General features: G+C 64.8%; 57 protein-coding genes, 1 tRNA gene and 2 pseudogenes (2 of these 60 running past the window's edge). 26 read left to right on the plus strand and 34 right to left on the minus strand.

Going from position 1 to position 54,362, the window contains the following annotated elements; all coding sequences use genetic code 11:
- A protein-coding gene (locus KDC96_RS00975) for a hypothetical protein (protein ID WP_212449928.1) crosses the window boundary here: on the plus strand, window positions 1-93 show its 3' end. The gene continues 171 nt to the left of window position 1, outside the view; 93 of the gene's 264 nt are visible here — the last part of the coding sequence; the start codon falls outside the window, past its left edge; it ends in the stop codon at window positions 91-93.
- 297 nt (window positions 94-390) lie between these two features.
- Here the strand turns inward: KDC96_RS00975 and KDC96_RS00980 are convergent, their stop codons facing one another.
- The 10 genes from KDC96_RS00980 to KDC96_RS01025 form a co-directional block, all read right to left on the minus strand.
- Window positions 391-852: a hypothetical protein gene (locus KDC96_RS00980; RefSeq protein ID WP_212449930.1), complete on the minus strand. Its 462-nt coding sequence runs from the start codon at window positions 850-852 to the stop codon at window positions 391-393.
- Window positions 853-1,034: 182 nt separating this feature from the next.
- On the minus strand, window positions 1,035-1,958 hold the full coding sequence (gene pufM / locus KDC96_RS00985) for a photosynthetic reaction center subunit M (RefSeq protein ID WP_212449931.1): 924 nt from the start codon (window positions 1,956-1,958) through the stop codon (window positions 1,035-1,037).
- A gap of 4 nt (window positions 1,959-1,962) precedes the next feature.
- Window positions 1,963-2,796 (minus strand): photosynthetic reaction center subunit L, encoded by an 834-nt coding sequence (pufL, locus tag KDC96_RS00990; protein WP_212449932.1) that lies wholly within the window; start codon window positions 2,794-2,796, stop codon window positions 1,963-1,965.
- 113 nt (window positions 2,797-2,909) lie between these two features.
- The gene (gene pufA, locus KDC96_RS00995; protein ID WP_212449933.1) at window positions 2,910-3,050 is read right to left on the minus strand and encodes a light-harvesting antenna LH1, alpha subunit; all 141 of its coding nucleotides are present in this window, start codon (window positions 3,048-3,050) and stop codon (window positions 2,910-2,912) included.
- Window positions 3,051-3,130: 80 nt separating this feature from the next.
- Window positions 3,131-3,286, minus strand: a complete 156-nt coding sequence (gene pufB, locus KDC96_RS01000) for a light-harvesting antenna LH1, beta subunit (protein ID WP_212449934.1) — start codon at window positions 3,284-3,286, stop codon at window positions 3,131-3,133.
- 144 nt (window positions 3,287-3,430) lie between these two features.
- The gene (gene bchZ / locus KDC96_RS01005; RefSeq protein WP_212449935.1) at window positions 3,431-4,891 is read right to left on the minus strand and encodes a chlorophyllide a reductase subunit Z; all 1,461 of its coding nucleotides are present in this window, start codon (window positions 4,889-4,891) and stop codon (window positions 3,431-3,433) included.
- The gene (gene bchY / locus KDC96_RS01010; RefSeq protein WP_212449937.1) at window positions 4,888-6,411 is read right to left on the minus strand and encodes a chlorophyllide a reductase subunit Y; all 1,524 of its coding nucleotides are present in this window, start codon (window positions 6,409-6,411) and stop codon (window positions 4,888-4,890) included. Before bchY ends, bchZ begins: the two co-directional genes overlap by 4 nt.
- Entirely contained in the window at window positions 6,411-7,400 is a 990-nt protein-coding gene (locus tag KDC96_RS01015; protein ID WP_212449939.1) for a chlorophyllide a reductase iron protein subunit X, read from the minus strand. The genes bchY and KDC96_RS01015 overlap by 1 nt, the downstream gene beginning before the upstream one ends.
- Window positions 7,397-8,332, minus strand: a complete 936-nt coding sequence (bchC, locus tag KDC96_RS01020) for a chlorophyll synthesis pathway protein BchC (protein ID WP_212449941.1) — start codon at window positions 8,330-8,332, stop codon at window positions 7,397-7,399. The genes KDC96_RS01015 and bchC overlap by 4 nt, the downstream gene beginning before the upstream one ends.
- A 132-nt stretch (window positions 8,333-8,464) precedes the next feature.
- Window positions 8,465-9,586, minus strand: coding sequence for a methyltransferase (locus KDC96_RS01025; RefSeq protein ID WP_212449943.1), 1,122 nt, complete (start codon window positions 9,584-9,586; stop codon window positions 8,465-8,467).
- A gap of 101 nt (window positions 9,587-9,687) precedes the next feature.
- Here KDC96_RS01025 and KDC96_RS01030 point away from each other — a divergent pair, with 101 nt between their 5' ends.
- Together KDC96_RS01030 and KDC96_RS01035 are read left to right on the plus strand one after the other, a co-directional pair.
- Window positions 9,688-10,782, plus strand: coding sequence for an NAD(P)/FAD-dependent oxidoreductase (locus tag KDC96_RS01030; protein WP_249171866.1), 1,095 nt, complete (start codon window positions 9,688-9,690; stop codon window positions 10,780-10,782).
- 595 nt (window positions 10,783-11,377) lie between these two features.
- Complete coding sequence (locus KDC96_RS01035) at window positions 11,378-12,097, plus strand: hydroxyneurosporene dehydrogenase (protein ID WP_212449945.1); 720 nt, start codon at window positions 11,378-11,380, stop codon at window positions 12,095-12,097.
- On the opposite strand, the gene KDC96_RS01040 is transcribed toward KDC96_RS01035, so the two are convergent.
- From KDC96_RS01040 to KDC96_RS01060, 5 genes are all read right to left on the minus strand, one after another.
- Window positions 12,060-12,269 carry a hypothetical protein gene (locus KDC96_RS01040; RefSeq protein WP_212449947.1) on the minus strand — a complete coding sequence of 70 codons (210 nt, stop codon included), beginning with the start codon at window positions 12,267-12,269 and terminating at the stop codon, window positions 12,060-12,062. The two genes, KDC96_RS01035 and KDC96_RS01040, sit on opposite strands and share 38 nt — an antisense overlap.
- Window positions 12,270-12,285: 16 nt before the next feature.
- Complete coding sequence (bchO, locus tag KDC96_RS01045; protein WP_212449949.1) at window positions 12,286-13,173, minus strand: alpha/beta fold hydrolase BchO; 888 nt, start codon at window positions 13,171-13,173, stop codon at window positions 12,286-12,288.
- Window positions 13,170-14,840, minus strand: a complete 1,671-nt coding sequence (locus tag KDC96_RS01050) for a magnesium chelatase subunit D (protein WP_212449951.1) — start codon at window positions 14,838-14,840, stop codon at window positions 13,170-13,172. The genes bchO and KDC96_RS01050 overlap by 4 nt, the downstream gene beginning before the upstream one ends.
- Window positions 14,837-15,838, minus strand: coding sequence for a magnesium chelatase ATPase subunit I (gene bchI / locus KDC96_RS01055; RefSeq protein WP_212449953.1), 1,002 nt, complete (start codon window positions 15,836-15,838; stop codon window positions 14,837-14,839). Before bchI ends, KDC96_RS01050 begins: the two co-directional genes overlap by 4 nt.
- A gap of 76 nt (window positions 15,839-15,914) precedes the next feature.
- Entirely contained in the window at window positions 15,915-17,594 is a 1,680-nt protein-coding gene (locus KDC96_RS01060; RefSeq protein ID WP_249171867.1) for an iron ABC transporter permease, read from the minus strand.
- 35 nt (window positions 17,595-17,629) lie between these two features.
- On the opposite strand from KDC96_RS01060, the gene KDC96_RS01065 reads away from it, so the two are divergent.
- The 7 genes from KDC96_RS01065 (at window position 17,630) to KDC96_RS01095 (ending at window position 25,480) form a co-directional block, all read left to right on the plus strand.
- A complete protein-coding gene (locus KDC96_RS01065) occupies window positions 17,630-18,640 on the plus strand; it encodes an ABC transporter ATP-binding protein (RefSeq protein ID WP_212449956.1) in 1,011 nt (336 codons plus the stop codon).
- Window positions 18,641-18,701: 61 nt separating this feature from the next.
- Window positions 18,702-19,733 carry a Fe(3+) ABC transporter substrate-binding protein gene (locus tag KDC96_RS01070; RefSeq protein WP_212449958.1) on the plus strand — a complete coding sequence of 344 codons (1,032 nt, stop codon included), beginning with the start codon at window positions 18,702-18,704 and terminating at the stop codon, window positions 19,731-19,733.
- Between the two features lie 154 nt (window positions 19,734-19,887).
- Window positions 19,888-20,703 carry a ferredoxin--NADP reductase gene (locus KDC96_RS01075; RefSeq protein ID WP_305819763.1) on the plus strand — a complete coding sequence of 272 codons (816 nt, stop codon included), beginning with the start codon at window positions 19,888-19,890 and terminating at the stop codon, window positions 20,701-20,703.
- Window positions 20,704-21,334: 631 nt separating this feature from the next.
- Window positions 21,335-22,477 (plus strand): acyl-CoA dehydrogenase family protein, encoded by a 1,143-nt coding sequence (locus KDC96_RS01080; RefSeq protein WP_212449960.1) that lies wholly within the window; start codon window positions 21,335-21,337, stop codon window positions 22,475-22,477.
- A 138-nt stretch (window positions 22,478-22,615) separates the two neighbouring features.
- Window positions 22,616-23,356 (plus strand): SDR family NAD(P)-dependent oxidoreductase, encoded by a 741-nt coding sequence (locus KDC96_RS01085; RefSeq protein ID WP_212449962.1) that lies wholly within the window; start codon window positions 22,616-22,618, stop codon window positions 23,354-23,356.
- A gap of 334 nt (window positions 23,357-23,690) precedes the next feature.
- On the plus strand, window positions 23,691-24,716 hold the full coding sequence (locus tag KDC96_RS01090) for an aldo/keto reductase (protein WP_212449964.1): 1,026 nt from the start codon (window positions 23,691-23,693) through the stop codon (window positions 24,714-24,716).
- An 89-nt stretch (window positions 24,717-24,805) separates the two neighbouring features.
- On the plus strand, window positions 24,806-25,480 hold the full coding sequence (locus KDC96_RS01095; RefSeq protein ID WP_212449966.1) for a response regulator transcription factor: 675 nt from the start codon (window positions 24,806-24,808) through the stop codon (window positions 25,478-25,480).
- Window positions 25,481-25,518: 38 nt separating this feature from the next.
- On the opposite strand, the gene KDC96_RS01100 is transcribed toward KDC96_RS01095, so the two are convergent.
- Window positions 25,519-28,218, minus strand: a complete 2,700-nt coding sequence (locus KDC96_RS01100; RefSeq protein ID WP_212449968.1) for a TonB-dependent receptor domain-containing protein — start codon at window positions 28,216-28,218, stop codon at window positions 25,519-25,521.
- 119 nt (window positions 28,219-28,337) lie between these two features.
- Entirely contained in the window at window positions 28,338-29,903 is a 1,566-nt protein-coding gene (locus KDC96_RS01105) for a hypothetical protein (RefSeq protein WP_212449970.1), read from the minus strand.
- 319 nt (window positions 29,904-30,222) lie between these two features.
- Between KDC96_RS01105 and KDC96_RS01110 the strand changes: the two genes are divergently transcribed.
- The 11 genes from KDC96_RS01110 to KDC96_RS01160 all read left to right on the plus strand — a co-directional run bounded on the left by KDC96_RS01110 (window position 30,223) and on the right by KDC96_RS01160 (window position 42,690).
- Window positions 30,223-30,612 (plus strand): tetratricopeptide repeat protein, encoded by a 390-nt coding sequence (locus tag KDC96_RS01110; protein WP_212449972.1) that lies wholly within the window; start codon window positions 30,223-30,225, stop codon window positions 30,610-30,612.
- A 178-nt stretch (window positions 30,613-30,790) separates the two neighbouring features.
- Window positions 30,791-31,435: a lytic transglycosylase domain-containing protein gene (locus KDC96_RS01115; RefSeq protein WP_249171868.1), complete on the plus strand. Its 645-nt coding sequence runs from the start codon at window positions 30,791-30,793 to the stop codon at window positions 31,433-31,435.
- 42 nt (window positions 31,436-31,477) lie between these two features.
- Window positions 31,478-31,786 (plus strand): TrbC/VirB2 family protein, encoded by a 309-nt coding sequence (locus KDC96_RS01120; protein ID WP_212449974.1) that lies wholly within the window; start codon window positions 31,478-31,480, stop codon window positions 31,784-31,786.
- A 10-nt stretch (window positions 31,787-31,796) separates the two neighbouring features.
- A complete protein-coding gene (locus tag KDC96_RS01125) occupies window positions 31,797-32,081 on the plus strand; it encodes a type IV secretion system protein VirB3 (RefSeq protein WP_212449976.1) in 285 nt (94 codons plus the stop codon).
- A 38-nt stretch (window positions 32,082-32,119) separates the two neighbouring features.
- Window positions 32,120-34,555 carry a VirB4 family type IV secretion/conjugal transfer ATPase gene (locus tag KDC96_RS01130; protein ID WP_212449978.1) on the plus strand — a complete coding sequence of 812 codons (2,436 nt, stop codon included), beginning with the start codon at window positions 32,120-32,122 and terminating at the stop codon, window positions 34,553-34,555.
- On the plus strand, window positions 34,552-35,736 hold the full coding sequence (locus tag KDC96_RS01135) for a type IV secretion system protein (RefSeq protein WP_212449980.1): 1,185 nt from the start codon (window positions 34,552-34,554) through the stop codon (window positions 35,734-35,736). The genes KDC96_RS01130 and KDC96_RS01135 overlap by 4 nt, the downstream gene beginning before the upstream one ends.
- On the plus strand, window positions 35,733-36,557 hold the full coding sequence (locus KDC96_RS01140; protein ID WP_212449982.1) for a TrbG/VirB9 family P-type conjugative transfer protein: 825 nt from the start codon (window positions 35,733-35,735) through the stop codon (window positions 36,555-36,557). Before KDC96_RS01135 ends, KDC96_RS01140 begins: the two co-directional genes overlap by 4 nt.
- Before the next feature lie 61 nt (window positions 36,558-36,618).
- Window positions 36,619-37,761: a TrbI/VirB10 family protein gene (locus KDC96_RS01145; RefSeq protein ID WP_212449984.1), complete on the plus strand. Its 1,143-nt coding sequence runs from the start codon at window positions 36,619-36,621 to the stop codon at window positions 37,759-37,761.
- Between the two features lie 18 nt (window positions 37,762-37,779).
- Window positions 37,780-38,814: a P-type DNA transfer ATPase VirB11 gene (gene virB11, locus KDC96_RS01150; RefSeq protein ID WP_212449986.1), complete on the plus strand. Its 1,035-nt coding sequence runs from the start codon at window positions 37,780-37,782 to the stop codon at window positions 38,812-38,814.
- A gap of 124 nt (window positions 38,815-38,938) precedes the next feature.
- Entirely contained in the window at window positions 38,939-41,140 is a 2,202-nt protein-coding gene (locus KDC96_RS01155; RefSeq protein WP_212449987.1) for an RNA degradosome polyphosphate kinase, read from the plus strand.
- Entirely contained in the window at window positions 41,137-42,690 is a 1,554-nt protein-coding gene (locus KDC96_RS01160; RefSeq protein ID WP_212449988.1) for a Ppx/GppA family phosphatase, read from the plus strand. Before KDC96_RS01155 ends, KDC96_RS01160 begins: the two co-directional genes overlap by 4 nt.
- A gap of 11 nt (window positions 42,691-42,701) precedes the next feature.
- Here KDC96_RS01160 and KDC96_RS01165 read toward each other — a convergent pair.
- Window positions 42,702-43,573 (minus strand): annotated as a pseudogene (locus tag KDC96_RS01165) (queuosine precursor transporter).
- Window positions 43,574-43,651: 78 nt separating this feature from the next.
- On the opposite strand from KDC96_RS01165, the gene KDC96_RS01170 reads away from it, so the two are divergent.
- Window positions 43,652-43,728 (plus strand) — tRNA-Arg (locus KDC96_RS01170).
- Window positions 43,729-43,979: 251 nt separating this feature from the next.
- Window positions 43,980-44,324, plus strand: a complete 345-nt coding sequence (locus tag KDC96_RS01175; RefSeq protein WP_212449989.1) for a hypothetical protein — start codon at window positions 43,980-43,982, stop codon at window positions 44,322-44,324.
- Here KDC96_RS01175 and KDC96_RS01180 read toward each other — a convergent pair.
- The 9 genes and pseudogenes from KDC96_RS01180 to leuC form a co-directional block, all read right to left on the minus strand.
- The gene (locus tag KDC96_RS01180; RefSeq protein ID WP_212449990.1) at window positions 44,321-45,109 is read right to left on the minus strand and encodes an NUDIX domain-containing protein; all 789 of its coding nucleotides are present in this window, start codon (window positions 45,107-45,109) and stop codon (window positions 44,321-44,323) included. The genes KDC96_RS01175 and KDC96_RS01180 overlap by 4 nt on opposite strands.
- A gap of 331 nt (window positions 45,110-45,440) precedes the next feature.
- Window positions 45,441-45,773: a Grx4 family monothiol glutaredoxin gene (gene grxD / locus KDC96_RS01185; RefSeq protein ID WP_212449991.1), complete on the minus strand. Its 333-nt coding sequence runs from the start codon at window positions 45,771-45,773 to the stop codon at window positions 45,441-45,443.
- 42 nt (window positions 45,774-45,815) lie between these two features.
- On the minus strand, window positions 45,816-46,049 hold the full coding sequence (locus KDC96_RS01190) for a BolA/IbaG family iron-sulfur metabolism protein (protein ID WP_212449992.1): 234 nt from the start codon (window positions 46,047-46,049) through the stop codon (window positions 45,816-45,818).
- 3 nt (window positions 46,050-46,052) lie between these two features.
- Window positions 46,053-46,376: a DUF1476 domain-containing protein gene (locus KDC96_RS01195; protein WP_212449994.1), complete on the minus strand. Its 324-nt coding sequence runs from the start codon at window positions 46,374-46,376 to the stop codon at window positions 46,053-46,055.
- Between the two features lie 67 nt (window positions 46,377-46,443).
- Window positions 46,444-47,441 (minus strand): annotated as a pseudogene (locus KDC96_RS01200) (NADPH:quinone oxidoreductase family protein).
- A gap of 14 nt (window positions 47,442-47,455) precedes the next feature.
- On the minus strand, window positions 47,456-48,055 hold the full coding sequence (gene leuD, locus KDC96_RS01205; protein ID WP_212449996.1) for a 3-isopropylmalate dehydratase small subunit: 600 nt from the start codon (window positions 48,053-48,055) through the stop codon (window positions 47,456-47,458).
- 9 nt (window positions 48,056-48,064) lie between these two features.
- Complete coding sequence (locus tag KDC96_RS01210) at window positions 48,065-48,265, minus strand: isopropylmalate isomerase (RefSeq protein ID WP_212449998.1); 201 nt, start codon at window positions 48,263-48,265, stop codon at window positions 48,065-48,067.
- Between the two features lie 46 nt (window positions 48,266-48,311).
- Window positions 48,312-48,716, minus strand: a complete 405-nt coding sequence (locus KDC96_RS01215) for a GFA family protein (protein WP_212450000.1) — start codon at window positions 48,714-48,716, stop codon at window positions 48,312-48,314.
- Window positions 48,716-50,146, minus strand: coding sequence for a 3-isopropylmalate dehydratase large subunit (gene leuC, locus KDC96_RS01220; protein WP_212450002.1), 1,431 nt, complete (start codon window positions 50,144-50,146; stop codon window positions 48,716-48,718). Before leuC ends, KDC96_RS01215 begins: the two co-directional genes overlap by 1 nt.
- A gap of 122 nt (window positions 50,147-50,268) precedes the next feature.
- On the opposite strand from leuC, the gene KDC96_RS01225 reads away from it, so the two are divergent.
- The 3 genes from KDC96_RS01225 to KDC96_RS01235 all read left to right on the plus strand — a co-directional run bounded on the left by KDC96_RS01225 (window position 50,269) and on the right by KDC96_RS01235 (window position 52,040).
- A complete protein-coding gene (locus KDC96_RS01225; protein WP_212450006.1) occupies window positions 50,269-50,682 on the plus strand; it encodes a thioesterase family protein in 414 nt (137 codons plus the stop codon).
- An 82-nt stretch (window positions 50,683-50,764) separates the two neighbouring features.
- The gene (locus tag KDC96_RS01230) at window positions 50,765-51,553 is read left to right on the plus strand and encodes a fatty acid desaturase (RefSeq protein ID WP_249171869.1); all 789 of its coding nucleotides are present in this window, start codon (window positions 50,765-50,767) and stop codon (window positions 51,551-51,553) included.
- Window positions 51,540-52,040, plus strand: coding sequence for a sterol desaturase family protein (locus tag KDC96_RS01235; protein WP_212450008.1), 501 nt, complete (start codon window positions 51,540-51,542; stop codon window positions 52,038-52,040). Before KDC96_RS01230 ends, KDC96_RS01235 begins: the two co-directional genes overlap by 14 nt.
- Before the next feature lies 1 nt (window position 52,041).
- Here the strand turns inward: KDC96_RS01235 and KDC96_RS01240 are convergent, their stop codons facing one another.
- The 7 genes in view from KDC96_RS01240 to KDC96_RS01270 are tightly spaced (at most 36 nt apart) and all read right to left on the minus strand, a layout consistent with a single transcriptional unit that may run on beyond the window.
- Entirely contained in the window at window positions 52,042-52,497 is a 456-nt protein-coding gene (locus KDC96_RS01240; protein ID WP_212450010.1) for a GNAT family N-acetyltransferase, read from the minus strand.
- Window positions 52,498-52,501: 4 nt separating this feature from the next.
- Window positions 52,502-52,849: a YbaN family protein gene (locus KDC96_RS01245; RefSeq protein WP_212450012.1), complete on the minus strand. Its 348-nt coding sequence runs from the start codon at window positions 52,847-52,849 to the stop codon at window positions 52,502-52,504.
- A gap of 3 nt (window positions 52,850-52,852) precedes the next feature.
- Window positions 52,853-53,260: a SufE family protein gene (locus tag KDC96_RS01250; protein ID WP_212450014.1), complete on the minus strand. Its 408-nt coding sequence runs from the start codon at window positions 53,258-53,260 to the stop codon at window positions 52,853-52,855.
- A 36-nt stretch (window positions 53,261-53,296) separates the two neighbouring features.
- Window positions 53,297-53,557, minus strand: a complete 261-nt coding sequence (locus KDC96_RS01255; protein ID WP_212450016.1) for a hypothetical protein — start codon at window positions 53,555-53,557, stop codon at window positions 53,297-53,299.
- A complete protein-coding gene (locus KDC96_RS01260) occupies window positions 53,554-53,886 on the minus strand; it encodes a hypothetical protein (RefSeq protein ID WP_212450018.1) in 333 nt (110 codons plus the stop codon). The genes KDC96_RS01255 and KDC96_RS01260 overlap by 4 nt, the downstream gene beginning before the upstream one ends.
- Window positions 53,883-54,170 (minus strand): hypothetical protein, encoded by a 288-nt coding sequence (locus tag KDC96_RS01265; RefSeq protein ID WP_212450020.1) that lies wholly within the window; start codon window positions 54,168-54,170, stop codon window positions 53,883-53,885. Before KDC96_RS01265 ends, KDC96_RS01260 begins: the two co-directional genes overlap by 4 nt.
- On the minus strand, window positions 54,170-54,362 hold the 3' portion of the coding sequence (locus KDC96_RS01270) for a hypothetical protein (RefSeq protein ID WP_212452817.1). 62 nt of this gene lie beyond the right edge of the window; 193 of the gene's 255 nt are visible here — the last part of the coding sequence; its start codon lies off the right edge, out of view; it ends in the stop codon at window positions 54,170-54,172. The genes KDC96_RS01265 and KDC96_RS01270 overlap by 1 nt, the downstream gene beginning before the upstream one ends.

Genomic DNA, 54,362 nt, shown 5'->3' on the forward strand with positions numbered 1-54,362 from the left:
GGGGCAGGTTGGGGGTGGGTTGCGGTGCTGCTCGCGCTGTCGCTGCCGCTACACCTGATGGACTTGCGGGGGAGGTTGGCGCGGGGCGCTTGAATGGCCTGCGATCGAGGCTATTGAATCTACGATTGTCCGCTGTCGAACTTTGGGCTGCCATTCGTTTGTCGTCGCCCCGTGCTCGACACGGGGCAAAGCTAACTTCGGATCCATCAGAAGAAGAAAAGCCCAACCCCGGATCAAGTCCGGGGTGACGAATTGGTGGCATAGTTGAAAACAGCCAGATGTTTGCCGGAGGCAGACCAATCGCCAGATTCTCCGCCCCCATAGAATGCTCGGCGGCGCATCCTTGCGCAGCCGGACTGTGTTCTCGATGGACCAGCCGCTCGTTCACATTCAGTCGAGTGCCCGACAATTGATCGTTATGCGGGTGTGACCGCCGTTCGGCCCCGGTGGCAATCGCGGGATGGACCATTGATCCTCAGGGCCAGAGCGTCGGAAGTCCGCCTCACAGGCCAACCTGTCGGGAACGGGGTCACCAAGATAGAATGCGACACCGCCGTCTCGCAGCAGTTCGAATTGGCAACGAAGCAGCGTTTCGCCGCCGCCACAAAGCAGGTCGTTTATATGCAGTTGACGGGCTTCTTCGCGATCGTTTGTCGCGTTTGCCCAGCGCATGGCGAGTTCGTTTCCATTTCCGATCAGAGCATTCGACTGCAAGTCGGACCAGATGTTGCGGTAGAGTTGTCCCGCGATGTTGTCTTCCGGAGGTGCGAGGTTCGCTTCGGGCCCGGTCGAGTGAGTGCAGCTCGAAGCAAGCAACGAACCGAATGCGAGGAATGATGTGAGGCGCGCCATCGTGCCGGATCATAGCTGACTACCAGCGGCTATCCACTCTTTCATTCGAACAACCGGAGCAATCGCCCACACCACCCACGAAAAACCCGGCCGCGCTTTCGCGGGGCCGGGTCTCCTGGCCGGGCGGCTGGACCGGTTTGCGTCGGTCCCTCCAGCCAAGCCCTTATCGCTCGATTGGATGGTTACTTGGGCGCGTAGTAATGCTCTTGCGCCCAGACATACCAGTTATCGACCACCGTGCCAGACAGCAGGATGCCGATCCCGCCGGTCAGTGTCGTCAGCACGGCGAACCACCATGCCCAGCGGTGGATCGATTCCATCGTGGCGTTGAAGCCCATGGTCCAGCGCCAGAACAGCGCGCCGCGCTCTGATGCCGTGCCGCGGTCGGTGATCTGCTCGATCTCGCGCTCACCGCCATAGCGGCCGAGGGCGAGGATGGTCGCCCCATGCATCGCGAACAGCACCGCAGAGCCGTACAGGAACACGATCGAGAGCGCGTGGAACGGATTGTAGAACAGGTTGCCGTGGATCAGCGAGAAGTTGTTGGTCCAGTCTAGGTGCGAGAACACACCGTACGGCACCGCTTCGGCCCAGCTGCCGAGCAGCATCGGGCGGATGAAGCCGAGTACCAGGAACAGCCAGATCGCGCTCGCAAAGGCCCACGGGATATGCATCCCCATGCCCAGCGCCTTGGCCCGGCGATAGGTCCGCAGCCACCACAGCAGCACCGATGTCGTGAGGAACGCGCCGGTCAATATGAACCACCCGCCCTCATTCAACGGAACGAACGGGCTGAAGCCGTATTGTGGCCCCGGCGGATCGAGCGACAGCCAGAACAGCTCGCGAATGAACACCTGCGGGCTCCACCCGGCCTGCGCCCAGAAGTTGAACCCGATGATCAGGATCGCGATCCCGCCGAAGGCGAGTGACGCCATGCCGAGCCAGCCGAGATAGATCGGGCCGAGTTGAGCCTGGCCGATCTTGCCCATCCAGTAGCTGTAAGCGGTGTCGCGAATCCGGGGATCGCTGTCGCCCGGAAGCGGGATCCCCATTTCCGGAGCGGCCTTGAGCTGCACCTGAGTGAAGATGTTTTGATAGGTAGCCATGTGCTTATGCTCCTGCCGACCAAATCGGAATCTTGCGCCAGAATTCCCAGAATTCCGGCCAGCTGCCGACGTAGAGTGTGCCCGAGATCACGATGCAAACCGCGCTCCAGAACGCCGCGTTGAGCGCCAGAAACAGTCCCACCCGGTGGATGCCGAGCGTGCCGACCGAATAGCCGATGAAGTCGCGGAAATAGGTGTCTTCGTATTCGGGCGTCTTCACGTCGGTCCCGTTCGACGGATTGACCGCCGAAAGCACCAGGCCGCCGTGCAACGCGAGCGCGAGGCAATTCGTGAAGAAGAACGCGATCGCCAGCATGTGCACCGGGTTGTAATGGAAGTTCGCGTACATGTAGCCGGTGTTGGACACCCAATCGAGGTGCGACCAGATTCCGTAAGGAAACCCGTGTCCCCATGCGCCCATCCATAGCGGACGGACGACGTTGAGCGTGACATAGGCCAGCACTGCGAAACTGAAGGCAATCGGGACATGGTAGCTCATGCCCAGCTTGCGCGAGATTTCCGCCTGCCTGCCGACCCAGGAACAGAACGCGATGACCGCACAGACCGTGATGATCTGCCAGTATCCGCCCTGGTTGAGGGGCATCAGCGAGAGCCCGGCCTCGATCGGCGGTGGTTGGATGTCGATCAGCCAGGGATTGAGGGTCGGACCTGCCGCAGCGGCGGCGAAGATCAGCATCGTGCCGAGGCCCGCGCTGATTGCCACCAACACCCCGAAGAATCCGACATAAAACGGCCCGACCCAGAAATCGAAAAGGTCGCCGCCGATCAATGTGCCACCGCGCATGCGGTACTTCCGCTCGAAACTAAGGAGCGCCATAGGTCCATCCTTCCCGCCTCAGCGGCGGGTTCTGTCGTGTACTTTCAAGGCTTGGGCGAAACTGTAGGAGGCAGGCAGGCGAACCTGCCCCCTCGCAATTTCGCTAAACCAACTTAGCCGCCGACGCCGCCAAGCCAGTTGTACTTCTCCGTGCTGAGCAGGATGAAGTGGATCGTGAAGGCCAGGACAGCCAGGAAGACATGAAGTCCCACCAGCGCCCGACGCACGTCTACATAGTGCCAAATCTTATGCATTATCAGTTCCTTATACCAATCCAGCAAATTGCCGAGACAGCCCGCTAACGGGCGTCAGGCAGACAGCCAGGTCTGAATGCTCAGTAGAACCAGGGTTTCCACCAGAACATCAGGGCATGCGCGACGAGCGCAATCGCGACGTAGAGAGTGAAGGTGCCCATAAATGCCTTATGGATCTCCTTCGCCTCTTCGTCGGTCAGATACGTCCCCACGCTGGGGCGATCAGGATCGTTCATTGCAGTGTCTCCATTTCTTTGTTTTGGAGCAGGGACCGATCGGTCCCCGACGGTATCCGCGCGTGATCCCCCACGTGGATTGCGGATGCCCGGACACGGGCAAGGTGGTCTGCCGGACGCAAGGGCTGGCCGAAGGTTGGGGCGTCATGTGCCTTCTCCTTCGAGCGCGGCCTTGGCCAGGCAATCTTCGGTAACGGTGGTGTTCCCGCGCCGGCGTGCGCTTCGCTCGGCGGCGTCGCGCAGACGTTTGGCTGCGGAAATGCGGACCAGGACCGGCTGCGCCTCGACCAGCGCGTCCAGCCGCGCCTTGGCAGCGGTATCCCAGGTCAACTCGGTCTGGTCCTTCGCCGGAGTCGCCTCGACCATGTCGAGATCGGTGCCCAGCGGCAGAATGTGGAACAGCGCATCGAACAGCGCGTTGCACACTTCCTGCACCAGATAGGTCGCGCCCGAATAGCCCATGAAAGGCGTACCGGTGTGGCGGCGGATCGCCGCACCCGGAAAGCTGGCGGGGATGAATTGTGCCTGCGGGCCGTGCCCACCCGAGCCGACCTCTGCCAGATACATCCGCTCGTTGTAACTGCCGAACAGCACGAGCGGCGGGTTGGCGTGGATTTCGGCGCGCACCGCTTCGTTGTCGGGCTTGACCCCGGCGGAGCGAGCGAAGGCGAAGCTGCACGGCAGGCCCATATCCTCTTCGAGGAAGTGACGGATGCCGCGCGCGTAGGTCTCGTTGGCGACGATGCCGAAGCTGGCGGTGCCGAAGAAGTCCTGCGTTACCGAGCGCCACAAATCCCACAGCGGCTTGATCGTGGTGTGCTTCTCGCGCTCGATGAACGGTTCGGGATCGAGGCCGAGCTCTTCGCCGAGTGCACGCAGGAACCTGGTCGTGCTCGTGAGTCCGACCGGTGCCTGGAAATAGGGCCGCTCGAGCGTTTCGCACAGATTCCTGCCGAACTCGCGGTACATGCAGACATTGGCGTCTGCGGTTCCGAGCTGACGGATATCCGCGAGGTGACAGCCGAGCGGGAAGACCACGCCCACTTCCGCGCCGATTCCTTCGATGAGCCGACGAACTTCGGCGAGATCGCTGGGCATGTTGAACATGCCGTAGCTGGGGCCGATAATGTTGACGCGCGGCTTTTCGCCGTCCTTGCGCGCCTTGATCTGTGGCGATTTCCTGGGGCCGAATTCGGTCCACAGCCAGGTCAGCGCACGGTCGGCGCTTTGCCACTGATCCTCGTCGATCGTGCGCGGCAGGAAGCGCTTGATATTGGTGCCTTCGGGCGTGACGCCGCCGCCGATCATCTCGGCGATGGAGCCGGTGACCACCACGGCGGGAAGTTCGGGATCGAGCGCCTGCCACGCGCGTTTCATCGCGCCTTCGGTGCCGGTCTTGCCGAGCTCTTCTTCGCCCAGACCCGTCACGACGATGGGAAGCTCATGCGGAGGCAGCGCATCGGTGTAGTGCAGCACCGATGTTACCGGCAGGTTCTCGCAGCCCACTGGGCCATCGATGATGACCTGCAGGCCTTTCACCGCAGTGAAGACGTAGGTTGCGCCCCAATATCCGCCGGCGCGGTCGTGATCGAGGATGAGGGTCATGTGCCCACCGCCTCGGCCGCCTTGCGCGCCGCTTCGTTGAGGGCCGCATACTTCTTGCGGAACTTGGGCCGGTCTACGGGCGTGTCTTCCCACACGCCCGCAGCGTGCTCGGTGCCGACCCCTTCGAAGAAGTCGCGCATTTTGTCGAACCGATCCTTATTCGACATGGCCGCGTTGACGACCTGCGCGAGGCTCCCGGCTCCCGCCGGCCCCATCAGGGGGCGAGCCGAGATGAGGTTGGTGAAATAGAGCGCCGGAACGGCCTTGGCCTTGGCGTGCTGGACCACCGGCGTGGTGCCGATCGCGAGATCCGGGCGGAATTCCTCGACCGCGGCGATATCCTCTTCAAGACTCGCGCGGAAATTGACCCTCACGCCCTTGGCTTCCAGCCATTCGCGGTCGGCGTCCGACCATTTGGTCTTGGGGCAGGCGCTGCCGACATAGGGCACATCCGCGCCGCTTTCGATCAGCAGGCGCGCGACGAGCAGTTCGGAACCTTCGTAGCCCGACACGGTGATCCGGCCTTCGATCGGCATTGTGGCGAGTGCGCCCTTGCAGGCACCGATCATGGCGTTCTTGACGCCATCGACTTGTGTCTGCGGCAGGCCGAGCGTGTCGCCGACCGACTGGAGCCATGCGGCGGTTCCGTCTGCGCCGACCGGCGCGGAGCCGATGACCGGACGACCGGCGGCTTCGAATTCGCGGATGCTGGCGGTGTAGAACGGGTGGATCGCGGCGGCGAGCGAGCAATCGAGCGCGGAATACAGCTCACGCCATTCGCGCGTCGGCACGACCGGTCCGGCGGCAAGGCCGAGCGGTTCGAGCATTTGCCCGATCACCACCGGATCAGCCGGGAACATCTCGCCGAGCAGCGCCACGGTCGGCTTGTCCGAACGCTCTCTGGGAGCGGCGACGGGGCCGGCTTTCACTTCTTCACGCGCATATTTGAGCATCGCGCCGGCAAGCACGTCTTTCGCCTCGGCATGGGTCGGGATGCCGAAACCGGGCACGTCGATGCCGATGATGCGCACGCCGTCGATCTGATCCGGCAGGAGACGCAGCGGCACGCCGCTGGCGGTGGGCACGCACAAATTGGTGACCACGATCGTATCGTAGAGTTCGGGATCGGCGAGGTCTTCGACCGCTTCCTTGATATCCTCGAACAGCTTGCCGGTGACGAGCGTTTCGGAAGAGAAGGGCACGTAACCGACCGTCCGCCGCGCGCCGTAGAAGTGCGAGGTGAAGGTGAGGCCGTAGACGCAACATGCGCTTCCCGAGAGCACGGTTGCGGTGCGTCGCATGCGCAGGCCGACGCGGAGCGACCCGAAAGCCGGGCACATCGATTGCGGCTGGTCGTGCGGGCCGACGGGATAATCGGCGGCGTATTGATCGAGAATGTCGCTCTTACCCGCCTGGCGCGCGGCATCCTTCATCGTCCCGGTCGACGAGCAGCCGCCAACACTGCCCAAATCGAGCGTGTCAGGGGTGCGTTGCGCGCTGGAGGGAGTCAGATCAGCCATCAGACCGTGTCGTAAATGACCTCCAGGCTGGGTTTTTCTTCGAAGGTTCCCCCGCGCATGTCGGCCTGCGTCGCGGGGACGAGTTCGACATTTCCGCCGGTTTCTTCAGGGCTGAACAGATCGAGCAGTCCATCCTGATCGAGCGGGGTCGGCTGGCGTGGGGGGGCTTCGGCGACGTTGATGGCCAGCTCTTCGAACAGGCTCGCCCACTCGCCGCCGGGCACCCCGATAATCTGGTAGTTCGCACTCTTGCGCCGGATGTCTTCGTTGGCCGGGATTGCGGTGAGCACCGGAATGTCGACTGCTTTGGCAAAGGCCTGCGCCTCGCCGGTGCCGTCGTCCTTGTTCACGATCATGCCCGCGACGCCGACATTGCCGCCCATCTTGCGGAAGTATTCGACCGCGTGGCAGACATTGTTGGCGACGTAGAGTGATTGCAGGTCGTTCGATCCGACCACGATCACTTTCTGGCACATGTCGCGCGCGATCGGCAGGCCGAACCCGCCGCAGACCACGTCACCGAGGAAATCGAGCAGGACGTAGTCGAAGCCCCATTCGTGGAAGCCGAGCTTTTCGAGCAGTTCGAAGCCGTGGATGATCCCGCGACCGCCGCATCCGCGCCCTACTTCAGGGCCGCCGAGCTCCATTGCGAACACGCCGTCGCGCTGGAAGCACACGTCCTCGATGGTGACTTCCTCGCCTGCGAGTTTCTTCTTGGACGAGGTTTCGATGATCGTCGGGCAGGACTTGCCGCCGAACAGCAGGCTGGTCGTGTCCGACTTCGGGTCGCAGCCGATCAGCAGGACGCGCTTGCCCTGCTGCGCCATCATGTAACTGAGATTGGACAGCGCGAAGCTCTTGCCGCTGCCGCCCTTGCCGTAGATCGCGATGACCTGCGTCTCGCTCTTTACCTCGCCGGTGTGAACCGGGTCGGGTTCGTGGCTGGCTTCCTCGCGCAGGGCCTCGGTCTGGGTGTCGAGCATGGTCATGCGGCGTCGCTCCAATCGAGAACCATCTTGAGACAATCGGGATCGCTGAAGGCCTGCGGATAGGCGTCGAGCGCTTCGGTGGCGGGTCGGCGATCGGTGACGAGGCCGGACAGGTCGAGCCTGCCATCCTCGATCAGCGCGCGGGTCTGCGCGAGGTCGTCGGGCTGCCATTCAGCCGCGATCCGCAGCCGCGCTTCCTTCATGAACGCAGCGGGGAAGGCGAAGTCGATCCGCTGCGAATAGAACCCCGCGAGCGTGATCTCGCCGCCCTTGGCTAGCGCGCCGACCAGCGTATCGACGATGCCCGCGTCTCCGCTGGCGTCGTAGATCGAGTGGTAGTCCCGGCGGTCGTCGAAATCGGGATGCATTGCGATGTAACCGGAAACGCCGCCGCACCGTTGCGGGCTGGTTTCCCAGACCGTGGGCGCAGGCGCGCCGCTGGCGATGGTCAGCCGCGCAAGCAGCCTGCCGAGGACGCCGTGGCCGATGATGAGGTCGGGCGGTGTTCCGCCATTGATCGCGTGCAGCGCGGTCGCGGCGAGGGCACATAGGGTTCCGGCTTCACCGAGCTTTTCGGGGACCGGCAGCGCGCGGGCGGACGGGACGACCACCTGGCTCGCCGTGCCGCCGAACAATCCGCGGGCGTCGGCATAGCAATTGGCGCCGGGGACAAACACCCATTCGCCGATCCGTGCGGTCGCATCCGCGCCAGCATCGACGATCCGGCCGACGGATTCGTAACCGGGCACCAGTGGATAACCCATGCCGGGGAAGTCGGGCATCCGGCCCGTAAACAGCAGTTTTTCGGTGCCGGTGCTGATACCGCTCCAGGCTATGTCGACGACGACGTCCGCAGGCCCGGCAGGATTCAACCCGAGCGTCCTGAGCGCCAGGCGCTCCGGTCCCTCGAGTATCACTGCCAATGCGTCCATATGCGTCGTTTCCCCCGTACCAACCGGCCCTGGTCGCGGATTACGACTCGAAAGCGGTCAAGAGATACGCCTCTCTGAGTGTTGGCTACGCCTCACATGGATAACTGTCAAATAATATGGACAGATGATCCGTCAGGCTGTCGCGACGATTATGCTGGTCACAACCGGCTGTTGCGAGCGGATCAATCGGGCCGAACGGAACCCGGCCTCGCGCAGCATCGTCTCGATTTCCGACGGACTGCGCGCGCGGCCCGATCCCATCGCCCACAGATACAGACCGAAAAACGCCTCTCCCATCGGTTCCGCGCCGGGAATCTGCGCCATCGGTTCGGCGATCAGCAGCCGCGCCCCCCGATCGAGGCTGGCGTGGATATTCGCGAGCAATTGCTGCGCGGGCGCATCGTCGTGATCGTGGAGGATGCGCACCAGCGACACCACGTCGTAGCCGCGCGGGATCGCGTCTTCGAAGAAATTGCCTGGATGGCAAGTCAGGCGCGCTTCGCCCACAGCGGCGGCCAGATCGTCGCGCGCGGAGGCCACGACTTCGGGTAGGTCGAACAGGCCCAGCTCGAGCCGTGGGCAAGCCGACCCGACCCGCCGCAGAAATGCGCCGTGCCCTCCGCCGATATCGAGCAGCCGTCCGTGTCCGGGAATCCGGAACGCCGCCAGCACCTCGTCGGCAACGAAGTGTTGCGAGGCTGCCATCAGTTCAGAATATTCGCGCGTTTCCGCCCCGCGTTCCGCTGCGCCGTGCAGCGCTCCGGCATAGGACCAGTACCGCGACAGCTCGGTCGGCTCGCTGCGGTCCTGCCGCAGAAGCGCGAGCGGATCGGCCAGATCGCGATAGAGCAACCGATGGTGGCGGATCATCGCCTGCGCGCCTTCGTTGGCGTCCAACACTGCGCCCTGCTGCCCCAGCATCCACTGGTCGGGCAGCACCTCCTCGGCGACATCGAGCGCGCGTGCGGCGCGCAGCAGGCACAGCGCAGCGTCATGGCTGAGATCGGCCTTCGCGGCTAAGTATTCGGCGCTGATCGGTCCGCTCTTGAGATGACCCAGCAGCCCGCTTTCGACCACCGCCAGCAGCACCCGCGAATAGCTAAAACCGACGATGTGATCGAACATCGACCCGGCTCGGCTCCGGGCAATCCGGTTCACCAGCGGCAGGCGCGCGGTCCAGCGCTGGAATGCGGGGCTCGCAAAGATCGCGTTGCGACGCTGCTTCCAGCGCACCTTGAGCGGCGTCGATGCCATTACCTTCGGATCGATTTACACATCATATGTCCAAATGATTGGACAGATGTTAGAGTCGGGTCAATGATGAAGGCTCATTTTGCGAGTCTCGGGGGAGAGTGGTGAGCGCCCATATCGTCGTTATCGGAGCCGGAATGGGCGGGCTTGCAAGCGCCGCAGTGCTCGCCGCGCGCGGTTACGACGTGACGGTCGTGGAAAAGGAAGAGCGGGTCGGCGGCAAGGCCCGGACGGTCGAAATCGATGGCCGACCGATCGCGGCCGGGCCCACCGTGTTCACCATGCGCGAGGTGTTCGACGAGATTTTCGCGACCTGCGGCGAACGGCTCGACGATCATATCGCCACCCGCCGCGCCGAAGTGATCGCCCGCCATGCCTGGAGCCCGGAGGAACGGCTCGACCTGTTTGCCGATCCGCTGCGCAGCGAGGAGTCGATCGGCGATTTCGCCGGGGCCGAAGCCGCCGCCGCCTATCGCGCCTTCCGCGCCGAGACCCGCAAGATGTTCGACCTGCTCGACGAACCGATGCTGCGCGGGGACAATGTCACGAACCCGCTGCCGCTGCTGTGGCGGATCGGGCTGTGGCGGTTCGACGCCTTCGCCACCATGCGCCCGCATCAGTCGATGTGGAACGCGCTGGGCGAATACTTCTCCGATCCGCGCCTGCGGCAATTGTTCGGCCGCTATTCGACCTATTGCGGGTCCTCTCCGATTCTCGCGCCTGCCACCTTGATGCTGATCGCGCATGTCGAGGCGAGAGGGGTGTGGCTGATCGACGGCGGGATCAGCGCGCTCGCCGAAGCGCTTCAGGGGCTAGCCGAACGCGCGGGCGTCCGGTTTCGCACCGGCGTTGCAGTGAGCCAGATCCTGACGGGTCCCGAGGGCGCGAACGGAGTGCGGCTCGCCAATGGCGATCAGATCGCGGCGGACGCGGTGATTTGCAACGCCGACCCGAATGCACTGGCTACAGGCAGGTTCGGCCCGCAGGGCGCGCGTTCGGTGCGGACGCTCGACCCGGCCAAACGGTCGTTCTCCGCGCTTGTGTGGTTCGCCCACGCCAGCACCTCCGGCTTCGACCTGCAGCATCACAACGTGTTCTTCTCGCCCGATTACGAACGGGAGTTCCGTGAGATCGCGAGCGGGCAATGCCCCTCCGACCCTCGGTCTATCTGTGCGCGCAGGATCGCGGCGCGCGGATAGCCGACGCCGCGCCAGCCGCTCCGGGCGGGCGCGAGCGTATCCAGATCATCGTCAACGCGCCCGCAAATGGCGACAACCATCCGTATTCCAGCGAGGAGAGAGAGCAATGCACACGCGCCATGAGGAATACTCTCGAACGCTGCGGTCTGACGCTGGAACAGGACATGCCGCACCAGCTGGCGACCCCGCAGGAATGGGAGAACCTGTTCCCGGCAACCGGTGGGGCTCTGTACGGCATGGCATCGCACGGCTCGGCGGCCTCTTTCCTGCGGCAAGGGCCGCGAACGCGAATCCCGCGACTCTACTGCGCCGGGGGGAGCACCCATCCCTCAGCCGGGGTCCCGATGGCCGCCTTGTCCGGGCTGTTGGCAGTACGGACGATCGCAAAGGACCTCGCTTCAACGAGGACATTCCTCCCGGCGGCTACACCTGGTGGTATGTCGATGCGATCAGCGCGGACGGGCAGCACGGGCTGACGATCATCGCGTTCCTGGGGAGTGTTTTTTCTCCCTATTATAAGAAGAGCGGGCGGGGCGATCCGCTCGATCATTCCTGCCTGAACGTGGCGATGTACGGACCGAACGGTCGTTGGGTGATGACCGAACGGCCGCGCGCCGATGTGACGCGCGACCAGTCCAACCTCGTGATCGGACCGAGTGCGGTGAGGTGGGACGGCAACGTGCTCGAAATCGACATCGAGGAGCGCGACAAGCGCCTCTTCAACCCCTTCCGCCGCCCGGTGCGCGGGACAGTGCGAGTAATCCCCGAGGCGCTCAACGCCGCCTCCTTCGCGCTCGACCCGGCGGAGAACCACATCTGGCATTGCATGGCACCGCGCGCGCGGATCGAGGTCGAGATGGAGGAACCCGGCGTATCGTGGAGCGGCAGTGGCTATTTCGATCACAATCGCGGCTCCGAACCGCTCGAGGAGGGTTTTCGGGTCTGGCACTGGTCGCGCGCACATATGAAGCAAGGCGCGGTGGTCTGTTACGAAGGCGAACGCGGGGACGGTTCGCTGTTCGCCAGCGCGATCCGGTTCGACCGTCACGGCGTGCCGGACGAGATGCCGCTGCCGCCGATCGCGCAATTGCCGTCGAGCAAGTGGCGGATCGAGCGGCGCACCCGCTCGCAGATCGGCGTCGCCGAAGTTCGCAAGACCTGGGAGGATACGCCGTTCTACGCGCGCTCCGAACTGTCCTCGCAATTGTTCGGAGAGGACGTCGCGGCGGTGCAGGAAAGCCTCGACATGCGGCGCTTCGCATCACCGGTGGTGCAGTTCATGCTTCCGTATCGGATGCCTCGCGAGCGGGCCTAGCTTCGGCTGCCGCTTCGGAATCGGCCTCGGCGCGTTCTTTCGCTTCGCGTTCCTCGCGCGCGGCCCGGTCGCGCTTCAGCTCGCGGTCCATCTTGAAATACTGCCACAGGCCGAAGCCGATCGCGATCGAATAGAAGAACACCAGTTCGATCCAGCCGAGATTTCCCTCCATCGCCGGTGTCTCCTGCCTAGCTGCGCGCCATGGCCGTCGACGCCGCGAATTCCTCGATCAGCGCGGCGGCGCGGTCGGGGACCTCCTCGTGTGCCAGATGGCCCAGGCCGTGCAGCACTGCGAGTCGGGCATCGGGCAGCCAGCCCTGCGCCTCTTCGGCCCAAGACAGCGGGATCGCCGCGTCCTTGTCCGAGTGGACCAGCAGCACGGCGTTGCCCACGTCGTGCATCCGGGTGCGCAGGGTCGGCAGGTCCCAGTTCGCCATCATCGCCAGCGCGCCCTTCGTATGGCGCGGATTGGTGAGCAGCTTTTCGTAACAGGCCATCCCTTCGGCCTCGATTTCAGAGCCGGTGGCCCTGCGGATGAAGCGGTCGGTGTCGCCCGAAAGCGCCGCCGCGCCGGAGAAAATGCGCGGGACCAGCGGATTGACGAACAGCAGCTTCGCGACCGCCGGGAAGATCTGCGAGGCCGGGCCGGGGAAGGGGCGCAGGGACGAATTCAGGCCGACGATGGGGCCGGAATAGGAATGGTCGAGCGCGAGTTGCAACGCCAACGCGGCTCCGGCGGAATGACCGACGATCAGGTCGGGTGCGATGCCGAGCGTTGCGTTCAGATCGGCGATGGCGCGGGCCATGGTCGGCAGCGACATTGCTTCGGGCGGGTGGCCGGTGGTGAAGGCGTGGAGCGGCAGGTCGGGGGCGATCACTTCGAAGTTTTCGGCGAGCAGCGGCATCAGCCCGCGCCAGCTGTGCACCGAGGCTCCGGTACCGTGGAGCAACAGCAATTGCGGTCCGGAACCCATCCGCTGCACATGCCAGCGCGCGCCGCCTGTGGTGACGAACTCGCTTGCCTCGCGATGCGGCCAGATCAGCCCCTCGCGGTTCCAGTCGAGCGCGCGGCTCATGCGGGGGCTCGCGCCGAGATCGCCGCGTGCAGCGCCTTCGCATCGGCGCGGGGCAAAGCGAGAAAGCGGGCGTCCATCGCCGTGGCCAGCGCCGCGCCTTCGGGGCCGGGGCGGGCGGAGATATCGACCACCAGCGCGTCGATCGCGGCGCGCGCGATGGCCTTCGCCGCATTCTCGGCGTCTTCGCCCGCCTGCTTGCGGCCCGGCTGGCCCTCGACATCCACGTTGGCACGACCGTCGGTAAGGATGACGAGGCTCGGCGTGCGCCCCTTGGAGGCGACCTGAGCAGCCACTTCGCGCGCGGCGTTGAGGCCCAGAGCCAGCGGTGTGCCGCCGCCGCCCGGCAGTTCGGCCAAAGCGCGGCGGGCGCGGGTGAGCGAGCGGGTGGGCGGCAGCAGCAGCTCGGCACCTGCGCCGCGAAACGCCAGCAAGGCAACCTCGCTGCGAGTGACATAGGCCTGCGCCAGCATCAGCTCGACCGCGCCCTTGGCCTCGGCCAGCCGCGCGGCGGCGGCGGATCCGCTGGCATCGACCGCGAAGATCGTGACCCGCGCGGCCTTCTCCTCGAACCGGCGGACACGGAGATCGTCCTTGCGCATCAGGATCGCGCCCTCGGCACCCGGCTGTTCGCGGCGACGCACCGCCTGCCACGGCACTGCCGCGCGCAACGTGTCGATCAGCGCCAGTCGCGCCCCGCCGCGCGGCATTCCCGGTCGCGCTCCGAGCGGTTTGCCGCGCAGGCCCGATTTCTTGGTCTGCCCCGACCCGCTCCCGCCTGCCCGGCGCGGTGCGGTGCCCTTCGCCAATGCGGCCAGCAGGTCCGCAGGGATCGCGGCGGCGGCAGCTTCGACCAGTAGGTCTTCGAGCGGCTTGTCGTTATGGCTGCCGTCCTTGTCCGACGGCTTGTCGCCCTGCTCGGGCGGAGGCTCCGGCGCGTCCTCGGGCGGTTGTTCGTCGACCGGCGGCAACTGCGTCGCGCGCGGTGCGAGCACCAGCCGCACGGCTGCTGCGAGGTCTGCCTCCACCACATCGCTGCGACCCTGCAATGCAGCGTGCGCTCGCGCGGCTTCGCCCGCGAAAAGCAGGGGACGGATCGAATGGATTCCCAAGGCCGCAGCGGTGGCGGCGAGTGCGGTCAGGGCCTTGTCATCGAGCGGGGCGACATCGGTTAGTGCCATCTTGCCGGTCGCAGGCAGCGCGATCCCCTGCCATTCGCGCGAATGGGTGAGGTCACACAGGAAAGCGCAACGTTCGCTCAAGGCGCGCGGCGGCGCTTCGTCGGCTTCGCGCGCATCGTCGAGCAGCACCAGCGCCAGTCTCGCCTCGTCGAGCGCCTGCGACAACCGCCCGGCGATGGCCTCGTCGAGCCGCTCGGCCATCGGCACCAGCAGCGCGCCGCCGTGCGCTTCGATAAGCAGGCCTGTCTGTTCCACCGGTTTCCCGGCCGCGAGGCTCGCGGCGATGTCGATCCCGCCGAGCAGCCGCTCGTCGTCGATATGCCCGGGGAGGCGGCGAAGTGAAATTGTCTCTCCAAGCGCTGCCACCAGAGCATCGCGCGCCGGGCTCGCCCCGCGCAGCACCAGGCCGCCGAACGTTCCGGGTGACAGGGCCAGCAGTCTTGCCGCGAGCAGCGCGTCCTGAAGTGGGTCGGGCGCTTCGTCGCTCACCCGAACAGCTCGTCGAGCGCGCGGGTGATCCGCACCGTCGATCCGGTCTCGTCGAGCACGTCGCGCCGCAGCCGGTGGCGCAGTGCCGACGGGGCGACTGCGATCAGGTGCTCGCGCTTGACCGTTTTCGCGCCCTTGAGCGCCGCCAGCGCCCGCGCCGCACGCATCAGGGTCAGTTCGCCGCGCAAGCCGTCTGCGCCCACCGTCATGCACAGCTGGGCCGCGTCGGTCAGCACGTCCTCGCCCGGCTCAAGGCTGGCGAGCCGCTTCTTTCCGCGCGCGATCTGTTTGAGGATTTTCTCATCTTCAGCCGCCCATTTCTCGGCGAAAGCCTCGGGGTCGCGCTCGTTGGCAGCAACCAGCCGCATGATCTCGACGCGGGTTTCGATTTCGCCCGGCGTGCGGACCTCGACGGACAGGCCGAAGCGATCGAGCAATTGCGGGCGCAGCTCGCCCTCTTCAGGATTGCCGCTGCCGATCAGCACGAATTTGGCGCGGTGCCGCACCGACAGCCCTTCGCGCTCGACCACGTTCTCGCCCGACGCCGCGACGTCGAGCAGCAGGTCGACCAGATGGTCTTCGAGCAGGTTGATCTCGTCGATGTAAAGGAAGCCGCGATGCGCCTTGGCCAGAAGACCGGGTTCGAACGCCTTCTCCCCTGCACGCAAGGCGCGCTCCAGATCGAGCGAGCCGATCACCCGGTCCTCGGTCGCGCCAAGCGGCAGGTCGACGAATGGGACAGGGCGCTTGCGGACCCGGCCCGAGGTGCAGGGATCGGGGCAGGTACCCTTCTGGTCGCCTTCGCAGCCATAGCGGCAATCCTCGATCGCGCTGATCGGCGGCAGGAGGTTTGCCAGCGCGCGCGCTGCGGTGGACTTGCCGGTCCCCCGGTCGCCGAACACCATCACTCCGCCGATGCTCGGATCGACCGCCGCGATCAGCAGCGCCTGCTTCATCTCGTCCTGACCGACGATCGCGGAAAAGGGAAAACGCGCCATTTCCCGAGCCTTTTGGACCAGCGGGCGGGGTTGGACAAGAGGCAGTGACAACCCAGCCTGACAGTTTCTCCGGAAGCTAGCGGCGGGCGGTTCGCGCCAGCAGCAGGACCGGCAGCAATCCGGCGGCGAGCAGGATCAGCGCCGGGATAGAGGCTTCGACCAGTCGCTCGTCACTGGCGAGGCGATAGGTGCGGGTCGCCAGCGTTTCGAGATTGAACGGGCGCAGGATCAGCGTCGCGGGCAGCTCGCGTACCGTGTCGATGAACACCAAAGCCGCTGCGGCGAGCAGACTGGGGCGCAACAAGGGCACGTAAATCCGGCTGAGCACGCGCGCAGGCCGAGCACCCAGCGAGCGCGCCGCGGCATCGAGCGAGGGCGGGATCTTCGCCATGCCGCCGTCGACGCTGTTGTAGGCCACGGTCAGGAACCGCACCGACAGCGCGTAGATCAGCACCAGACTGGTTCCGGTCAGCAGCAAGCCGCCCGACCACCCCAGCCCGTCCCGCGCGGCGCGGGTGAGCGAGACGTCGACGGCTCCGAGCGGGGCGAGCAGGCCGACCGCCAGCAAGGCTCCGGGTAGAGCATAGCCAAGCGTCGAGAGCCGGATCGCGCCCTTGGCCACTACGCTGTCGGACCGCGCCTTGGCGAAGGCGAGCGCGATCGCGGCGAGGACGCAGACGAAGGCGGTGGCAAGGCCGAGCCACAGGCTGCCGCTGGCGTAGGTCCACAATTCGCCGCCCGCTCCCACAGCGCGCTCGTCGAGCGACATACCGAGCAGGTGCACGGCGGGAATGGCGAAACCGAGCAGAACCGGCAGGGCGCACGCGATGGCCGCCAGCGCCTTTCCGCCCGTCGAAAGCTGCACCAGCGGACCGTCGTCGCGCCGCGCCAGCCCGTCGCGGCTGTCGGTCCGCCCGCGCCGTGTCGCCGCTTCGAAAGCGACCAGCGCGACCACGAACAGCAGCATCACGGCGGCGAGCTTCAGCGCCGTCTGCTTGTCGCCCATCGCCAGCCAGGTGCGGAAGATGCCGGTGCTGAAGGTCGGGATCGCGAAATAATCCGCGACTCCGAAATCGGCGAGCACTTCCATCAGCACCAGCGCCAGCCCCCCCGCTATCGCCGGACGCGCGGCCGGCAATGCAACCTGCCAGAACGCGCGCGACGGCGTGGCTCCGAGCGAACGTGCCGCCCGGAACTGGCGCGGGCTCTGCGCCACGAAAGAGGCGCGGGCGAGCAGATAGACATACGGATAAAGCACGATCCCAAGCACGAAAGCGCCGCCGGGCAGCGAGCGGATGTGCGGGAACCAGTACTCGCCGACTCCCCACCCTGTCGCGGCGCGCAAGCCGCCCTGAACAGGGCCGGAGAAATCGAGCAGGTCGCCATAGACATAGGCCGCGAGATAGGCGGGGAGTGCGAGCGGCAGGACCAGCGACCAGCCCAGAATGCGGCGCCCCGGAAACTCCGCCGCGCTCACTAGCCATGCGCAGCCGGTGCCGATCACCAGCGCCAGCGCGCCGGCCAGCAGCATCAGCGCCAGCGTGTTGGCGACGTATCGACCGAGAATGGTGCGCGCGAGTTCGGCAATCGCCTCGAACCCGCCAGCCGGAGCCGCGACGACGATGGCGAGGATCGGCACCAGCGCCAGCGCCGCAACCGCCAGCGCTCCGAGCGTCCAGCCATCGACGCGCACGGAACTCGCGCGCCGTGTCAGCGTGCTTGCACCCGGTGCATCCAATTGCCTAAGGCGGCTCACCACCGCAGACATCCTCCGCCGACACGGACACCAATTTGAGCCTCGAATTTCGCCATATTGCCCATGCCTACGGTTCCGTGCGCGCGCTGGAAGATATCAGCTTCACCGCGCCGGAAGGGGAGATCACCTGCCTGCTTGGCGCGTCGGGTTGCGGGAAGTCAACCTTGCTCAATCTCGCGGCGGGTCTGCTGCCGGTGCAGCAGGGGGCCATCCTGATCGGCGGCGAGTTGCTGGCTGGCGAAAGTGTAAGCCCCCCGCCCGAAAAGCGGCCTGTGGGTCTCGTGTTTCAGGATGGCGCGCTGTTCCCGCACATGACGATCGCGAAGAACATCGCGTTCGGCCTGCCGCGCGGCAGCGAGGTGGACAGCTGGCTCGATCGGGTGGGACTGGGCGGGCTTGGCGGCCGCTACCCGCACGAGCTTTCCGGCGGGCAACAACAGCGCGCGGCGCTGGCGCGGGCGATGGCGCCGGGGCCGCGGGTGCTGCTGATGGACGAACCTTTTGCCAGCGTCGACAGCGTGCTGCGGCGCAGGCTGCGCCGCGAATGCCGCACGCTGCTGCGCGAGCGCGGCGCGACGGTGGTGCTGGTGACCCACGACCCGGAAGAAGCGCTCGATATCGGAGACCGGATCGCGGTGATGGAGGCGGGACGGATCGTGCAGTTCGGCACGCCGCAGGAACTCCACGATCGGCCCGCAACCGCAGCGGTCGGCGCGATCTTTCGCGGAGCGCAGGTGATCGCGGCGACGCGTGGCGACGCGGGGCTGGTGACTGCCTTCGGCACCTGGCCGCTTGCGAGCGTCGCGGGCGCGCTGCCCGAGTCGCGCGACCTGGACCTGCTGGTGCATGCGGTCGCGCTCGATCTGGAGGAGGACGAAGCCGGTCTGGAAGTGCGCGATCGGCATGCGTTGGGGGACGTCACCCGGGTGGTGCTCGCCGACGATTCCGGCAGCGAAATCACGCTGCTGAGCGATCGCCCCGCCGCCGCACCGCGCTATCGCGTGGCCCCGCGACCGGGCAGCGTCCGCGCCTTTGCACGGCCATAGGGCTTGTGCTGCGCAGATTTATATTGCAAATCATTTGCAATTAAGATTCGAGAGGCGTTTCATGAAACAGGGTATTCTCGCCGGTCTGCTGGCGCTGATCCTCGCTAGCTGTTCGGGCGGCGAAGAGGTGGCCAAAGGCGACGCGGGCGAAGTCAATCTCTACTCCTCGCGCCATTACGACACCGACCTCGCGCTTTACGACGACTTCACCCGGCAGACCGGGATCACCGTCAACCGGATCGAGGCGGACGCCGACGCGCTGATAGAGCGGATCACGAGCGAAGGCGAATTTTCGCCCGCCGATCTGCTGATCACGGTCGACGCCGGGCGGCTGTGGCGCGCCGAGGAAGCGGGCATTCTCGCGCCGGTCGATTCCGACATCCTCGAAGAACGGCTGCCGATCTACCTGCGCCACCCGGACGGGCTGTGGTTCGGCCTGTCGACCCGCGCCCGCGTGATCGTCTACAACAAGGCGGCCGGAGTGCCCGAGGGGCTGGAGGATTATGCCGACCTCGCCGAGCCCGCCTGGCGCGGCGACATCTGCATCCGGTCGTCCTCCAACATCTACAACATCTCGCTGCTGTCGAGCATCATCGCCCACCACGGGGCCGAGGCGGCCGAGAGCTGGGCGAAGGGCGTCGTCGCGAACTTCGCCCGCCCGCCGCAGGGCAACGATACTGCGCAGATCGAAGCGGTCGCCGCGGGCGAGTGCCGCATCGCGGTGGTCAACACCTATTACCTCGCGCGCTATGCCGACGGCGATGAGGCGGACAAGGCGATCTTCGATGCGGTCGGCGTGATCTTTCCCGACCAGGACGGCACCGGCGCCCACATCAATATCAGCGGGGCGGGGCTGGTGAAGACCGCTCCCAACCGCGAAAACGCGATCCGCTTCCTCGAATATCTCACCTCGGAAAGCGCGCAGCGATACTTCGCCGACGGCAACAACGAATATCCGGCGGTGAGCGGGCTCAAGGCCAATTCGGCGGTCGAGCGGCTGGGCGAATTCAAGCCCGACACGCTCAACGCCGCCGAGATCGGACGCAACCAGGCGCAGGCGGTGCAAATCTTCGATCGCGCCGGGTGGAACTGACCGAACCCGCGCCAGCGCGAGCATTGACGCGGATCAAGGCGGGCTTTCAGCCTTTATCACTAAACTACCTTGAAGCGCCGCAGCGAAACGTCCATCTGCGCCCCCAATCGCGCGGCAAACCGCGCCCAGAAAGTCATCTTCTCGAGGCCTGCCAGTGAACCAGCCCATCATCGATCGCGACCAGTTTCAGGAAAGCGCGGCGCTGACCGTCGAAACGATCACGCACGTCCATCACTGGAACGACGAGCTGTTCACGCTGAAGATGACGCGTCCGGCGAGCTTCCGCTTCCGTTCGGGCGAATTCGTGATGATCGGCCTGCCGCAGGAAAACGGCAAGCCGCTGCTGCGGGCCTATTCGGTCGCCAGCCCCAGCTACGACGAGGAGCTCGAATTCCTCTCGATCAAGGTGCAGGATGGGCCGCTGACCTCGCGACTGCAGCACATCAAGGTCGGCGATCCGATCTATCTCGGCAAGAAGCCGACCGGTACGCTCGTCACCGACGCGCTGCTGCCGGGCAAGCGGCTGTTCATGCTCTCGACCGGCACCGGCCTCGCGCCGTTCATGAGCCTTGCCCGCGATCCCGAAGTCTACGCGATGTTCGAGGAAGTGATCGTCGTCCACTCGGTCCGCCATGTCGAGGACCTCGCCTATCGCGAACTGCTCGAAAGCAAGCTCGAAGGCGATCCGCTGCTCGAGGACGAGGACCGCGAGCGGTTCATCTACGTGCCCACCGTGACCCGCGAAAGCTTCCGCACGCAGGGCCGGATCCAGACGCTGATCGACGATGGCCGCCTGTTCGAACAGAGCAAGGGCCCGCAGCGCTTCGTGCCCGAAGAGGACCGCGTGATGCTGTGCGGCAGCATGGCGATGATCAAGGACCACGCCGCCGACCTCGAAGCGCGCGGTTTCGAAGAGGGCGCCAACAACAAGCCGGGCCAGTTCGTGATCGAGCGGGCGTTTGTGGGGTGAAGAAGTCGGGATAAGGTCGCTATTCGGCACTTGAGATCCGAACGCAAATGGCTGCGGATTGCCGCTTAGCCGACCCGGAATTCGGCTTCTGAATTGAACTGCTTCGCCGGGACTTCCAATACCGCTGAAACCGTTGAAACCACGAGACTCGCAAACTCACTGAGTTCGTGTTCGTAGTTCCGCCCCCTTAGCCGATCCATGAAGCTGCGGTTGCTGCTGATGAGTAATAGCCAAGTGTCCGATCTCTGCATCATGCAGGTCAACCTCGCTGAACCAACCTGAAAGTCTGCATACCAGCCATATGAGTCCCACTCCATTGGTGGCTCGATAAGATCGACACCTCTCTCCTTCAGAGATCCGACGATCCGAGCAAAGACCGGTTTGACTGCCGATTGCTCCATATCTGGATCAATTGGTTCCGATAAGGTCTCGAATGTTACGAACCGACTATGCATTCGAATGGATTAGAGCCCAAACAGTTAAGAGACTGTCTCACTTTGCTTGCCTAGAAGATCCCGTCATTCAATCGAGCTCCTACCCTCTACCTTGCACCTTTCGCGCTTGACCGCGCCGCGCATGCGCGCTTGAACCCGTTCCAGAACGAAACCCAATTCCGGACAAGGGATCCTCCATGCTGAACACCGCTCACCGCACCGCCTACAACGAAGACCACGAGGCGTTTCGCGACACCGTCCGCAAGGTGCTCGCCGAGCATATGGAGCCCTATCTCGACCAGCACGAGGAAGAGGGCATCGTCCCCAAGAAGGCGTGGAAGGCGCTGGGCGAGGCTGGGATGCTGTGCCCCACCGTCAAGGAAGAGAATGGCGGGCTGGGGCTCGATTTCGGCTTCAATTGCGTGATCGCCGAAGAGCTCGCCTATCTCGGCACCAGCGCCGGGTTCACGCTCCAGAACGACATCACGGTCAATTACTTCGAGCGGCTCGGCAGCCCCGAGCAGAAGGAAAAGTACCTGCCCGGCATGATTTCGGGCGACATCATCACCGCGATCGCCATGACCGAACCGGGCGCGGGCAGCGACCTCCAGGGCGTGCGCACCACCGCGATTCCGGACGGCAATCACCTCGTCATCAACGGTTCCAAGACCTACATCACCAACGGCCAGAATGCTGATGTGGTGATCGTGGTCGCCAAGACCGATCCCTCGCAGGGCGCCAAGGGCACCAGCCTGGTGCTGGTCGATGCCGGAACGCCGGGGTTCGAGAAGGGCCGCAACCTCGACAAGATCGGCCAGCATTCGGCCGACACGTCCGAGCTGTTCTTCCAGGATTGCCGCGTTCCCAAGACCAACATCCTCGGCGGCGAGGGGAGCGGCTTCGTCCACCTGATGGAGGAATTGCCGCAGGAACGGCTCAGCATTGCCGTGACCGCGCAGGGCGGGGCGCAGCGCGCCTTCGACGAAGCGGTCAAGTTCACCAAGGACCGCAAGGCGTTCGGGCGGACCGTGTTCGAATTCCAGAACACCAAGTTCACGCTCGCCGATTTGCAGGCCAAGCTGCAGGTCGGCTGGGCGCATCTCGACTGGGCGATTTCGCGCCACCTGCGCGGCGAACTGACGACCGGCGAAGCCTCCTCGGCCAAGCTGTGGCACACCGAGATGCAGTGGGAGATGGTCGACGCCTGCCTGCAACTGCATGGCGGCGCGGGCTACATGAACGAATACGCCATCGCCCGGCTGTGGCGCGACGCGCGGGTGCAACGCATCTATGGCGGCACCAGCGAGATCATGAAGGAAGTGATCAGCCGCGAGATTTGATCAATGCCTCCCCTCCCTTGGGGAGGGGATCGAGGGGGTGGTTGCGAGCCGCAAAGCTCGTACTTGCCACGGCACCACCCCCAACCCCCTCCTCTGGAGAGGAGGGGGCTAAGGCACCCAACGGAGGGGGAATAAGCCATGACCGACCCGCTCGATTTTTCGAACAAGCGCGTGCTCGTGATCGGCGGGTCGAGCGGGATCGGCAACGGTATCGCGCAGGGCTTTCGCGCGCGCGGGGCCGAGGTGATCGTCACCGGGACCCGGCCCGATGCGGGCGATTATCTCGAAGCCGAGGACAGCGATTTTCGCGGGCTCGAATACCGGCAACTCGATGTGATCGATCGCGATGCGGCGGACGCGGTGGCCGCCGAAATCGGCGCGGTCGATGTGCTTGTCCAGTGCCAGGGCATCGTGCGCTATGGCCGCGAGGAATTCGCGCGCAAGGGGTGGGACGATGTGATCGACGTCAACCTCAATTCGGTGATGGATGTCGCGCGCGCGTTTCATGCGGGGCTGGCCGATACTGGCGGATCGATGACCGTCGTGTCGTCGGTCGCGGCGTTCAAGGCCGCGATCGGCAACCCGGCCTATGCCGCTTCGAAAGCGGGCGCGGCGAGCCTCGTCAAATCGCTCGGCGAGGCTTGGGCGCGCGACGGGGTGCGCGTCAACGGCATCGCGCCGGGGCTGGTCCCGACCAAGCTGACTACCGTCACCACTGAACATCCCGAACGCCGCGAAGGCGCGCTCGCTTCAATCCCCCTGCGCCGCATGGGCACGCCGGAGGACATGGCCGGGGCGGCCCTGTTCCTCGCTTCGCCGCTGGCCAGCTACATGACCGGGCAGACGCTGGTGGTTGATGGCGGGCTGACGCTGAGTTGAGTGCCTGCTTCTATTCTCTTTCTCGTCATTGCGAGGCGACGCAGTCGCCGTGGCAATCCAGAGCCGCATCGCGCGACGCTCTGGATTGCGTCGCTACGCTCGCAATGACGGAAGGTCGCGCATGGTGCTTTCCTACACAAGGCAAATCGGCCATTCTCGATCAATGCAAGACGACACCGGAAACCCGTTTCGAGATGGAAAAGTGTCAACTTCGCTCTCGGCCCATTTTCTCTTGCGATTTCAAGGAATTGAGCCCCAATTTATAGCCTGACACAGTGTCAAGTGTGTCAACTTTGTAGGAAATAATCCGCCACCCAAGGCGCAGGAGCAGGACATGAAATTCACCCGCCTCGGCAACTCCGGCCTGATGGTCTCGCGGCTGTGCCTTGGCTGCATGTCCTATGGCGACACGACCAAGGGCTGGCACGGCGACTGGCTGCTCGGCGAAGACGAAAGCCGCCCGTTCTTCCGCGCCGCGCTGGAGGCCGGGATCAACTTCTTCGACACCGCGAATGTCTATTCGGGCGGCACGTCGGAAGAGATCACCGGCAAGCTGCTGAACGAGATGGCGCAGCGCGACGAGATCGTTGTCGCGACCAAGGCATATTTCCCGTGGCGGCAGGCCCCGAACGCGGGCGGTAATTCGCGCAAGAGCCTGATGCAGGCAGTCGACGATAGTCTTACGCGGCTCGGCATGGATTATATCGACCTGTTCCAGATCCACCGCTGGGACGATGCCACTCCGATCGAGGAAACGATGGAGGCGCTGCACGACATCGTGAAGGCGGGCAAGGCGCGCTATATCGGCGCGTCCTCGATGTATGCGTGGCAGTTCGCGAAGGCGCAGGAGACCGCGCGGGCGAATGGCTGGACGCCGTTCATTGCGATGCAGAACCAGCTCAACCTGCTCTACCGCGAGGAAGAGCGCGAGATGCTGCCTTTGTGTGAGGATGAGGGCGTCGGGGTGATCCCGTGGAGCCCGCTCGCGCGCGGGCGGCTGGCGCGGCAGCTGGGCGAGGAGACGGTGCGCAGCGCAACCGATGGCGTCGGCAAGATGCTCTACAGTGACGAGGACGAGGCCGATCGCGCGATCATCAATGCGCTGGCCGGGATGGCCGAAGCGCGCGGCGTCGCGATGGCCAGCCTTGCGCTCGCGTGGCACTTCACCCGGCCCGCGATGACCGCCCCGATCATCGGCGCGACCAGGCCGCATCACATCGATGCGGCGGTGGCGGCGGTGGAGCTCGAACTGAGCGACGAGGAAGTGTCCGCGCTCGAAGCCCCCTATCGCCCCAAATGGCCGACGGGCATGGGCATGCCGATGGGCGCGATGGATAAGGTGACCGTAAAAGACGTCTAATGTGACAAGGCGATAAAATTGGTCAGAAATGAGTCACGAACGGGTCATACATCTGCGCCAATCCGGCTCCGCAACCGAGCGGGGCGCTCATGGACGTCATCAACATCTTCCTGACCGACGAACTGGGCGAGACGCTGGACGATTTCGTTCACGATGAGCGCCGTTTCACTTTCGACCGGCTTGGCGCGGATGGCCCTAAGCGGCTCCTCGAAGGGCCGATGTGGGCGTTCGTCGACTGGGTGATGGACGATCTTGCGGGCCTCGAAATGTGCCGCCGCCTGCGCGCCGATCCGCGCACGCTAGAGGCACACATCACGATGGTGCTGGAGGAAGACGACCCGGAAAACCGCCGGCGAGCGCTCAAGGCCGGGGCCGACGACTACGTGGTCGGGCCGCTCAACCGGACCATGGTGCTCGACCGCGTGCTGGTGCTGCAACCGCAGAACGGCGATCGCCATGCCTCGCGCAAGGTTGAGGTCGGCGATCTCTCGATCGACCTTGTCGCCTTGCAGGCGCGCTGGAGGGACGAACCGATTGACCTGCGGCCCAACGAATTCCGGCTGCTGCGGTTCTTCGCCGAAAACCCCAACCGGGTGCTGAGCAGGCGCGACCTCATCAACGGGCTGGGCAAGCGCGAACCGCCGATCGACGAGCGCACCGTCGATGTCTGGATCGGTCGCCTGCGCCGCTCGCTCAAGGCGGCGGGCGGCGGCAACCCGCTGCGCACGGTGCGCTCGATGGGTTACGTCTTCGACCTGAATTGAAGTTTCGGCAGCCCGGATGGGCTGTGAAAACCAAGGACTCAGAATTCAACCTTCACCCCGAGCGAGAACGACGTCCCGACCTCGTAGGTGTTGATCTCGATCCGGTTCGCGCCGAGCTGCTGGAACTCGAAATTGTCGCGCCCGAAGATGTTGCGCGCCTCGAAACTCAGTTCGACCCCTTCGCCGATCAGGTCGAGTTCGGTGCGGGCGACGATATCGACCGTGAGCCCGGGATCTTCCACCACGTCGGGCAGCGCGCCGCCGCGGGTGGTCACGCGCTCGCTGGCATAGTTGAGCAGCACCGAAAGCTGCTGGGTCTTCTCGGCGTCCTCGATCCCGATCGAGAAGTTGGCGACGTGATCGGATTGACCGACCAGCGGCCCGCCGTCGTCGAATAGCTGGTCCGCCGCCTGGTTCGGGTTGCCCGGAACCGGGGCGATATCGCCCGCGCCGACCGAGATCGACGATTGGGTGTAGGTGTAGTTGGCGATGATCAGCAGCTGCTTGGTCTCGAAGAAGGTGCCGCCGAGATTGTTGAGATCGATGCCGTAGACCAGATCGAGTTCGGCACCGTAGAGTTCCGCCGACGGTGCGTTGGCAAAGCTGGTCAGGACCTGGCCCGATGCGGAAACCAGCGTGTTCTCGATCGGGTCGTCGATCTCCTTGTAGAACCCGGCAAGGCTGATCCGGTTCGGTCCGCCAAGATAGTATTCGACGCGCGCTTCGACGTTGATGAGCTCGCTGTCGTTGAGGAAAGGGTTGCCGCGGAACCGGCGGTTCGATTCCGGATCGAAATAGGTCTGTTCGACCAGTTCGCGGAATTGCGGCCGGGCGATGGTCTGCGAAGCCGACAGGCGCAGTTGCAGATCGTCGATCGGTTCCCAGGTGATCGTCCCGCTTGGCAGCAGGTAATCGTTGCTGAGATCGGTCGGGGTCGCGCCTGCAATCGGCGTGTTGAAGATCGTCTGGTCGAGATCGACCGTCTGCTTTGCTTCCTCGTAGCGCAGACCCGCCTCGATCGTCAGCGTGTTCGTCGGCAGCCAGCGCAGCAGGCCGTACCCGGCATAGATTTCGAGCGCGGCATCGAACACCGGGAACGGGCTGGCTTCGGTCAGCGTGACGTTGAATCCCGCGAGGGTCGCCCCGTTGATGATATCGCCCGGACGGCGCAGACCGAGCGCCGGGACCAGGGTGTCGGGAAGCACGTCGCCGGTGATGAACGGGCGGAACTCGCGGCTCGACGAGCGGCGATCGGTGTCGGTGTACGATCCGCCAATGGTGGCCGAGAGGGTGCCGGTGATCTCGTAGGACAGGTCGAGCCCGCCGAAGATGTTCTCTTCCGTTAGGTCGTCGAACGAAACCGTCGTGATCCCCGCGTCCGAAAGCTGGTTGAAATAGGCGACGAACCTATCGCCGAACGGATCGCCCGGAATGTTGGTGCGGGTGTAGCTGACCGTGGTGTTGAACGGCGCTTCGCGATCGGTGCGGGCATAGCCTGCGCGCAGGTCTACATCGAAGCGGTCGAAATCGAGTTCGGTGACGAGCTGCGTGTCGATCAGCTGGCGTTCGAACCATGCGGTTTGCTGGTTCTGGAAGTCGAACCCGTCGAAGCCCGGCAGGATATCGGTGCCCTGTTCGAGCCGCGCGGTCTTGAGCGTGTCGCGGATATAGAGGTTGGTCCAGCGGATTGTGTGCTCGCCAAAGTCCAGACCGATCCCGATCAGGCCGTTCACCAGCACGTTTTCGTCGGTGATGAAGGTGCTGAAGTCCTGGAACAGTTCGGACAAGTCGGAACTGCCGCCCTGGCTGATGACCGTGCGGTTGCGCAGGCTGTTCTTGAGCGATGCTGTCGCAATCACGCCCAGATAGGTATCGCTGCCCAGATCGAACGACAGACCACCGGTGATCGAACCAGAGAAGTTCGGCCGTTGGTGGTTCTCCTTTTGCAGGGTCACGAGATTGAGCGGCATCAATTGCCCCGCGATCCCCTCGGATACTTCGACAGGGACGGCACCGATCCGCTCGCCGCTGTCGAAGAACGCCTGCAGGTTCGAAGGAATGTCGCGGTTGCCGTTGTCGAACCCGAACGAATCCCAGTCCGATCCGAAATAGGTCAGGCCGTTCTCGAACGTGGTTTCGCTGTCGCCGCTGGTCGAAAAGCTGAAATTGAGGAAGTCTTCGACCGGCACCGCCTTGGTGGTGAGATTGATGACGCCGCCGCCGAACTCGCCGGGATAGTTGGCCGAATAGGTCTTCTGCACCAGCGACGATGCGATCACGTTGGTGGGGAAGATATCGAGCGGGACGACGCGGCTCAGTGGTTCGGGACTGGGCAGTGGCAGCCCGTTGAGCAGCGCCAGCGAATAGCGATCGCCGAGGCCGCGAACGAACACGCGCCCGTCGCCGACCACCGAGAGCCCGGTCACGCGACCGAGCGCTCCGGCGATGTCGCTTTCGCCGGTCCGCGCAATGTCGGCTTCGGACAGGACGTTGAGGACCTGTGTGGAGGACCGTTCCGGATTGCGATCCCGGCGACCGGTGACGATGATCCCGCCACCCGGAACCGAGATTTCGGGCTCTTCGGCCTCTTCCTGCCGGGCATCCTGGATTTCTTCGGTCAGGTCGTCACCGGTTTCCTCGGCCTGCAGGTCTTCACTCTGCTGAGCATGAAGAACTGCCGGATAGGTAAGCGACGTGGTGAGAAGCAGCAGGCCTGCGAGCCGCGTGCCGGTCGACATAGTGCTAGACCCCCTCATGAATAGGTCTTTCCGATTGATCGGACCCGTCCGGGTCCTTGGGAACGAACAAGGGAGGCGCGCGCAAATTGCGGCGCCTCCCTCCGTTTCGAAAGGCGCGATCAGTAGACCGGCAGCGAAGTGCAGGCCCCGGTCGAACTGCCGAAATTCATGATCGACGAGTTGCAGGTCCAGTTGCCGAAATTCGCCGCAAGGTCCGACTGCACGGCGCCGATGAAGGCAGGCTGCGGACTGGTGAAGAAGCTCGACCGCGCCGTTGCGTCGAATACGGCAATGCCGTTTTCGAACGTGCCGTTCACCAGCGTATTGGACAGCGTCAGCATCGCCAGCAGGTTGTTGTTGGTGCCGGCATTGACCACCGCCTGGACCTGCGCATCGGAAACGCCGGACGAACCGCGAACCGGACGGGTGGAACCGTCGCACACGATCGAATCGAAACCGATGATCGCGTTGAGCGTAATCGCTTCGTCGATGCGGATGCAGCTGTCGTCCGCCGAATCGACGTCGATCACGCCATTGCTCAGGCTGAGCGCAGGTCCGCCGCGCGCGCGAACCGCCTGGCTCGAAGCCGACGAACGCTGGACGAAAGTGAAGTTGTTCACCTGCAGGCGGCTCTGCGGCAGGGCGTTGCCGGGCGTGCCCGCGGCCAGATCGTCCGGCGAATCGAACTCGATCAGGCTGTCGCCGGTGTTCGATCGCTGCACCACAACCACCGTCTGCAAGTTGGCTTGCGCGCCGCTGTCCACGTCGAGCGAATCGTCGGAGGCACCGATCACGGCAAGGTTGCGAACGTTGACCGAACCGCCGAAGAATTCGACGCCGTCATCCGAACTGTTGAACGAAAGCAGGTTCTCGATAACCGTGCCCGAACCGATGCCGCCGGTGGTCAGCGATTGTAGCTCGTTTGCCTGCTGCAGTTCGAAGCCGGAAAAGCGGATCTGGTTGAACCGCATCGAACCCGAAGAGTCGGCCGGATTGGTTCCGCCAAACGGGGTGGCGACCACGGTGCCTTCGAGCTGCTGTTCGCACTGCGCATTGGCATTGGGATTGGCAGCGGTGTTGAACACCTGTGTCGAACAGTCGGAGACCGGAGCCCGGCCCAGCAACACGACGCCGCCCCATTGTGCCTGGCTGTTGTCGCTCGCGACGCCGATGACGTTGTCGCGGCTGGTCCAGACGATCGGCCGTGATGCGGTGCCGTTGGCCTGGATCGTGTTGCCGCGGTTGACGACCAGGAAGCTTTCGCCCTGACCATAGAGGATGACGCCGGGTTCGATCGTGAGCGTAACGTCAGTGCCGGTGCTGCTGAAGCCTTGATCGGTACCGACATTCACGCGGTTGGTGATCTGGTAGACCAGGCCGTTCACGAACGGCAGGGTGTCGTCGACGTTGAAGGTCGCGGGCAGTGTGCACACCCGATAGGTGCCGGTCGGGCCGCTCAGCGTCCCGGCATCGGTCAGACCACCGGTCGAGTTGATTGTCGGGCAACCGCCTGCGGGGGTTACTGTGGGGGTGCCGGTCGGTGTCGGCGTCGGAGTTGGCGACGGGGCCGGGTTGTTGATGATGATGTCGCCGCTGGTGCCGGGCGAAACGATTTCGTCCGCGCCGCAGCCTGCAAGAGCAACGAGGCTGCAACCCAGGACGAGAGTGCGATGGATAGTCTTCACAGCGAGCGGTCCCCTCAAGAAATCCGAGAATCGGTGATGCGCAGAAGGCTGCGCCGAGGGCTTCGCTAAGGACACCTGATGACAGAATTCGTTCAGGATTACAGAATGATGGCAAGTCGCAAACTATGACCAGAGAGCGACAAATATGACAAGACAGGCTCAGCTTTGATTACAGTTTTGTTGCAACTCTACGAAAATATTACATCACAAAAACAATAGGATGAGCGGATTCGGACTCGCAAATATGACAATGTTTCAGTTTTGTTGCATTTCGAAAAATCCCGTTTCACTATGATGACAAATCAGAGGAGACAGGATCATGGCCAAATCGGCACTCGCCCTCGTGTTTTTTGCGGCCATCGCGGCTTTCCCGGCGGCAGCACAGGTACAGGAAGGAACCGAACTCGCAGCAGGCAACCTTGCGCGCGGCGAGACGACCTCCGCCATTGCCTCGCTCGAAATTCAGCGGGAGGCATCGCCCGACGATCCGGCCCTGCTCATCAATCTGGGCATCGCCTATGCGCACATGGGCAAGGACCAGATGGCGCGCGCGATGTTCGACGCGGCGCTGAAGAGCGACCAGCCGATCGAACTCGAAACCGCCGACGGGAAGGCGACCGACTCGCGGCGGCTGGCTCGCAAGGCGATGGCCATGCTCGAGCGCGGCGAGTTCCGGGCATCGGCCAGCCGGGTCGCGCAGCGCGACTGACGGATCAGCAATTCTGCCGCACACAGCGGCACGAGCAAGCGAGCGGAAAGCGAAGCGCTTTTCGCTCGCTTGTCGTTCCGAGTTCTCCCGCTCGCCTTTGGGACACGAAATAGCGCGCCCTGATTTGTCACCCATCTGTCACTTACTGTAGGCAGAGGGACCCAATTGGAGGGCACACATGATTCTCGCGCGCGCGGGCCTCAATCGTATCGCAGCCCCGCTTGTCCTGGCGCTCGCTTCGGCGGCTGTGCCAGCTCATGCGGATGTGATGGAAGTGGATGCGGATGGAGCTCGCTGGGTTGCGGGAGGGCTGGTCGCGTCCGTCGACGCGACGACACAGATCGGCGTGGCAGATCCTGTCGACATGAGCGGCCTCGCCATTCCCGACAGCATTGTCGCCGACACGCGCCGGCATGCAGCGGTTGTGCCGCAGCGCTACGCGGCGAAGATCGCCGAACTGTCGCGCCGCTTCGATCTCAGCCCCAGCCTGCTCGAAGCGCTGGTTTGGCAGGAGAGCCGCTGGCGTGAGAACGCGGTGAGCCACGCGGGCGCGCGTGGCCTCGCACAATTGATGCCGGGCACTGCGCGCTATCTCGGCGTCGATCCCGACGATCCGATGCAGAACCTGGAAGGCGGGGCGCGCTACCTGCGCGAACAGCTCGACCGGTTCGACGGCGACCTCGAAAAGGCGCTCGCCGCTTACAATGCCGGACCGGGGCGGGTGATCCGCGCAGGCGGTGTTCCGAATATCCGCGAAACCCGGCTCTATGTCGCCGCCATCATGGGGCGGCTTGCCGATCATGCCCGCCAGGTTGCACCATGACCGGACCCTGTCAGACCCAATGAGTAAAGAGTGATCGACCAGATGAAATCATCGTTTCGCCTGACTGCCCGCGCCGCCGCGATGCTGGCGCTGTTGACGATGCCGAGCGTCGCGTTCGCGCAGGCCGATCCCCAAGGGTCCGGCCCGATCGTGGCCGCGCTCGCGTGGTTGCAGGGCACACTGCTGGGCACCGTGGCCACCACCGTCGCGGTGATGGCGGTTGCCGCGGTCGGCTTCATGATGCTGACCGGGCGGATGAACTGGCGGTTCGGCGCGACGGTGATCGTCGGCGTCTTCATCCTGTTCGGCGCGACCACCATCGTCGCCGGCATTCAGGCGGCAGCGGGGTAGGGGCGGCGACGTGACCGATCTCGTCCGCCATCCGGTGCACCGCGCATTGACTCGCCCGCAGATGTTTGCGGGCGTGACGATGAACTTCTTCATCATCAACCTGATGGTGACGACGATCGCGTTCCTGATCCTGAAGAGCTGGTGGATCCTGCCGGTGCCGGTGATCATGCACGCGGTGGGCTATTTCGCATCGCTGCGCGAGCCGCGCATCTTCGACCTGTGGATCACCAAGGTTTCGAAATGCCCGCGCATCCCGAATTACAAGCGCTGGGGCTGCAACAGCTACGCCCCCTGACCTGAACGAATCTGAGGCCCGGTAAAGGAGGCCCCGACATGGCAAAGTGGATCGGCCCCGCCGCATGGAGCGCAAAGGAAGCGCGGGTCGGCGATCGCCTGCCGTATGAACGGCTGATCGACGAGCACACCGTGCTGCTGCGCGATCGGTCGGTCATGTCGGCGATCCAGGTTCCCGGCCTGCTGTTCGAAACCGAGGATTCGCAGGCGCTCAACGCCCACGCGGCGACGCGCGAGGTGATGCTGCGCTCGACGCTCGATGCGCGCTTCGTGCTCTATCATCACGTCATTCGCCGCCGGGTCGAAGTGGAGCTGGACGGCACCTTCGACGATCCGCTCTCGCGCCATATCGATGCGCGCTGGAAGGAGCGACTGGCGGGCGGATCGCTGTTCATCAACGATCAGTTCGTGACGCTGATCCGCCGTCCCGCGCGCGGCAAGACAGGCTTGCCGGAGCGGGTTGGCAAGTTTTTCTCGCGGCAGGGCGGCGACGAACTTGAGGCCGATCCAAAGGACATTCGGAGCCTCAAGGCCGCCGTGAACGGCCTCGTCGCCTCGCTGTCCGCCTATGGCGCAGCAGTGCTGGGCGACTACCGGGCACCGGGCAGCGGGAAGGGCGGCGCCAATTCGGAAATGCTCGAGCTGCTTTCGGCGCTCTACAACGGCGAGATGCGCCCGGTCCGGCGTCCCAGCGAAGACACCGATATCGGCCACATGCTGCCTTATCGCCGCGCCAGCTTCGGCCTCGATGCGATGGAGCTGCGCGGCAGCGGCCAGCCCGATTTCTCGGCAATCCTCGGCCTCAAGGATTATCCCGAAGCGACCTCTCCCGGCCTGCTCGACGGGCTGCTGCGGCTGCCATACGAGATGATCGTCACCGAAAGCTACGCGCCCAACGAGCGCACGACGGCTAAGGAGCGGATCGACCTCGCGCTGCGGCGTTCGCGTTCGGTCGACGAGGAAGCCGCTGCGGAACGGGCCGACATGATGGCCGCCCGCGATGCGCTGGGGAACGGCGGGGTCGGCTTCGGCGATCATCACCTCACCGTGCTGGTGCGCGAAGGTACGCTCGACCGGCTCGACGACGCGACCGCCGCCTGCGCTGCCGCGCTGGCCGATACCGGCGCGATCGCGGTGCGCGAGGACACCAATCTCGAACCCGCCTTCTGGGCGCAGTTCCCCGGCAACGAGGAATACATCGTGCGCCGCGCGCTGATCTCCTCGGCGAACATGGCGAGTTTCGGAAGCTTCCACGGATTTGCTTTGGGGCAGGCCAGCGGCAACCATTGGGGCGACGCCGTGACGCTGCTCGAGACGACCAGCGCCACGCCGTTCTTCTTCAATTTCCACCACGGCGATCTCGGCAATTTCTCGGTCATCGGGCCGAGCGGCGCGGGTAAGACCGTGGTGATGAACTTCCTCGCCGCGCAGGCGCAGAAATTCAGCCCCCGCACGATCCTGTTCGACAAGGATCGCGGGGCGGAGCTGTTCGTTCGCGGGATCGGCGGACGCTACGACCGGATCAATCCGGGCGAACCGACCGGGTTCAACCCGCTGTCGCTGCCCGATACACCGGGCAACAAGGCGTTCCTGCGCGACTGGCTCGGCGTCCTGCTCAAGGCCGATGGGCCGGAAGAATTCGCGCTGATCGCCGCAGCGGTGGACGCCGCATACCAGAACGATGCAGGCCTGCGCCGCTTGCGGCATTTCAAGGAACTGCTGGCGGGTGCGAAGCGCCCCGAACCTGGCGACCTGGCCGACCGGCTCGGCGCGTGGATCGGGGAAGGCGAACACGCCTGGCTGTTCGACAACGAACGCGACCTGCTCGATCTCGACCGCCGCGTGCTCGGGTTCGACATGACGCAGCTGCTCGAAAACCCCCGCCTGCGCACCCCGGTGATGATGTACCTGTTCCACCGGATCGATGAGCGGCTCGACGGGCAGCCCACGATGATCCTGATCGACGAGGGTTGGAAGGCGCTGGACGACGAGGTGTTCGCCGCGCGCATCCGCGACTGGCTCAAGACCCTGCGCAAGCGCAACGCGCTGGTCGGATTTGCGACACAGTCCGTCCGCGACGCGCTCGAGAGCCGCATTTCGACTGCATTGGTCGAACAGACCGCGACGATGATATTCATGCCCAACAGCCGGGCGCGGCCGGAAGATTACTGCGACGGCTTCGGCCTGACCGAGCACGAACTCGCGCTGATCCGTTCGCTGCCCGCGCACAGCCGCTGTTTCCTCGTGCGCCAGCCCGACGCCAGCGTTGTGGTGCGGCTCGATCTGTCGGGTGCGCCCGAAGTGCTTACCGTGCTGTCGGGACGCGAAGCCTCTGTGCGGCGGCTCGACCTGCTGCGCGAAGCGGTGGGTGACGACCCTGCGCAATGGTATCCAGCGCTGACCGACCATGCCTGGCCCGATGGCTCCGCCGGTCTCGACGAGCACGGCCTACCGATCCGGCAGGCAGCCGAATGACGACGACCTGCGATCTTGCCGCCCAGGATCTGGGCACCGGCGTCGCCGCAGCGCTGACTGCGGTGGATTGCATCGCCTCGCAGATGAGCGAGCAGGCCTTCGGGCGCATTTTCGGCACCGACGGGCAGTTCGCGGTGGTGCTGACCACGCTGTTGATCTTCTATGTCGCGTTCTTCGGCATCAGCCTGATGCTGGGCCGCTCGAACCTGTCGGTTCGTGCACTGTTGCCCCGCATGCTGACGCTGGGGCTGGTCCTGTCCTTCGCCACCAGCTACGTCGCGTTCTCAACTATATTCTACAACCTGTTCGTGGATGGGCCGGATCAGCTGGCAGGGGTCGTCACCGGCACTTCCGGCTCGGCGACCTTCACCTTCGCGCAGAAGCTCGACGTGGTGTTCCTCGCGGTCCAGCAAGCGAGCACTGGGCAGGTCGATATCGCCGCATTTTCGCCACCTGGCATGATGTGGCTCGGCGCAATGCTGTTGCTGCTCGGCACGGTCGGGCTGCTGGTCACCGCTCGCATCGGGTTGGCGCTGCTGCTCGCGGTCGGGCCGATCTTCGTCGTGCTGGCGCTGTTCAACGGCACGCGCGGGCTGTTCACCGGCTGGCTCAAGGGCGTGGTGATGCTGTCGCTGGCACCCGTCTTCGCGGTGCTGGGCGGATCGATCATGCTCGAGATCGCGGTCCCGATCCTCTCGGCGCTCGTGGCGACACCGGGTCAGATCGACCAGCAGGCGGCGATGGCGTTCTTCCTCGTCGGCGCCGTGCATGTCGCGCTGATGTTCATGATCCTCAAGGTCACGTCGAGCATGGTCGCGGGTTGGCAGGTGTTCGGTCTCGTGCCCTCGAAGAACGCCGAGCGCGGGATCGACACGGTCCGCACGCCTCCGGCAACGGCACCTGCGGCGGTGCCCGACCGCGCGTCACAGGTCGTCCCGGCAGCAATCGCGGCAACGGGAAAGCGCCGTGCCGATATCGCGCCCGCGCAGGCTGTCGCAGCTGCCAACGATGCCGGCACGGCCACATCGACGACCCGCCAGACTCGGGTTTACGCCACCTCTTCCGGCGGCGGTCAGGCGACCCCGCTCAATCCGGCCGCATCGCGCACGAGCGGGATCGGCAATCGTTTCCGCTCGGTGGGCGCGGGCAGGCTATCCAGGCATTCGGAGAAACGCTCATGATCCGCGCCGACATCCTTCGGCTTGCCATGGCTGCGCTGGCGCTGGCCCTGGCCGGTCCGGCCATCGCGCAGGAACCGCCACGCGCGAACGATCCGCGTCTCGTGACGCTGACCTACGACGAATCCGCCGTTGTCCGCATCAACGGCAAGGTCAAGGTTCAGACCACGATCAAGTTCGCGCCCGACGAGCAGATCGAGAACATCGCGATCGGCGACAGCGCCGCATGGCAGGTCCAGCCCAACAAGGCGCAGTCGATCGTGTTCGTGAAGCCGCTCGCGCCCACTGCCACCACCAACATGACGGTCGTGACCAGCAGGCGCACCTATCTGTTCGATCTCGTCGCCAGTCCGCGCAACGCTCCGCTCTACGTGATGCAGTTCCGCTATCCCGAGCTGGAGCGGGCCGAAGAAGAGGCGCGGCTCGCCGCAGCGCAGGCCACCCGCCAGGAACGCGCCAGCGCGCTCGAACTCGCCGCCGCCAGCGATCCCTACGCAGTGGTCGATCCCGCTACGCTGAATTTCGACTGGACGGGCAAGGGCAAGGCCGATCTGCTCCCCACGCGCGCCTATGACAACGGCGAGGTGCTGTTCCTGACATGGCCCGACGGCGCGCCGATCCCCGCGATCCTCGTCACCAACGAAGACGGCGACGAAGGGCCGGTGAACTTCACCGTTCGTGGCGAGACGGTGGTGCTCGACAGCGTTCCCACCAGCGTGATCCTGCGCGCGGGAGGCGACACCGCCACACTCACCAACAATGCCCCGGCAGCCGCGAGCGCGCTCAGCGCCGATGCCGATGGCAGAAAGAGCAGGGGGTCGTGATGGTCAGCCACGATGCCTGCCGCTGTACCGATCCGATGGAGGTCAAGTAATGCGACTTGCGATGCGTCTTCCACCCCGCAAGAGCGGCGGTGATGGTCCGGGCGAAGGCGGCGATCCGCGCGAGAGCGAATCCGCCGAAATCATCGATCTCGCGAGCCGCAGCGCCTTTCCGGCGGTCGCCGACCGCAAGTCGAAGACCGAGGGCCTGGGCCTTGCGGCGGGGGTCGCGATCGTGTTCGGCCTTGGCGCGGTGACGTTGTGGAGCATGAACGCCGCGCGGATCGCCCCGGCCGACGGGGTGGGCAACCCGGACGTCGCGGCACCGCAGCAGGCCGCCGTGGCTCCGGCACCGACTCCGGAAGTCCCCGCCCCGTCGACCAATGCTCCGGTGCCGGCGCAAGCCGACCCGGTCCCCGCGCCGATCTATGCCAACAATCCGGGCGCGGTCGCCGGCGCGGCGATCAACCCCTATGCCAGCCCCATCATGACCTTCGACGCCAGTCGCGCGGCGAATTCCTCGCGGCAGGTCGACGCGGCGGGTGCGGCGGGCGTTGCCAGCGCTCCGGCCGCTGCGGCCGGCGATACCGGCGCGGGCGGCTCGGCCGCGGCCTTTGCGAGCCGCATCGGCGGGGTCGGCGGTGCTCCCGCTCAGGCGCGGCCGATGACCAATCCGTCGACCACGGTGACCGAAGGCACGATGATCCCGGCCATCCTCGAAACCGCGATCAACACCGATGTGCCCGGCTTTGTCCGCGCGGTCGTGAGCCAAGACGTGCGCAGCTTCGATGGAAAGAACGTGCTGGTTCCGCGCTCATCGCGCCTGATCGGTCAGTACCAGTCGGGCGTGCAGCAGGGCCAGAAGCGCGCCTATGTGATCTGGACCCGGCTGATCCGACCCGACGGAGCGTCGGTGAATATCGCCTCCCCGGCCGTCGCCTTCGACGGCACGACCGGGCTGGCCGGCGATGTCGACAACCACTTCTTCCGCCGCTTCGGCTCAGCGATGCTGCTGTCGGTGGTCGGCGGGCTCGGCGCGATCGCCTCGGGCGGAGGATCGGTGATCCTCGGCGGCGCGGGACAGAGCGCGGCCGGGATCGCGGCGCAGCAGGATGGCGACATCAGCCCGACGATCCGCGTGAAGATGGGCGAACCGATCCGCGTCTTCACCGCGCGCGACCTCGATTTCACCACCGTCAGCCAGTAATCTGACGCCGCCATCGCCATGCCAGCCGACATCCACAACCTCGCCCCGCAATCCGCCGCAGACCCACCCGGCGGCGAGGGCGATGCCGCGATCGGCAACGGCGAACGCAGCGTCTATCTCGACGCCTACCTTGCTCCGTTCAAGCGCTGGCTCGATCGCGACACGGTGACCGAAATCATGGTCAACCGGCCGGGCGAGGTGTGGATCGAGGATGCCAACGATCCCGGTATCAAGCGGATCGAGACGCCCGAAATCGACGACCGGCTGGTCCAGCGACTCGCCGAACAGGTCGCGCGCGTTTCGCATCAGGGGATCAATCGCGAACATCCGCTGCTGGGAGCGACCTTGCCCGACGGCGCGCGGATCCAGTTCTGCGGACCACCCGCCAGCCGCAGGCACTGGGTGATGGCGATCCGCCGCCATCGCCGGCTCGACCTGCCGCTCGATGCCTATGACACCGGGCCGCTGTCGGGCGAAACGCACATCGAAATGCCCGACGCACAGCGCCAGCCGATCGCCTACCTTCGCGAAGCGATCCGCCACCGCCGCACGATCCTGATTTCCGGCGGCACCAGCACCGGCAAGACCACCTTTCTCAACGCGATGCTCGGCGAAATCCCGCGCGGGGAGCGCGTGGTGCTGGTCGAGGACACGCCCGAGCTCAAGTTTCCGGGCGAAAATTCGGTCGGGCTGGTCGCGGTCAAGGGCGAGCTTGGCGAGGCGAGGGTGACCTCCAACGAACTGTTGCAGGCCGCGCTGCGGCTGCGCCCCGACCGGATCGTGCTCGGCGAACTGCGCGGCGGGGAGAGCGTATCGTTCCTGCGCGCGATCAACACCGGGCATCCGGGCAGCTTTTCGACCATTCACGCCAACTCGCTGCGCGGCGCGCTCGAGCAGCTCTCGCTGATGGTGATGCAGACCGGGATCGGGCTCTCGCGTACCGACACGATCGCCTATGCCGCGAGCGTGATCGACGTGATCGTGCAGCTGGGGCGCGACGCATCCGGCCAGCGCGGCATCACCCAGATCGCCGACAGCCGATCGCTGCTCTGACAGCCAGCGAGTGACAAGGCGTGGCGGGTCATTTACATCCCGCCATGACGCGGTCGGCGCGCGAAAGCGTTCTGACGAAAGCAAATTTGTCCCCGATCTCGCAGATCGGGCGTTCAGGAAAGCGATGAGCAGTCAACCGATCACCACTGAGGAGTTCGCAGCCCGCGAGACACAACCGGCAATTGCCGGGTCGGAGGGCGAGAACTACTTCAACCGCGAACTGTCGTGGCTCGCGTTCAACGAACGCGTTCTGGCCGAAGCCTGCAACGCGCAATATCCGCTGCTCGAACGGTTGCGCTTTCTTGCGATAGCGGGAAGCAATCTCGACGAGTTCACGATGATCCGCGTGTCCGGGCTGGTCGGGCAGGTGCAGCGCGGGATCGACAAGCCCGCGATCGACGGACGGTCACCGAGCCAGCAGCTGGCCGCGATCCGCGAACGGCTGGCGGTGCTGTCCGAACGGCAGCAGGATATCTGGCGCGAGCTGCACGATCGGCTGGCGCTGGCCGACATCCACATCGCCGACGAACAGCGCATCAAGCCGGCCGCCTACAAGTGGCTCAAGGCGTTCTTCATCAACGAGATCCTGCCGATCATCACGCCGCAGGCGCTCGATCCGGCGCATCCGTTTCCGTTCGTCCAGAACGAGGGGATGGGGCTGCTGTTCACGCTGACCCGCAATTCGGATCATGAGCCGCTTATCGAGATGATCCTGATCCCCAGCGCGCTGCCACGGTTCGTCCGGGTACCGAGCGAGGTCAGCGATCCGGGCGAAGCGATCTACATCTCGATCGCGAGCCTGATCCAGCGCTATGCCAAGAAGCTGTTCCCCGGCTTCACGATCGAGGGCGACGGGCTGTTCCGGGTGCTGCGCGACAGCGATATCGAAATCGAGGAAGAGGCCGAGGATCTGGTGCGCACGTTCCGCAGCGCGATCCAGCGCCGGCGGCGCGGCCAGGTGATCCAGCTCGAGTTGGAAGAGGATTTCGATCCGCAGGCCGAAGCGATCCTGCTCGAACAGCTCGGCGTGACCGAGGCCGCCGTCATCAAGACCGATGGCATGATCGGGATCGACGGGCTAGCCGAGATCGTCGACGAGGACCGGCCGGACCTGAAATTCGATGCCTATACCCCGCGCTATCCCGAACGGATCCGCGAACACGATGGCGATGCGTTCTCCGCGATCCGCGAGAAGGACATCATCATCCACCACCCTTACGAAAGTTTCGAAGTGGTGGTCGATTTCATCCGGCAGGCTGCGGCGGACCCGGATGTGGTGGCGATCAAGCAGACGCTGTATCGCGCGGGCGCGCAATCCAATGTCATCAACGCGCTGATCGAGGCGGCCGAGGCGGGCATATCGGTCACCGCGGTGGTCGAGCTCAAGGCCCGCTTCGACGAGGAACAGAACCTCAAGTGGGCGAGCAAGCTCGAACGCGCGGGCGTGCAGGTGATCTACGGCTTCACCGACTGGAAGACCCACGCGAAATGCGCGATCGTGGTTCGCCGCGAGGGCGACGGGTTTCGCACCTATTGCCACTTCGGCACCGGCAATTACCATCCGGTCACCGCAAAGATCTACACCGACCTGTCGTTCTTCACTGCCAATCCCAAGCTGGGCCGCGACGTGGCGAAGATGTTCAATTTCGTCACCGGCTATGTCGAGCCAAAGGGGCTCGATCTGATTGCGATCGCGCCGCTCAATCTGCGCGAGGAGCTGTATTCGCGGATCGACACCGAAATCGCCAATGCCGCGAAGGGCAAGCCGGCTGCGATCTGGTTGAAGTGCAACCAGATCACCGATCAGGGCATGATCGACCGGCTCTACGCCGCCAGCAATGCCGGGGTCAGCGTGGAACTGGTGGTGCGCGGGATCTGTTGCCTGCGGCCCGGCGTTCCTGGCCTTAGCGAGAACATCCGCGTCAAGTCGATCATCGGACGGTTCCTCGAACACAGCCGCATCTTTGCCTTTGCCAATGGCCACGCGATGCCCAGCCCGCAGGCGGCACTGTTCATCTCCTCGGCCGATCTGATGGAGCGGAACCTCGACCGCCGGATCGAATCGCTGATCCCGATCCTCAACCGCACGGTGCACGATCAGGTGCTGCAACAGGTGCTCCTCGCGAACATGCTGGATACCGAACAAAGCTGGTGGCTTCACGCCGACGGCAGCTATTCGCGGGTCGAAAACGTGATGGAAGACGGGGGCAAGCCGTTCAACTGCCACCGTTATTTCATGACGAACCCGTCGCTGTCCGGGCGCGGCGGCGCGCTCGAAGCGGGCGGGGTGCCCAAGCTGTCGCTGCGCCGCGGGCGGACGGGATGAACCTCGCACGCCGAAGAGGGAACCGCGACGGAACGTTCTCGGGCGGCACGCCCGGACGCGCGATCATCGACATCGGTTCGAACACGGTCAGGCTGGTGGTCTATGGCGGGACGATGCGCGCGCCGACGGTGCTGCTCAACGAAAAGGTCACCGCGCAGCTCGGACGCGATATCGCCACCACCGGCAAGCTCGCCGATGAAGCGATCGCCCTCGCGATGCGGGGCCTGCGGCGCTTTTCGCTGCTGCTCGAAGACCTCGGGGTCGACGATGTCCAGACCGTCGCGACTGCGGCGGTGCGCGAAGCGAGCAACCGTGACGATTTCCTCAATCCGCTGCGCGAGCTCGGGTTCGATCCGCGCATCCTCTCGGGCGAGGAAGAAGCGGTGCTGAGCGCGCACGGGGTGCTGGGCGCATTTCCGGGCGCGGCGGGCACGGTGGTCGATCTGGGCGGGGGCAGTCTGGAACTGGTCGAGATCGAGCAGGGCGACACCCACGATGCGGTGTCGTTGCCGCTCGGCACGCTGCGCCTGCCCGAGTATCGCGGAGATTCGCATGCGGCGATGCGCAAGGCGTTGAACAAGGCGCTCAAGAAAGGCGCGCCCGTATCCGCCGGGGACCGGCCGCTGTACCTGGTCGGCGGGACTTTGCGAACCATGGCGGTGTTCGCGATGCAGGAACAGGGCCACCCGCTGTCCGACCCGCACGGATTCGAGCTGACTGCCAGGCAGGCGCGCAAGCTGGCCAGGGCGCTGGCGCAGGAGACCCCGGAAAGCCTCAACGCCCGCGATCGCATCACCTCGATGCGCGCCGAAAAGCTGCCCGATGCCGCCGTGCTGCTCGAAGCGCTGCTGGCGCGGCTTTCGCCGAGCCGGGTGGTGTTTTCATCCTGGGGCCTTCGCGAAGGGCTGGTGTTCGACGGGCTCGAACCGCATGCCCGTGCACAGGACCCGTTGCTCGCCGGGGTAAGCGTGTTCGCGACCCAGCGCGGTGCGCCGCCGACGCTCGCCGCCAAGATCGCGGCCTGGACCGTCGATGCCGCCCCGGCCCGCGCGCATGGCAGCGAACGCTTGCGGCTGGCCGCCACGATGCTGGCGCTCGCATCGATGCAGATCGAGCCCAACATCCGGATGCCGCAGGCGATCGACTGGGCGCTGCACAAACGCTGGATCGCGGTCGACAGCCGCGACCGGGCGATGCTGGCCGCCGCGATTGCCGCCAACGGCAACCATCTCGACCTGCCGGGCGATCTGCACGAGCTCGCGGGGGAGGACGCGCTCGAGGAGGCGATCCGCTGGGGGCTTTCGGTGCGGCTGGCGCGGCGGCTTGGCGGACGATCGGCGCGGTCGTTGCAGGTCAGCCGTCTGATGGCGCGCGACGGCGAGCTGGTCTTGCGGCTGGCCCGAAGCCACAGCGACCTGTTCGGCATTCCGACTGAAAAGGACCTGCAGCTGCTCGCGGACCGGCTCGGCCTGCGCTACCGGGTCGAGATCGTCCCCGATGATGAGGTCCGTGCCGGGGGCGAGGCACCCTCCGAAATGGCGGTGGAATAAGCCCGCACCGTTCAGGTCGAAGAGCGGGTCGTCGAAAACGGTGAAAAGTCGGTATCCATGTCGAACAGCTCGACACCCTCGGCCTTCTTCAGCTTGCCGACCACCAGATAGGTGACCGGCGTCAACAGCGCTTCCCACACGACCTTGAGCAGCCAGTTGGTGATCATCACGATGATCACCGCTTCGGTGGTCCAGATGCCGAGGAACGCGATGGGGTAGAAGATCAGGCTGTCGACGCCCTGTCCCACCACGGTCGATCCGATCGTGCGGGTCCACAGTGCCTTGCCCTGCGTCCACACCTTCATCTTCGCCATGACGTAGGAATTGACGAACTCCCCCGCCCAGAACGCAGTGATCGAGGCGAGAACGATCCGCCAGGTGCTGCCGAACACGGAAACATAGGTCTGCTGGCAGATCGAGCCGGCGACGGCATCCGGCTGCCCCGCATTTCCAGCGTATCCGACGCCGCACAGGCCCAGCCGTCGAACGCGGGCAGGCTGACCACGACGAAGCTCATGAAGGCGAGGAACAGCATCGCGGCGAACCCGGTCCAGATCACCCGCCGCGCGCGGGCGAAGCCGTAGATTTCGGTCAGGATGTCGCCGATCACGTAGCCGAGCGGGAAGAACAGGATTCCCGCGCCGTAGATGAACACGCCATCGGCCGCCGGCCACCATCCCTCGGGCCAGAACGGAACCTCGACGAAGGTCAGCTTGGCTGCGCCGATGATATTCGACAGCAGCAGGATCGCCACGAACGACGCCATAACGAGATCGTAGTAGCGGAACGCCACCGGCGCATGGCTGGTCGCGACGATCCCGTCATCGGGATCGCGGTCGAACACGGCGGCGGGGTCTGGTGCGGTGGTTTCTGGCTTATCCATCGGCGCAGCAATTACCTCTGTTTGAACCCGACGCAAAGCGCGCTAATGCGCTCCCGGTCCTTCTTGCGGGAAGGACGCGCGCCCGTAGCTCATCTGGATAGAGCGCGAGACTTCTAATCTTGAGGCAGCAGGTTCGAGTCCTGCCGGGCGCGCCAATTTCTGTTTTCTTTGCCTCAACCGCCGGCGTTCGCATCCGCTCACTTGGCTTTTCTCGCTCACGCGACCTGAAGGTCGCATCGCTGCGGGCGGGCGGTCGCCCTTGCGAACCCTTCGGGTTCGAGAAGTGCCGCAATCGGTCGGTTCGCCGCAAGCTGCGCACAGTTTGAGTGTATGGGCCCCTATGACAGCCTCCGTTCAGCTTGGGATGGCGAGCGTGGTCGCCCCCGCAGAATCAGGAGACCTCCCGATGGCCCGCATTGTCCTTTCCGCGCTCGCAGCGACCGCCACTCTGGTCGCCGCCCCGCTTGCCGCGCACGATCGCATCATCGTCGACGGCTACCGCGCGCCGCCTTCGCCCAACAACGACAGCAACAAGTGGTGGCTCGATTACAAGACCGATATCAGCGAGGCGAAGCGCGAGTTGCGCAGTGATTTGCGCCGGGCGACCGATGAAGAGGATCGTCGCGATGCCTACGCGGAATACCGCCGCGAAATCGCCGATGCGCGCTACGATTACAGCAAGGAGATGAACGAGCGCGGCTATCGCGTGGTCAATTTCCGCGAGAACCGGCGGCTGATGGCGCGGCGCTAACCGCGCGCCACCGTCTCGAGCAGTTCCTGCGTCACGGGATAGCCGGCGTCTTCCAGGATCGTCAGCATCGGCTTGCCGCTGCTGGTGTCGATCTGCGGGACGATGGTCTTGACCGGGATCGCCTTGGCCTGTGCGCGCGCCTCTTCGAAACTGGCGAACAGCGCGAGCCGTTCGAGATTGCGGCGGGTCGGGAAAATCAGCTTGATCTCACCGCGTTCCGCCATGTCGAGCGCGCCCTGCGCGCTGGTCCAGAACAGCCGCGTATTTTCCGAGTTGTCGACCGCGATATCGACCGCTCCGGTGCCGAGATCGGCGAGGTAGAACCGGGTGTCGTAAACGCGCGGAATGTTCTCGTTCTTGGGGAACCACCGGGCAAAGGGCACGATCTGGTCAAGATCGAGCGTCCAGCCGAACGCATCGAGCACCGGGGCGAGGGCGCCCGTCTGATCCAGCATAGCGCGTGCCGCAGCGGCCGTTTCGGCGGTGATGTCGCCAGCAAGACCGAGCGCCAGCCCGGTCTCCTCCAGAGTCTCGCGCACTGCGGCAACCTGATGCGCCGCCTCGTCGGGCGCGATCGCGCCTGACGTATCGGCAGAGATCGTCGCGCCCAGCTCGAAATCCTCAGGATCGACCCGGCCGCCCGGAAACACCGCCATGCCGCCTGCAAAGACCATGGTGCGCGACCGCACGGTCATCAGCACTTCGGGCGCTCCGCCGTCAGGGGCGTTGCGGAAGATGATGATGGTTGCAGCGGGAATGCCGTCTGGCTGGGAAGTGTTCGTCATTGCCGTGCGTGATGGCGCGATGTGCGGTCAATGCCAAGGGGCGAGCGCGGCAATCACCCCGTTCTGTCGGTTCGCTTTACATCTCCGAAGCCGGTTAACGCACGGAAACCATCCAAGTATCTGTTTTCGTGGAAACTGATGTTTTTGGCACGGGGAGTGCATAGTGCTGGATACCCCAAGTGGTCTTCAAATCGAGGCGAGATCTTCCTGGTCTCTGGGTCTTGCCTCCCCGTTAAAAAGAACCGCCTCGCGAATGTGCCGCGAGGCGGTTTTTTTTTGGGGCTACCCTGGCTGGCTTGCGCAGCCCGAACGAGCTGCGGACGACAGGAAACTAGCCTTCGGCCTTGGCGACGTTGTTCTCGTCGAGCATCTGCTGCAATTCGCCGGCCTCGAACATCTCCATCATGATGTCGCTGCCGCCAACGAATTCGCCCTTGACGTAGAGCTGCGGGATCGTCGGCCAGTCCGAATAGCTCTTGATCCCCTGGCGGATCTCCATGTCCTGCAGCACGTCGACGCTCTCATACGCCACGCCGCAATGCTCGAGGATCGCCACCGCGCGGCTCGAAAAGCCGCATTGCGGAAACAGCGGGGTGCCCTTCATGAACAGCACGACGTCGTTGTCGCTGACGAGGGACTGGATGCGGGTGTTGGTGTCAGCCATGATGCGTTGGCCTTCCTGAATGGGGTGTGCGCCTGATGCGGATTACGTGGGGACCACGGTGGTGACTTGCAAGGCGTGCAGCTCGCCGCCCATCTTCTCGCCGATCGCCGCGTAGACCAGCTTGTGCTGCTGCACCCGGCTCTTGCCCGCGAACTGCGGTGCGGTGACTTTCGCCGCCCAGTGATCGTCGTCCCCGGCGAGATCGGTCAGTTCGACCGTCGCACCCGGCAGGGCCGCGAGGATCGCAGCCTCGATATCGGCGCGCTTCATCGGCATCGATCAGCTGTCGCTCATCAGCTGACGACGGGCCTCGATCATCATTTCTTCGAGCTTGGCGCGGATGTCGGCTTCGCTGACATCCTGTTCGGCGGCGGTGAGATCGCCGAGCAGCTTGCGGATCACGTCTTCGTCTCCCGCCTCTTCGAAATCGGCCTGAACCACCGCCTTCTTGTAGGCGTCGGTTTCTTCTTCGGTGAGACCCATCAAACCCGCTGCCCATTCGCCGAGCAGGCGGTTGCGGCGCGCCGCGATCTTGAACGCGTTTTCCTCGTCGAACGCGAATTTGGCTTCTTCACCGCGTTCGCGGTCCTTGAAATCGGTCATGAGTCCCTCCGGAATGTCCTGCCATGAAAATAGGGTGGCGCGAGCGCGGCGACAAGCATTCGCGCCGCTATTCCATCGTGACGACGAGCTTGCCCACGGCCTCGCGGTTTTCGAGCTTGGCGATCGCATCGCCTGCGCGCTCGAGCGGGAACGTCTCGGAGACCAGCGGATCGATCGTGCCCGCCCGCATCATTTCGAACAGCTCCTCGACCTGCGCGCGGAACTTCATCGGTTCGCGCGCGGTGAAGGCGCCCCAGAACACGCCGCAGATATCGCAGCTCTTGAGCAGCGTGAGGTTGAGCGGCATCTTCGCGATTCCCGCCGGGAAGCCGACCACCAGGAACCGGCCCTCCCACGCGATGGAGCGCAGCGCGGGTTCGGAATATTGCCCGCCGACAATGTCGTAGACGATGTTTGCGCCGGTCGGTCCGCAGGCTTCCTTGAACTTGCTGGCGAGCTCCTTCGACGCGGCCTTGTCCATTTCTTCGCGCGGGTAGATCACGACCTCGTCGGCCCCGGCTTTGCGCGCGACGTCGCCCTTGGCTTCGCTCGACACCGCCGCGACCACGCGCGCGCCGAATGCCTTGGCGAGCTCGACTGCCGAGAGGCCCACGCCGCCCGCCGCGCCGAGGATCAGCACCACGTCACCCGCCTTTATATGCCCGCGATCCTTCAGCCCGTGGATCGTGGTGCCGTAGGTCATCAGCAGCGACGCGGCTTTCTCAAACGGCACGCCGTCGGGGATCGGGAACATCCGGCCCGCCGGGACCACGACCTTCTCCGCCAAGCCGCCATTGCCGATCCCGGCCATCACCCGGTCGCCGACCTGGTAGTTCTCGACTCCTTCGCCGATCGCCTCGATCACGCCTGCCAGTTCGCCGCCGGGCGAATAGGGTCGCTCGGGTTTGAACTGGTAGAGATCGCGGATCATCAGCGTGTCGGGATAGTTGATCGCGCAGGCCTTCACATCGACCAGCACTTCGCCTTTGCCGGGGTTGGGACCTCGACCTCGTCGAGCGTCAGCGTCTCGGGGCCGCCGACTGCGTGGGTGCGGATGGCTTTCATGGGTCTTTCCCCCTTCAGATATTCGTGCCGTGGGTGAGCCAGCCGTGCGCCGCGCCGCGCTGGCTTTCAAATCGTGCGATTTCGGCCTGCCGCTCCAGTGTCAGCGCGACCTCGTCGAGGCCGTTCAGCAGGCAGTGCTTGCGGAACGGATCGATCTCGAAAGTGAAACGATCCTGGAATTCGGTGGTAACGGTCTGCGTGTCGAGGTCGATATCGATCGGATGACCGTCGCGCGCGACTTCGAGCAGCCGGTCGACCGCTTCCTGCGGCAGAACCACGGGCAGGATCCCATTCTTGACCGCATTGCCGGAGAATATGTCGGAATAGCTCGGTGCGATCACCGCGCGGATGCCGAGATCGCCGATCGCCCAGGCGGCGTGTTCGCGGCTCGACCCGCAGCCGAAATTGTCGCCCGCGATCAGGATCGGCGCACCAGCGAAATCCGGGTCGTCGAACACGTTGCCCGGCTCGGCCCGGATGCTTTCGAACGCGCCTTCGCCTAGTCCCTCGCGGGTGATGGTCTTGAGCCACCTGGCCGGGATTATGATGTCGGTGTCGACATTCTTCGCGCCGAACGGGATCGCCCGGCCTGCAATGCGCGTGAGGCTATCCATCCGATTGCCTCAGTCGGTTTCCGGGTTCTCGCCCGAGGGGATCGGGCCGGGCTGGGCCGGCTCGTTCGGCTTCTTCTTGAAGCGCTTGCCCGCATAAAGGAGCGCGGCAGCGATGGCGGCTGAGCCGATCGTGGCGACCGCGCCGATGGCTGCCTTGTTGGAGGCGGATTTCTTCGACGTATCGCCGGAGGATTTGTCGTTTTTCGTCATGGGAGGCTCATGCGCTGCACTTATGGCGTTTGCAAGGCGTCACCGATCAAAGAAACACATCACTGCCCAGACAACCGACGGGACGGCGATACGCGGCTGCGGTTTCCCCGAACCAGTTGCGCCCATCGAGAGTGCGGGCTTCGATGCCGCTCAATTCCGATGGCTCGAATATCCGCATGTTCACGCCGACACGGTCGCCATCGTGATACTCGGTGAGGGTCCAGTGGGTGGTCGTTCCGCAGGTGCGGCAGAAATGCATTTCGACCGCTGGCTTCTCGTAGTCGGCGCGCCGGTAGTTTGCGGTCTCGCCTTCGACGCTCACTTCGGCAGAACAGAAGTAACCCCACGCTCCGCCGGACTTGGCGCACAGCGAGCAATCGCACAGATTGACGTATTCGGGTCTTCTAGAGAGCGTGACCGTGACCGCGCCGCAGTGGCAACCGCCGGTCATCAATCCAGCTCACGCACATCCGCCAGCCGCCCAACCACCGCGGCCGCGGCCGCCATCGCGGGCGATACCAGATGCGTTCGCGCGCCGGGGCCCTGTCGACCGACGAAATTGCGGTTGCTGGTCGATGCGCAGCGTTCGCCGGGCGGGACCTTGTCTGGGTTCATGCCGAGGCAGGCCGAACAGCCCGGCTCGCGCCATTCGAAACCTGCGTCGGTGAAGATCCGGTCAAGCCCTTCTTCCTCGGCCTGCCGCTTCACGAGCCCGGAACCCGGCACGACGATCGCCCAGCGCACGTTAGGCGCCTTTGAGCGCCCCTTGAGCACCTCTGCGGCGGCCCTCAGGTCCTCGATCCGGCTGTTGGTGCAGCTGCCGATGAAGATGTTCTCGACCGGGATATCGGTCATTTTCGTCCCCGGAGTCAGGCCCATGTAATCGAGGCTTTTGCGCGCGGCGGCGCGCTTCGATTCATCGGCAAAGCTGTCGGGCGAGGGCACTTCGCCGCCGATCGCCACGACGTCCTCCGGGCTGGTGCCCCATGTGACGGTCGGCTGCACTTCGGACGCGTCGATCACGACCGATTTGTCAAAACTCGCGCCCGGATCGCTGTGCAGCGTCCGCCAATAGGCCACCGCCGCAGACCACGCTTCACCCTTGGGCGCCATCGGGCGGTCCTCGAGGTATGCGAATACCGTGTCGTCGGGCGCGATCAGCCCGGCCCGCGCGCCCGCCTCGATGCTCATGTTGCAGACCGTCAGGCGCTGCTCGACGCTCATCTCCTCGAACACGCGCCCGCGATATTCGATCACGTAGCCCGATCCGCCCGCCGCGCCGATCACGCCGATAATGTGCAGGATCAGATCCTTGGCGGTCACGCCGGGGCCGAGCGCGCCCTCGACCCGCACTTCCATCGATTTCGAGCGTTGCAGGAGCAGCGTCTGCGTCGCCAGCACATGCTCGACCTCGCTGGTGCCGATCCCGAAGGCCAGCGCGCCGAGCCCGCCATGGCTCGCCGTGTGCGAGTCGCCGCAGACGATGGTGGTGCCGGGCAGCGAGAAGCCCTGCTCGGGGCCGACCACGTGGACGATTCCCTGCTCGGCATCGGCATCGCCGATATAGCGGATGCCGAAATCGGGAGCGTTCCTTTCCAGCGCGGCGAGTTGCGCAGCGCTTTGCGGGTCGGCGATCGGAATCTTGCCGCCCGAACCATCCCGCCGCGCGGTGGTCGGCAGGTTGTGATCCGGCACGGCCAGCGTCAGTTCGGGGCGGCGAACGGGACGACCGGCGATCCGCAAGGCCTCGAACGCCTGAGGGCTGGTCACTTCGTGGACGAGATGCCGGTCGATATAGATCAGCGCGGTGCCATCCTCACGCGTTTCGACCACGTGATCGTCCCAGATTTTCTCGTAAAGCGTGCGTGGGCGGCTGGCCATGATCGATGAACTATCCCTTCGACGACCCGATTAGCGGCGCGGGGGCAACACTGGCAAGACGCTGTGCGCCCGCGCAGCGTTTTGTCATGGAAACGAAAGAGTTTCCTGCATAACTGACACATATGTCAGCAGCACCCGCATCTTCCCGATTCGCGTTTCCGATCAAAGTCCTGCCGGAGGACATCGATTTCATGGGGCATGTGAACAACGCGCGGTACCTGAACTGGGTGCAGGACGCGGTGCTGGCGCACTGGAACAAGCTGGCCCCGGCAGAAGAGGTCGCGAGCAAGGCGTGGGTCGCGCTCAAGCACGAGATTACCTATCGCAAGCCGGCGTTTCTCGAAGATGATGTGATCGCGCAAACCGTCCTTGAGCGGTACAACGGTGCGCGCGCCTTCTATCACACCGTGATCCAGCGCGGCGAGGAAGTGCTGGCCGAGGTTAAATCCTCGTGGTGCTGCATCGACGCCAAGACTCTGCGGCCCGCGCGGATCGGCGAACACATGCGCGAGTTCTTCTTTCCCGAAGGTGAGTAGCGGCCGGCGCGCAAGCGAAATCCACAGTCTGCGCGATTGCAGCTGACGCTCAGCACAGTATACGCAGCCGCATGAGCCTTTCGTGCGTATCTATCCTGTCGTGACGCCTGATTTCGCCCTCCCGAGCAAACGCGCCCAGACCGCAATCGGCCTGACGCTCGCCGCGCTGATTGCGGGCGGGTGGCTCGTTATCCACGCTTACGCGATGTTCGTGTTCGAGCTGAGCTGGGCGAACCTGCCATTCGCGCTGGCACTGGCGGCGGTGCAGTGCTGGCTTTCGGTCGGGGTCTTCATCGTCTGCCATGATGCGATGCACGGTTCGCTTGCGCCGGGCCGCGAACGCCTGACTGCGATGATCGCGTCCGCGCTGCTGTTTCTGTACGCGGGCTTCGGCTGGAAGCGGCTGCGCGAGGCGCATTTCACCCATCACAAGCTCGCCGGGAAAGCGGGCGACCCCGATTTCGACGAGCACAATCCCAGCCATTTCGGCAAGTGGTACTTGACCTTCTTCAAGCGCTACTTCGGCTGGCAGTCGCTGCTTTACGTGCACACGGTGGTCGGAATCTACTGGCTGGTTATCGGCATTCCGATGGTGCAGATCGTGCTGCTTTATGGCGCGCCGGCGCTGCTTTCCTCGCTGCAATTGTTCTATTTCGGCACCTACCGTCCGCACCATCACGCTGCGGACAAACCATTTGCCGACGATCACAACGCGCGCACCGACGACTTTGGCACGCTGGCGAGCCTCGCCACCTGCTTCCATTTCGGCTATCATCTCGAACACCACCGCCGCCCCGACGTGCCCTGGTGGGCTTTGCCCGGGGCAAAGAAAGCGGAGGTAGGGATAAGGGTACAGCATGAGCTGGCTTGAAGTGATCCTGACCGTTCTTGCCGCCGTCCTCTTCATGGAAGGGTGGGCGTGGTTCGCGCACAAATACATCATGCATGGCTTCGGCTGGGCGTGGCACCGCGATCATCACGAGCCGCACGACAATGTACTGGAGAAGAACGATCTGTTCGCGGTCGTGTTCGGCACGATCAACGCCGCGATGTATATCTACGGCGCGCTCTACTGGGATGCGCTGTGGTGGTTCGCGGTCGGCATCACGCTCTACGGTGTAATTTACACGCTGATCCATGATGGGCTGGTGCATCAGCGCTATTTCAGATGGGTGCCCAAGAAGGGCTATGCCAAGCGGCTGGTGCAGGCGCACAAGCTCCACCATGCAACGATCGGCAAGGAAGGCGGCGTGAGCTTCGGCTTCGTGTTCGCGCGCGACCCGCAGGTGCTCAAGGCAGAGCTTAAGGAACAGCGCGAGAATGGCATCGCGGTGGTGCGCGACAGCGTCGGGGCGTGAGCTAGAGCGTCAGCCGATAGACCGGCAAGACTCGCCCGGGGATCGAGGCCGAAGGCTCTTCACCGATCAACTCAAAACCCATTTTCTCGTAAAACGGGACCGCGTATGGGTCCGCCGTGACGAGCATGGTGCGCGCACCAAGCGATCGCGCTTTACCCGTCGACCAATCGAACAGAACCTTGCCGATACCGCGTCCGATCCATTCGGGTTCGACGAATAGCTTGTCGAGTTCGGCGACGCCGGATTTGTGCGAGATCTGGCCGAGGCCGACCATGGTATCTCCCGAGAGCGCCAGCGCAACGGCGCTCTCGGCAAGGTCGGCGGGGGTGAGGGTCAGTTCATTCCTGCACGCGTCGATGAAGGCCTGATCGTAGCCCCAATGCGCCTTCGAGCGCAGGCACAGGGCGCTCGCTGCGGGTAGCTCGGCTGCATGGGGAGGGCGAAGTGCGATCTCCACCGGTTCACTCGTTCCGCGTGGCGATCCAGCCGCCGACGATCACCAGCACCGCGACCGAGATCCACACCCATGGAAACCCCAGCGTTACCCAGGTGAAGCCGACCCCGGCGGCGATTGAAGCGATCGCGATCACCTTGGCGCGGCGGTTGATCGCGCGGCGCTGGCGCCAGTCCTCGATCTGCGGTCCCCAGACCGGATGGTCGAGGATCTTCTGCTCCCACGCCGGATTGCTGCGCGCAAAGCAGAACACGGCGACCAGCAGGAACGGAACGGTCGGCACGATCGGCAGCACCGCGCCAATTGCGCCCAGTCCGGTGAACAGCAGCCCGGCGGCAAGATAGAGCCGCCGCATCGCCTAGGCTGCTGCCAACCTCGCCGCGTGCTCCTTCACCAGCGCGATCATGTTGGGCACGCCCTGCGTGCGGTTGCTCGACAGCTGGTTCTTGAGGTCGAACGGCGCCAGCGCGCCGGTTACGTCCATCTGCGCGACCGCTTCTGCGGGCTTGTCCTGCACGGCGGAAATCACCAGCGCGACGATCCCCTTGGTGATGGCGGCGTTGCTGTCGGCGAGGAAATGCAGCTTGTCACCGGCTTCGGTCGGGTAGACCCACACCGCCGCCGAGCATCCGCGCACCAGCGTCGCGTCGGTCTTCAGCGCGTCGGGCATCGGCTCCAGCTCGCGGCCCAGTTCGATCAGCAACGAATAGCGTTCGTCGCCTTCGAGAAATTCGTATTCTTCGAGAATGTCGTCGAGTGTGCGCATGCGGGGCTATGTAGGAGCGCGCGACCGCGTGTCGAGCTAAAGTTCGACCCCGCTGGCGATCGCTTCGAGCTTCCTGATCCGCTCCTTGAGATCGGCGAGCTCGATCCGGGCCGCGCCTACGCCGGCACCGCCTTCGATCTCTGCCGGGCCGGAATGTCCAGCCCTGTCGAGCTCCTGTCGCTTGAGTTCGAGCCAGCCCTGCCATCCGCGCAAAAGCGCGAAAGCGACCACGCACAGCCCGACCAAGCAGGTCGCGGCGATGACTAGCGTCGGCTCCACGAAGAGGGCATCGATCATTTGCTCAAATCCTCCTTGTCGCTCGCATCATGCTGCTTGGTATCTTCGGCACCGCGCAGCGCCTCGATTTCGGCGGAGATGCGGGCCCGTTCGCGCGCGTCGAGCGTGTTGTCGTCGGTCGCGATCCGTTCCAACACGTGGATCCGCTCTCGCAGCTGTTCGATCTCGCGCCGGGCGCTTTCGAGCTCGCCCCGGCCTGCGCCGTCATCGCGCGGGACATAGCTGTCGTTGCCGTCTTCATCGGTGATGATCCCGGCGCGCGCCTTTGCGATCTGGACGATCCCCCAGATCACGATTGCGATGATAGCTACGATTGCCCACCCACTCATTGCGCAACTTCCTTCGATTTCGCCTCGTGCCGCAGCGCCTCGATCTCGTCGGCGAGCAGGTGACCGCGATCGGTCGCGATCCGCTCGAGCACGGCCAGCCGGTCCTCGATCATCGCGGTCCGCTCGGCGATTTCGCGCCCCTGGCCGGAGGCATGATTGCTGTCGATCGCGGCTTGCGACTTCTTGTAATCGATCACCTTCGAAACGATCCCGTTCACGGCGAGACCGATCACGATCAGCATCATGATGACACCCGGAAAGACTATCGCGAGAACGTCTTCCATCAGTTGACCTCCCTGGCCTTGTCGTGGCTGCGAAGCTGGTCGATCTCGTCGGCGAGATCCTGCGTGCGATCGGTGGCGATCCGCTCGAGCACGCGGACGCGGTCTTCGAGATCGGGTTTCGTGTTGTCCGGCTGCCTGGACTCGGATTTGCGGCGGTTGCGCAGGCGCAGGCCGACCAGGCCCGCTCCGGCG

This window comes from Erythrobacter sp. JK5, assembly GCF_018205975.1.
Lineage (GTDB): Bacteria > Pseudomonadota > Alphaproteobacteria > Sphingomonadales > Sphingomonadaceae > Erythrobacter.

Coding starts and splice junctions, on each gene's coding strand:
- KDC96_RS01190 (WP_212449992.1), bottom strand. CDS start 46,049: ATGCCGATGAAGCGCGCCGATATCGAGGCTGCGATCCTCGCGGCCCTG.
- KDC96_RS01225 (WP_212450006.1), top strand. CDS start 50,269: ATGTCAGCAGCACCCGCATCTTCCCGATTCGCGTTTCCGATCAAAGTC.
- KDC96_RS01255 (WP_212450016.1), bottom strand. CDS start 53,557: ATGATCGATGCCCTCTTCGTGGAGCCGACGCTAGTCATCGCCGCGACC.
- bchZ (WP_212449935.1), bottom strand. CDS start 4,891: ATGACCCTCATCCTCGATCACGACCGCGCCGGCGGATATTGGGGCGCA.
- pufL (WP_212449932.1), bottom strand. CDS start 2,796: ATGGCGCTCCTTAGTTTCGAGCGGAAGTACCGCATGCGCGGTGGCACA.
- KDC96_RS01155 (WP_212449987.1), top strand. CDS start 38,939: ATGAGCAGTCAACCGATCACCACTGAGGAGTTCGCAGCCCGCGAGACA.
- KDC96_RS01250 (WP_212450014.1), bottom strand. CDS start 53,260: ATGCGCACACTCGACGACATTCTCGAAGAATACGAATTTCTCGAAGGC.
- KDC96_RS01070 (WP_212449958.1), top strand. CDS start 18,702: ATGAAACAGGGTATTCTCGCCGGTCTGCTGGCGCTGATCCTCGCTAGC.
- KDC96_RS01195 (WP_212449994.1), bottom strand. CDS start 46,376: ATGACCGATTTCAAGGACCGCGAACGCGGTGAAGAAGCCAAATTCGCG.
- KDC96_RS01160 (WP_212449988.1), top strand. CDS start 41,137: ATGAACCTCGCACGCCGAAGAGGGAACCGCGACGGAACGTTCTCGGGC.
- KDC96_RS00980 (WP_212449930.1), bottom strand. CDS start 852: ATGGCGCGCCTCACATCATTCCTCGCATTCGGTTCGTTGCTTGCTTCG.
- grxD (WP_212449991.1), bottom strand. CDS start 45,773: ATGGCTGACACCAACACCCGCATCCAGTCCCTCGTCAGCGACAACGAC.
- KDC96_RS01145 (WP_212449984.1), top strand. CDS start 36,619: ATGCGTCTTCCACCCCGCAAGAGCGGCGGTGATGGTCCGGGCGAAGGC.
- KDC96_RS01180 (WP_212449990.1), bottom strand. CDS start 45,109: ATGACGAACACTTCCCAGCCAGACGGCATTCCCGCTGCAACCATCATC.
- KDC96_RS01085 (WP_212449962.1), top strand. CDS start 22,616: ATGACCGACCCGCTCGATTTTTCGAACAAGCGCGTGCTCGTGATCGGC.
- KDC96_RS01140 (WP_212449982.1), top strand. CDS start 35,733: ATGATCCGCGCCGACATCCTTCGGCTTGCCATGGCTGCGCTGGCGCTG.
- pufA (WP_212449933.1), bottom strand. CDS start 3,050: ATGCATAAGATTTGGCACTATGTAGACGTGCGTCGGGCGCTGGTGGGA.
- KDC96_RS01110 (WP_212449972.1), top strand. CDS start 30,223: ATGGCCAAATCGGCACTCGCCCTCGTGTTTTTTGCGGCCATCGCGGCT.
- leuD (WP_212449996.1), bottom strand. CDS start 48,055: ATGGATAGCCTCACGCGCATTGCAGGCCGGGCGATCCCGTTCGGCGCG.
- KDC96_RS01175 (WP_212449989.1), top strand. CDS start 43,980: ATGGCCCGCATTGTCCTTTCCGCGCTCGCAGCGACCGCCACTCTGGTC.
- bchO (WP_212449949.1), bottom strand. CDS start 13,173: ATGAGCCGCGCGCTCGACTGGAACCGCGAGGGGCTGATCTGGCCGCAT.
- KDC96_RS01235 (WP_212450008.1), top strand. CDS start 51,540: ATGAGCTGGCTTGAAGTGATCCTGACCGTTCTTGCCGCCGTCCTCTTC.
- KDC96_RS01100 (WP_212449968.1), bottom strand. CDS start 28,218: ATGTCGACCGGCACGCGGCTCGCAGGCCTGCTGCTTCTCACCACGTCG.
- KDC96_RS01215 (WP_212450000.1), bottom strand. CDS start 48,716: ATGACCGGCGGTTGCCACTGCGGCGCGGTCACGGTCACGCTCTCTAGA.
- KDC96_RS01015 (WP_212449939.1), bottom strand. CDS start 7,400: ATGACCATGCTCGACACCCAGACCGAGGCCCTGCGCGAGGAAGCCAGC.
- pufM (WP_212449931.1), bottom strand. CDS start 1,958: ATGGCTACCTATCAAAACATCTTCACTCAGGTGCAGCTCAAGGCCGCT.
- KDC96_RS01035 (WP_212449945.1), top strand. CDS start 11,378: ATGACCGAACGGCCGCGCGCCGATGTGACGCGCGACCAGTCCAACCTC.
- KDC96_RS01025 (WP_212449943.1), bottom strand. CDS start 9,586: ATGGCATCGACGCCGCTCAAGGTGCGCTGGAAGCAGCGTCGCAACGCG.
- KDC96_RS01260 (WP_212450018.1), bottom strand. CDS start 53,886: ATGAGTGGGTGGGCAATCGTAGCTATCATCGCAATCGTGATCTGGGGG.
- KDC96_RS01120 (WP_212449974.1), top strand. CDS start 31,478: ATGAAATCATCGTTTCGCCTGACTGCCCGCGCCGCCGCGATGCTGGCG.
- KDC96_RS01135 (WP_212449980.1), top strand. CDS start 34,552: ATGACGACGACCTGCGATCTTGCCGCCCAGGATCTGGGCACCGGCGTC.
- KDC96_RS01090 (WP_212449964.1), top strand. CDS start 23,691: ATGAAATTCACCCGCCTCGGCAACTCCGGCCTGATGGTCTCGCGGCTG.
- virB11 (WP_212449986.1), top strand. CDS start 37,780: ATGCCAGCCGACATCCACAACCTCGCCCCGCAATCCGCCGCAGACCCA.
- bchC (WP_212449941.1), bottom strand. CDS start 8,332: ATGGACGCATTGGCAGTGATACTCGAGGGACCGGAGCGCCTGGCGCTC.
- bchY (WP_212449937.1), bottom strand. CDS start 6,411: ATGGCTGATCTGACTCCCTCCAGCGCGCAACGCACCCCTGACACGCTC.
- KDC96_RS01040 (WP_212449947.1), bottom strand. CDS start 12,269: ATGGAGGGAAATCTCGGCTGGATCGAACTGGTGTTCTTCTATTCGATC.
- KDC96_RS01210 (WP_212449998.1), bottom strand. CDS start 48,265: ATGACGAAAAACGACAAATCCTCCGGCGATACGTCGAAGAAATCCGCC.
- KDC96_RS01265 (WP_212450020.1), bottom strand. CDS start 54,170: ATGGAAGACGTTCTCGCGATAGTCTTTCCGGGTGTCATCATGATGCTG.
- KDC96_RS01080 (WP_212449960.1), top strand. CDS start 21,335: ATGCTGAACACCGCTCACCGCACCGCCTACAACGAAGACCACGAGGCG.
- KDC96_RS01095 (WP_212449966.1), top strand. CDS start 24,806: ATGGACGTCATCAACATCTTCCTGACCGACGAACTGGGCGAGACGCTG.
- bchI (WP_212449953.1), bottom strand. CDS start 15,838: ATGGCGCGTTTTCCCTTTTCCGCGATCGTCGGTCAGGACGAGATGAAG.
- pufB (WP_212449934.1), bottom strand. CDS start 3,286: ATGAACGATCCTGATCGCCCCAGCGTGGGGACGTATCTGACCGACGAA.
- KDC96_RS01115 (WP_249171868.1), top strand. CDS start 30,791: ATGATTCTCGCGCGCGCGGGCCTCAATCGTATCGCAGCCCCGCTTGTC.
- KDC96_RS01245 (WP_212450012.1), bottom strand. CDS start 52,849: ATGCGGCGGCTCTATCTTGCCGCCGGGCTGCTGTTCACCGGACTGGGC.
- leuC (WP_212450002.1), bottom strand. CDS start 50,146: ATGGCCAGCCGCCCACGCACGCTTTACGAGAAAATCTGGGACGATCAC.
- KDC96_RS01130 (WP_212449978.1), top strand. CDS start 32,120: ATGGCAAAGTGGATCGGCCCCGCCGCATGGAGCGCAAAGGAAGCGCGG.